This window comes from Hydrosulfovibrio ferrireducens (assembly GCF_046883345.1).
Lineage (GTDB): Bacteria > Desulfobacterota > Desulfobulbia > Desulfobulbales > Desulfurivibrionaceae > Thiovibrio > Thiovibrio ferrireducens.
In genome coordinates this window covers 1-57671 of the sequence record NZ_JALKCW010000016.1, presented here as the reverse complement: position 1 = coordinate 57671, position 57671 = coordinate 1, and the positions used below count along the sequence as shown (strand labels likewise).

At 57.6% G+C, this 57671-nt stretch carries 47 protein-coding genes and 1 rRNA gene (1 of these 48 running past the window's edge); 27 read left to right on the top strand and 21 right to left on the bottom strand.

What is annotated here, in order from left to right:
• Window positions 1-918, top strand: partial view of a FapA family protein gene (locus tag MWR57_RS07805; RefSeq protein ID WP_423124241.1) — the 3' portion only. 525 nt of this gene lie to the left of the window's left edge; 918 of the gene's 1443 nt are visible here — the last part of the coding sequence; the start codon falls outside the window, past its left edge; the stop codon is at window positions 916-918.
• A gap of 24 nt (window positions 919-942) precedes the next feature.
• Here MWR57_RS07805 and MWR57_RS07800 read toward each other — a convergent pair whose 3' ends face one another.
• The 9 genes from MWR57_RS07800 to MWR57_RS07760 form a co-directional block, all read right to left on the bottom strand.
• Window positions 943-1425: a DUF3124 domain-containing protein gene (locus MWR57_RS07800; protein WP_423124240.1), complete on the bottom strand. Its 483-nt coding sequence runs from the start codon at window positions 1423-1425 to the stop codon at window positions 943-945.
• A complete protein-coding gene (locus tag MWR57_RS07795; RefSeq protein ID WP_423124239.1) occupies window positions 1422-3422 on the bottom strand; it encodes a monovalent cation:proton antiporter family protein in 2001 nt (666 codons plus the stop codon). The genes MWR57_RS07800 and MWR57_RS07795 overlap by 4 nt, the downstream gene beginning before the upstream one ends.
• 21 nt (window positions 3423-3443) lie before the next feature.
• Window positions 3444-4619: a pyridoxine 5'-phosphate synthase gene (locus MWR57_RS07790; RefSeq protein ID WP_423124238.1), complete on the bottom strand. Its 1176-nt coding sequence runs from the start codon at window positions 4617-4619 to the stop codon at window positions 3444-3446.
• A gap of 11 nt (window positions 4620-4630) precedes the next feature.
• Window positions 4631-5617, bottom strand: a complete 987-nt coding sequence (locus tag MWR57_RS07785) for a PhoH family protein (RefSeq protein ID WP_423124237.1) — start codon at window positions 5615-5617, stop codon at window positions 4631-4633.
• Window positions 5614-6501, bottom strand: coding sequence for a DsbA family protein (locus MWR57_RS07780; protein WP_423124236.1), 888 nt, complete (start codon window positions 6499-6501; stop codon window positions 5614-5616). Before MWR57_RS07780 ends, MWR57_RS07785 begins: the two co-directional genes overlap by 4 nt.
• Window positions 6502-6655: 154 nt before the next feature.
• On the bottom strand, window positions 6656-7873 hold the full coding sequence (locus tag MWR57_RS07775) for a (Fe-S)-binding protein (protein WP_423124235.1): 1218 nt from the start codon (window positions 7871-7873) through the stop codon (window positions 6656-6658).
• Window positions 7861-8956 (bottom strand): peptide chain release factor 2 gene (prfB, locus tag MWR57_RS07770; RefSeq protein WP_423124234.1). Its coding sequence is split into 2 segments (ribosomal slippage): window positions 7861-8886 and window positions 8888-8956, totalling 1095 coding nucleotides; the frame shifts between segments, so codons are not numbered across the junction. Before prfB ends, MWR57_RS07775 begins: the two co-directional genes overlap by 13 nt.
• A gap of 87 nt (window positions 8957-9043) precedes the next feature.
• Entirely contained in the window at window positions 9044-10618 is a 1575-nt protein-coding gene (lnt, locus tag MWR57_RS07765) for an apolipoprotein N-acyltransferase (RefSeq protein ID WP_423124233.1), read from the bottom strand.
• 8 nt (window positions 10619-10626) lie between these two features.
• Complete coding sequence (locus MWR57_RS07760; RefSeq protein WP_423124232.1) at window positions 10627-11475, bottom strand: hemolysin family protein; 849 nt, start codon at window positions 11473-11475, stop codon at window positions 10627-10629.
• A gap of 520 nt (window positions 11476-11995) precedes the next feature.
• Between MWR57_RS07760 and MWR57_RS07755 the strand changes: the two genes are divergently transcribed.
• The 21 genes from MWR57_RS07755 to fbp all read left to right on the top strand — a co-directional run bounded on the left by MWR57_RS07755 (window position 11996) and on the right by fbp (window position 42383).
• Entirely contained in the window at window positions 11996-13402 is a 1407-nt protein-coding gene (locus MWR57_RS07755) for a biotin carboxylase N-terminal domain-containing protein (RefSeq protein ID WP_479723958.1), read from the top strand.
• Window positions 13403-13574: 172 nt separating this feature from the next.
• A complete protein-coding gene (locus MWR57_RS07750; RefSeq protein WP_423124230.1) occupies window positions 13575-15830 on the top strand; it encodes an acetyl-CoA carboxylase carboxyl transferase subunit alpha/beta in 2256 nt (751 codons plus the stop codon).
• Between the two features lie 39 nt (window positions 15831-15869).
• On the top strand, window positions 15870-16256 hold the full coding sequence (locus tag MWR57_RS07745) for a four helix bundle protein (protein WP_423124229.1): 387 nt from the start codon (window positions 15870-15872) through the stop codon (window positions 16254-16256).
• A 46-nt stretch (window positions 16257-16302) separates the two neighbouring features.
• A complete protein-coding gene (locus MWR57_RS07740; protein WP_423124228.1) occupies window positions 16303-16950 on the top strand; it encodes a biotin attachment protein in 648 nt (215 codons plus the stop codon).
• A gap of 162 nt (window positions 16951-17112) precedes the next feature.
• Complete coding sequence (locus tag MWR57_RS07735; protein WP_423124227.1) at window positions 17113-18039, top strand: biotin--[acetyl-CoA-carboxylase] ligase; 927 nt, start codon at window positions 17113-17115, stop codon at window positions 18037-18039.
• A gap of 107 nt (window positions 18040-18146) precedes the next feature.
• Complete coding sequence (locus MWR57_RS07730) at window positions 18147-18992, top strand: glycosyltransferase family 2 protein (RefSeq protein ID WP_423124226.1); 846 nt, start codon at window positions 18147-18149, stop codon at window positions 18990-18992.
• 170 nt (window positions 18993-19162) lie between these two features.
• Window positions 19163-22255 carry a methyl-accepting chemotaxis protein gene (locus tag MWR57_RS07725; RefSeq protein ID WP_423124225.1) on the top strand — a complete coding sequence of 1031 codons (3093 nt, stop codon included), beginning with the start codon at window positions 19163-19165 and terminating at the stop codon, window positions 22253-22255.
• A 282-nt stretch (window positions 22256-22537) separates the two neighbouring features.
• Complete coding sequence (locus MWR57_RS07720) at window positions 22538-22759, top strand: MCP four helix bundle domain-containing protein (RefSeq protein WP_423124224.1); 222 nt, start codon at window positions 22538-22540, stop codon at window positions 22757-22759.
• Window positions 22760-22801: 42 nt separating this feature from the next.
• Complete coding sequence (locus MWR57_RS07715; protein ID WP_479723957.1) at window positions 22802-24124, top strand: methyl-accepting chemotaxis protein; 1323 nt, start codon at window positions 22802-22804, stop codon at window positions 24122-24124.
• A gap of 147 nt (window positions 24125-24271) precedes the next feature.
• A complete protein-coding gene (locus tag MWR57_RS07710; RefSeq protein WP_423124223.1) occupies window positions 24272-26233 on the top strand; it encodes a methyl-accepting chemotaxis protein in 1962 nt (653 codons plus the stop codon).
• A 205-nt stretch (window positions 26234-26438) separates the two neighbouring features.
• On the top strand, window positions 26439-28235 hold the full coding sequence (locus MWR57_RS07705) for a methyl-accepting chemotaxis protein (RefSeq protein ID WP_423124222.1): 1797 nt from the start codon (window positions 26439-26441) through the stop codon (window positions 28233-28235).
• Between the two features lie 27 nt (window positions 28236-28262).
• Window positions 28263-30446 (top strand): methyl-accepting chemotaxis protein, encoded by a 2184-nt coding sequence (locus tag MWR57_RS07700; RefSeq protein ID WP_423124221.1) that lies wholly within the window; start codon window positions 28263-28265, stop codon window positions 30444-30446.
• Between the two features lie 112 nt (window positions 30447-30558).
• Window positions 30559-32373, top strand: coding sequence for a HAMP domain-containing methyl-accepting chemotaxis protein (locus MWR57_RS07695; protein WP_423124220.1), 1815 nt, complete (start codon window positions 30559-30561; stop codon window positions 32371-32373).
• A gap of 35 nt (window positions 32374-32408) precedes the next feature.
• A complete protein-coding gene (locus MWR57_RS07690) occupies window positions 32409-34079 on the top strand; it encodes a methyl-accepting chemotaxis protein (RefSeq protein ID WP_423124219.1) in 1671 nt (556 codons plus the stop codon).
• 43 nt (window positions 34080-34122) lie between these two features.
• Complete coding sequence (locus tag MWR57_RS07685) at window positions 34123-36213, top strand: chemotaxis protein CheA (protein ID WP_423124218.1); 2091 nt, start codon at window positions 34123-34125, stop codon at window positions 36211-36213.
• A gap of 134 nt (window positions 36214-36347) precedes the next feature.
• The gene (locus MWR57_RS07680; RefSeq protein ID WP_423124217.1) at window positions 36348-36902 is read left to right on the top strand and encodes a chemotaxis protein CheW; all 555 of its coding nucleotides are present in this window, start codon (window positions 36348-36350) and stop codon (window positions 36900-36902) included.
• Between the two features lie 175 nt (window positions 36903-37077).
• Window positions 37078-37920 (top strand): CheR family methyltransferase, encoded by an 843-nt coding sequence (locus MWR57_RS07675; RefSeq protein ID WP_423124216.1) that lies wholly within the window; start codon window positions 37078-37080, stop codon window positions 37918-37920.
• A complete protein-coding gene (locus MWR57_RS07670; RefSeq protein WP_423124215.1) occupies window positions 37908-38429 on the top strand; it encodes a chemotaxis protein CheD in 522 nt (173 codons plus the stop codon). The genes MWR57_RS07675 and MWR57_RS07670 overlap by 13 nt, the downstream gene beginning before the upstream one ends.
• A 5-nt stretch (window positions 38430-38434) precedes the next feature.
• Window positions 38435-39499 (top strand): protein-glutamate methylesterase/protein-glutamine glutaminase, encoded by a 1065-nt coding sequence (locus tag MWR57_RS07665; RefSeq protein WP_423124214.1) that lies wholly within the window; start codon window positions 38435-38437, stop codon window positions 39497-39499.
• A 116-nt stretch (window positions 39500-39615) separates the two neighbouring features.
• Window positions 39616-41202, top strand: a complete 1587-nt coding sequence (locus MWR57_RS07660; RefSeq protein ID WP_423124213.1) for a response regulator — start codon at window positions 39616-39618, stop codon at window positions 41200-41202.
• A 155-nt stretch (window positions 41203-41357) separates the two neighbouring features.
• Window positions 41358-42383 (top strand): class 1 fructose-bisphosphatase, encoded by a 1026-nt coding sequence (fbp, locus tag MWR57_RS07655; RefSeq protein WP_423124212.1) that lies wholly within the window; start codon window positions 41358-41360, stop codon window positions 42381-42383.
• Between the two features lie 82 nt (window positions 42384-42465).
• On the opposite strand, the gene MWR57_RS07650 is transcribed toward fbp, so the two are convergent.
• Together MWR57_RS07650 and gltX are read right to left on the bottom strand one after the other, a co-directional pair.
• The gene (locus MWR57_RS07650; RefSeq protein ID WP_423124211.1) at window positions 42466-44148 is read right to left on the bottom strand and encodes a glutamine--tRNA ligase/YqeY domain fusion protein; all 1683 of its coding nucleotides are present in this window, start codon (window positions 44146-44148) and stop codon (window positions 42466-42468) included.
• Window positions 44149-44179: 31 nt separating this feature from the next.
• Window positions 44180-45658: a glutamate--tRNA ligase gene (gltX, locus tag MWR57_RS07645; protein ID WP_423124210.1), complete on the bottom strand. Its 1479-nt coding sequence runs from the start codon at window positions 45656-45658 to the stop codon at window positions 44180-44182.
• Between the two features lie 283 nt (window positions 45659-45941).
• On the opposite strand from gltX, the gene MWR57_RS07640 reads away from it, so the two are divergent.
• Window positions 45942-46277 carry a hypothetical protein gene (locus tag MWR57_RS07640; RefSeq protein WP_423124209.1) on the top strand — a complete coding sequence of 112 codons (336 nt, stop codon included), beginning with the start codon at window positions 45942-45944 and terminating at the stop codon, window positions 46275-46277.
• Between the two features lie 61 nt (window positions 46278-46338).
• Here MWR57_RS07640 and era read toward each other — a convergent pair whose 3' ends face one another.
• Both era and MWR57_RS07630 read right to left on the bottom strand, forming a co-directional pair.
• Complete coding sequence (gene era, locus MWR57_RS07635) at window positions 46339-47238, bottom strand: GTPase Era (RefSeq protein WP_423124208.1); 900 nt, start codon at window positions 47236-47238, stop codon at window positions 46339-46341.
• Between the two features lie 23 nt (window positions 47239-47261).
• The gene (locus tag MWR57_RS07630; protein ID WP_423124207.1) at window positions 47262-47444 is read right to left on the bottom strand and encodes a hypothetical protein; all 183 of its coding nucleotides are present in this window, start codon (window positions 47442-47444) and stop codon (window positions 47262-47264) included.
• 186 nt (window positions 47445-47630) lie between these two features.
• On the opposite strand from MWR57_RS07630, the gene MWR57_RS07625 reads away from it, so the two are divergent.
• The gene (locus MWR57_RS07625; protein ID WP_423124206.1) at window positions 47631-49625 is read left to right on the top strand and encodes a ribonuclease catalytic domain-containing protein; all 1995 of its coding nucleotides are present in this window, start codon (window positions 47631-47633) and stop codon (window positions 49623-49625) included.
• Here MWR57_RS07625 and MWR57_RS07620 read toward each other — a convergent pair whose 3' ends face one another.
• From MWR57_RS07620 to ychF, 4 genes are all read right to left on the bottom strand, one after another.
• The gene (locus MWR57_RS07620) at window positions 49626-49796 is read right to left on the bottom strand and encodes a dual CXXC motif small (seleno)protein (RefSeq protein WP_423124205.1); all 171 of its coding nucleotides are present in this window, start codon (window positions 49794-49796) and stop codon (window positions 49626-49628) included. It abuts the gene before it with no gap.
• 177 nt (window positions 49797-49973) lie between these two features.
• Window positions 49974-50525: an orotate phosphoribosyltransferase gene (gene pyrE, locus MWR57_RS07615; protein WP_479723956.1), complete on the bottom strand. Its 552-nt coding sequence runs from the start codon at window positions 50523-50525 to the stop codon at window positions 49974-49976.
• Window positions 50526-50558: 33 nt separating this feature from the next.
• Entirely contained in the window at window positions 50559-51443 is an 885-nt protein-coding gene (locus tag MWR57_RS07610; RefSeq protein WP_423124204.1) for a DUF4438 domain-containing protein, read from the bottom strand.
• A gap of 16 nt (window positions 51444-51459) precedes the next feature.
• Entirely contained in the window at window positions 51460-52554 is a 1095-nt protein-coding gene (gene ychF, locus MWR57_RS07605) for a redox-regulated ATPase YchF (protein ID WP_423124203.1), read from the bottom strand.
• Between the two features lie 148 nt (window positions 52555-52702).
• Here ychF and MWR57_RS07600 point away from each other — a divergent pair, with 148 nt between their 5' ends.
• Entirely contained in the window at window positions 52703-53170 is a 468-nt protein-coding gene (locus MWR57_RS07600) for a DciA family protein (protein ID WP_423124202.1), read from the top strand.
• 45 nt (window positions 53171-53215) lie between these two features.
• Here MWR57_RS07600 and MWR57_RS07595 read toward each other — a convergent pair whose 3' ends face one another.
• The 4 genes from MWR57_RS07595 to MWR57_RS07580 form a co-directional block, all read right to left on the bottom strand.
• The gene (locus MWR57_RS07595; RefSeq protein ID WP_423124201.1) at window positions 53216-53902 is read right to left on the bottom strand and encodes a PilZ domain-containing protein; all 687 of its coding nucleotides are present in this window, start codon (window positions 53900-53902) and stop codon (window positions 53216-53218) included.
• Between the two features lie 151 nt (window positions 53903-54053).
• The gene (gene dtd / locus MWR57_RS07590) at window positions 54054-54503 is read right to left on the bottom strand and encodes a D-aminoacyl-tRNA deacylase (protein ID WP_423124200.1); all 450 of its coding nucleotides are present in this window, start codon (window positions 54501-54503) and stop codon (window positions 54054-54056) included.
• Window positions 54479-55270 (bottom strand): 16S rRNA (uracil(1498)-N(3))-methyltransferase, encoded by a 792-nt coding sequence (locus MWR57_RS07585; RefSeq protein WP_423124199.1) that lies wholly within the window; start codon window positions 55268-55270, stop codon window positions 54479-54481. The genes dtd and MWR57_RS07585 overlap by 25 nt, the downstream gene beginning before the upstream one ends.
• Before the next feature lie 4 nt (window positions 55271-55274).
• Window positions 55275-56195, bottom strand: a complete 921-nt coding sequence (locus MWR57_RS07580; protein WP_423124198.1) for a 50S ribosomal protein L11 methyltransferase — start codon at window positions 56193-56195, stop codon at window positions 55275-55277.
• A gap of 164 nt (window positions 56196-56359) precedes the next feature.
• Here MWR57_RS07580 and larB point away from each other — a divergent pair, with 164 nt between their 5' ends.
• Both larB and MWR57_RS07570 read left to right on the top strand, forming a co-directional pair.
• Complete coding sequence (gene larB / locus MWR57_RS07575; protein WP_479723955.1) at window positions 56360-57142, top strand: nickel pincer cofactor biosynthesis protein LarB; 783 nt, start codon at window positions 56360-56362, stop codon at window positions 57140-57142.
• A gap of 457 nt (window positions 57143-57599) precedes the next feature.
• Window positions 57600-57671 (top strand): 16S ribosomal RNA (locus tag MWR57_RS07570); the annotation flags it as partial.

Genomic DNA, 57671 nt, shown 5'->3' with positions numbered 1-57671 from the left:
GACGGCAAGTTTGTCATGGATGATGGCAGACCCACGGTTTTCGGCGAACATTCCATTACCGGCGATGTGGATATGAAGGTGGGAAACATCGTCTTTGGCGGCTCCAAACTGACCATCAGCGGCGAGGTTCTTCCCGGCTTCAGCGTCAAATGCCGGGGGGATATCTGGATCGGCCAGGGGGTTAATAATTCTTCCGTCATGGCCGGCGGCGCTCTGACCGTTATCGGCGGGGTTGTCGGGGAGGAAGCGAAACTGCGCGCCAAGGGCGACATCACCGTTGATTTCGTGGAGAATGGCCCGAAACTTGAAACGGCGGGGTATCTCCGGGTCAATGACGTGTTGTTGCAGGCGCATGCCAGTGTCGGCAAGGAGGTGATCGCCACCCAGGGGAACGGCACGATCATCGGCGGCAAGATTATTGCCGCCGGTTCCGTGCACGTCAAGGAGCTGGGATGTGAAGCCGAGGTGGTCACCGAGGTTTGCGTCGGGCTCGTTCCTTCCTTGCAGATGAAGAAACAGAAGATCGACGAGGAACTTGGCCTGTGGTCAGACCGATTGAATGAGGTCATCAAGAACATCAGCGCCCTGGAGAAGATCAAGAAGGAACTGGCGGCGAAATTCCCCGCGGACAAAAGCACCCTGCTGGCCAAGTGCAAATCCTTCATGCCCAAGGCCATGGACAAGGTCAACCACCTGACCGAAGAAAACCAGGCGCTTGAGCTGGAGCTTGAGCAGATGGTGAACGAGGTGGTCTATGTCTATGGACGCCTCTTCCCCGGGGTGGTGGTGAAGATAGGCTCCCTGGTCCGGACCATCACCCTTGAGGAAGACCAGTCGGTTGTGTATTTCGATCCAATAAGCCACCAGATCCTGGTGCGCAAGATGACCCGCGATGAACGGGACGCCATGCCTGCCTGATTGGCGTCTTCCCTCGCGGCAGGTTCAATGCGCAGTGCTGATTGCCTGGCCGCGGGAGGTAAAGGAAATTCCCTGCTGCGATTCCGCGCCGATCATGATGGTCTCCACGAGCACCGGGTTGACGCCTTTTTCCGCACTCCACTCCACCACGAAGTTGGCGCCCGAACCGCCGCTCTTGTCTTTCTGCGGAACAATATACCGGATCGATTCCCAAGGGCCGAGGGAGACGGGTTGCTCCAGGTATTTACGGATGCGTTTTCCCTTGGTGTCGTAATAGTCCGCGGCCGTTATGGTGACGGGGTTTTTGGCGTCGATATTTCTGATGCTCAGAGTAATGGTCAGCAAAAAGGGCCGCTCTCTGTTGCCGACATAGATATGGGAATAGGCGGGCACATACACGGTTTGTCCCTTTGAGAGCTCCATGGTTCCGTCGGCATGACCTTCCGCAGGCGGGAGAAGCAGGAGCGCAAACAGAAGCAAGCCGGGCAGGCAGCGAATCGTTTTCATAGGAGTTTCTCCATGACGGTATCTGGCGGCAGCTCTGTGTCGTTGGTTTCCGCCATTTTTTTGAATGCAAGCCGTTCCTGCTTGTTCCCCACCACCGCGATCAGGTCTCCCTCTGCAAAACAATACTCCGCTTTTGGGTTGGAGTGAAATTCTTTTTCGTGCATCACCCCAACCAGCGAAGCGCCCGTCTTGGTGCGGACCGCAGCCCCCTTGATGCTTGCGCCGATCAGAGGGCTTTTGGGGCCGATCTCCACCCAGGAGATTTCCAGCAGGTTCTTGATCGTGTTCAGCCTGGTGAGGAGCTGATAGTTCTGCTGGGAATACATGGGCGCGTACATCTGCTGCCGGATTTCGTCGGTATATTGCTGGATGAGCGGCACGGAAATCTCCAGATGCAGAAGCGCCTGCCTGGCGATCTCAAGTCCCGCTTCCATCTCCGGAAGCACAACCATGTAGACCCCATTTTCGTAGAGCGTGCGCGTTTGCGCCACCCCTTCAGCCCTGGCGACGATATGCAGGTCCGGGTTCAACCTATGGGCCTGCCGGACGATGGCCTGGCTGACCACCACCGAGGGGGTGGTGATGAGCAGGAGCTTGGCTGAAACCACATGCGAGGCCTCGATTGCCGTGGGCTGGCTCATGTCGCCGAATATCACCGGAAAATCGGCAGCCTTGCATTCCAGCATCCGTTGATGGTTCAATTCGACGAGGACACAGGGGACGGAGAGTTCTTTCAGTATCCGGGCGATATGCTGCCCGACCCTGCCGCCGCCGGCGATGACCACATGGTCGGTGAGCCCGTGGCTGGGGAGGTTTTCCGTCTGCAGCGGCTCCGGACGGGAAAACCGCATTTTCAAGGCGTACAGGGGAGTTGTCAGGGCCGCGGCAAGGGGGGTGGCCACCATGCTGAGCACCGACACGGCCAGAACCAGGGAGTAGAGGTTCTGGTCGATGGTCTGTGTTTCAAGGCCGACCCTGGCCAGGACAAAGGAGAACTCGCCCACCTGGAAGAGCCCGAATCCCACGGCCAGGGGGACGATGTTGCCGTAGCCGAAGAGCCGGGCCAGGACGAAGAAGATTGCTCCCTTGGCAAGCCCTATCGCCAGCAGCAGAAAAAGAATCCGGTCCCAGTGGGCAAAGAGGAAGGCCGGGTCAAGGAGCATGCCCACCGAGGTGAAAAACAGCAATCCGAAGATGTCCCGCAGCGGGATGATGTCGCTCAACGCCTGGTGGCCGTAATCGGATTCGCTGAGCACCATGCCGGCGACAAAGGCGCCGAAGGCAAAGGAGAGGCCGAAGAGATGGGTGGCGTAGCCGATCCCTAAGCCGATGGCCGTGGTGGAGAGGATGAAGAGTTCCCTGGAGTTCCACTGGGCCACCGTGGCCAGCAGCCAGGGAAGAATTTTCGTGCCCAGATAGAGCATCACCACGAGGAAGATGATCGATTTGCCCACCGCCACGGCCAGCAGGGGCAACCCTGCCTCGGGATTGCCCAGTTGCGGCAGGATGATCATCATCGGGATCACGGCCAGATCCTGAACGATGAGGATGCCGATCATCACCCGGCTGGAAAGGGTGCCCATGAGCCCTTTGCCGGTCAGGGTCTTGAGGGTGACCATGGTGCTGGACAGGGAGATCAGGGCGCCGAACCAGAGGGCCTGGGCCGGGGGATAGCCGAAATACCTGGCAAGGGCGAAGCCAAAGGCGATACTGAGCAGGATCTGGACCGGGGTGCCGAACAGAGCGATTTTGCGGACGGGTTTGAGTTCGCTTAAGGAAAATTCCAGGCCGAGGGCAAAGAGCAGCAGGGCCACGCCGATCTCGGCCAGCAGCTCGATTTCGTGGATATCGCCGACGGTGATTCCCCCGGTATACGGTCCCACCACCACCCCGGCGAGGATGTAGCCCAGAATCAGCGGCTGCTTGAGCCGTTGGGCGATGAGCGCCCCGATCAGGGCGGCAACCACGATGATGACGATGTCGGCAACTATCCCCATGCGGATTCCCTATATTCTCAACTATCTCGCTGGCAGCAAAGCCAGCATCTCCCGCACCGCCTGATCGAGGCCGACGAAGATTGCCCGCGCCATGATCGCATGGCCGATGCTCAACTCCTCGATGGTGCCCAGGGCTGCCACCCGCCGGGTATTCAGGTAGTTGAGGCCGTGTCCGGCATTGACCCGCAGCCCTAGTTCATAGGCCTCTTCCGCCGCCGTGGCGATGAGGGTGAATTCCTGGTCCCGTCTCTGTTCTGTTGCCGCGTCGCAGTAGCGGCCGGTGTGGATCTCGACAAAGGTCGCCCCCACCTCGTGGGCCGCATTGATCTGTTTGGAGTCCGGGTCGATGAACAGGCTCACCGGGATGCCTGCCTTGCGCATCCGTCCGATGACCGCCTGGAGTTTCTTTTTTTGTCCGGCCACGTTGAGGCCGCCTTCGGTGGTCAGCTCCTTGCGTTTTTCCGGAACCAGGGTGATCATGTCCGGCTTGATCTCCAGGGCGATGTCGATGATCTCCTCGGTGGCCCCCATTTCCAGGTTGAGCTTGGTTTTCACGGTCTGCCGGAGCAGCCGCACGTCCCGGTCCTGAATATGCCGACGGTCTTCGCGGAGATGGACCACGATTCCCTGGGCTCCGGCCAGTTCGCAGATGCCCGCGGCCAGAACCGGGTCCGGCTCGGTAATGCCCCGGGCCTGACGCAGGGTGGCGACATGATCGACATTGATGGCAAGACTGACCATTTTCCCTCTCCTTTCTTCGGCTGATAGTTGGCGCAAAAGTTCTTTTTCCCGGTCGGCCATGGCCCTTTCCTCGGCGCGGGAACGCTCGTGGTCAAAGCCCAGCAGGTGCAGCAGGCCGTGGATCAGGAGGATCGTCACCCGCTGGTGCAGGGTTACCCCGTCGGCTATTGCTTCGCGGGCCGCGGTGTCCAGGGAGATGATCACATCGCCCAAGAGTTCCTCCGGTAGATGCGTTCCTCCTCCTTCCTGCATGGCAAAGGCCAGGACGTTGGTCGGTCCTTTTTTGTTGCGGTACTGCTCGTTGAGCTGCGCCATGCCGGGATCGTCAAGCAGGAGGATACTCAATTCGCTCCGTGCGCGACCGCAGAGGGCGAGCAATTTTTCGGCCCGCTGCCGGAGCTGATGCAGGCTGATGGACGGGGACGCGGCCGTCTGGCTGGTGATGAGCACGGGCATGATGGGAGGTCTCAGTGTTTCCTGGGGGTTGTTCGGCGGGGCGGCGGCAGGGTTTCCTTTGCGGCGTAGGCGAGGATGATCTCCTGCACCAGCCGGTGGCGGACCACGTCCACCTCGGAGAAGTGGTTGAAGGAGATGCCCTTGATATCCTTGAGTATTCTGGCTGCCTCGATGAGCCCGGACTGCCTGCGGTCCGGCAGGTCGATCTGGGTGATGTCCCCGGTGATTACCGCTTGGGAGTTAAAGCCCAGCCGGGTCAGGAACATCTTCATCTGCTCATGCGTGGTGTTCTGGGCCTCGTCCAGGATGACAAAGGCGTTACTGAGCGTCCGGCCGCGCATGAAAGCCAGGGGCGCGATCTCGATGGATCCTTCTTCGATGAGGTCAGCAACCTTGCCCCTCCCCAGCATGGCATTCAAGGCATCGTGCAGAGGGCGCAGATAGGGATTGACCTTCTGGGCCAGATCGCCGGGGAGAAAGCCCAGCCGCTCGCCCGCCTCCACCGCGGGCCGGGCCAGGATGATGGAGCGGACCTGCTTGGAGACAAAGGCGGAAACCGCCATGGCCACGGCAAGGTAGGTTTTGCCGGTGCCTGCCGGGCCGATGCCGAAGACAATGTCGTTGGTCCGGATATTGTCGATGTAGAGCTTCTGGTTGATGCTTTTGGGCGAGATCACCTTCTGCTCGGCGGTGATGTACACCTTGTCGAGGAAGATCTCTTTGAGGTTCGCCTTGGGTGAGGCCTGGAGGATCCGCAGGGCATAGGCGACATCCGAGGGATACACCGGATAGCCAGCGCGCACCAATCCCTGGAGTTTGTCGATGGCCGAGGCCGTCAGCTCCACCTCGTGTTTCGGCCCGCTGACGGTGAGCTGGCTGCCCCGCACCTGGATGGTGACTCCGGCGCCCTCCTCAAGAACGGCGAGGTTCTTGTTCAGGTCGCCGTAAAGCAGCAGGGCGGTAGTGTTGTCGGCCAGGGCGATGTCGCGTTTGATCAACGGGAGGCTCCGGTTTTGGTGCGTTTGCTCAGCTCCTGGTTGATCATCTGCTGAAGATCCTTGAAGTTGCGCTCCTTCAGGCGGCGGCCATTGACGAAAATGGTCGGGGTGCCTCGAACTCCGACTTGTTGGGCCTCAATCATATCGCGTTCAAGGATCTGCCGGCTGACCGCCCCCTTGGAATCCTTGTTGAACCGTTCCAGGTCGAGGCCGAGCTTCTTGGCAAGCTCCGTGTATTTTGCCTCGGAAAGGGACTTCTGGTTTTCAAACAGCAGGTCATGGTACTGCCAGAATTTGCCTTGGCGATGGGCGGCCAGGGAGGCAAGGGCGGCGGGCTGGGCTTGCTTGTGCATGGCCAGGGGAAACTGCTTGAAAACGACCTTGACCTCCTTGGGATATTTGGCCAGCGCCTCTTCAAACAGACCGCCCACCGTGCCGCAATAGGGGCATTCAAAATCGCTGAACGCGACAATGACCACCGGAGCGTTTTCCGGCCCGAGAAACGGCGCGCCCTGGATATTGATGGGCACGGAAAAATCCAGGCTCACGGTCTGGACGGTTTTGTGTTTGGCGCTGGACAGATAGATCCGATCGGGGATGTTGGCTGCCTGCAGGCCGGAAGAGGCGATGCGGTCCATGGTCGGATCAACGGAAATGGTTTCCTCCAGGGCGCCTTTTTCGGAATAGACCAGGAGCCTGCCGCCTTCGGCCAGAACAAAGATCCATTTGCCGTCCAGTGAGGCGGCGATGTCCAAGGGCGCGGCCGGGGTTTTCAGGGTGCTGCTTACCTCCCAGTCAACTCCGGCCTGGCAGGGCGCCGTCACAAGCAGGGCCGCGAAAATCATGAGGAAACAGCCGAAAAATCGTCGTGCGGTCAGAGTCATTGTTGTCTCTCCTTTTTTTGATGCTCACACTATGCGCTGCCGAACCATCCGGCCGGGAACCTCACTGTACGGTCAACCTGTCCGGGGGATACATTATAATGCCCGGAAAAATTACGCAAGGATCAGCAGGAGGCAGGGGAAGAAAATTTCAGCCTCAAGGTTTTGTCTGGAGAAGCTCCGCAAGGAGAATGGCCAGATGGAGAACCTCCGGTTGTGCCGGGTCATGGCCCAACCCCTGCCGGATATGGATGAGGCAGCCGGAGCAGGTGGTGGTTATCAGATCGGGCGCCGCCTGTGCCAGTTGGGTGAGCAGGCGGCTTCTGATTGTTGCGGCCAGTTCGGGCTGAGCCAGATGAAACAAACCTCCCTGGCCGCAGCATTGCGGACCATTGGCAAGTTCGGCCAGGTGCAGGCCGGGGATGGCCGTAAGGATTTTCCTGGGCGGGGCGATAATTTTAGACGGAAACCTCAGATGGCAGGGGTCGTGGTAGACCACGGTGCGGGGCACGGGCGAACCGGCAAAACGGAAATCCGGCTCAGCCTCCATGGCTTGCGCCACAAAGGTTGAAAATTCAAGGAGACGGTCGGCAAAGGCCTGGGCCTGTGTAAGCCATTCAGGGTCATCGGCAAAAAGCTCGGGATAGCGGCGCAACTGGCTGTAGCAGGAAGCGCAGGAGGTCAGGATGGGCAAGGTGTTTCCGGCAAAGGCGCTGATGTTTTGCCTGGCAAGACGCGTGGCTGTGGCGGTATCGCCGCTGTTTTCCGCGGCAAGCCCGCAGCAGCACTGCCGCGGTGGCATGAGGAGGGGGGCGCCGGTGAAGGGCGCGGTTACCCGTTCTGTTGCGTCAATAATTTCCCGGTGCAGATGGGTGGCGTAACAGCCCGGGAAAAAGGCCAGGGCCGGGGACGCGGATTTCTTCCCCGGAGGTTCAGGGAGGGCAGGGGAAAGGGATGCGCTCTCCGCCGGCAGGCCGAGGCGCAGCCGCAGGCCGCTGTCAGCGGGTAATCGGTCCAGCAGGGGGCGGCCGAGACCGGCGATTGTCGCCAACAGGGCCGGATTGCTCAGAGCCTTTCGGGTGATGGCCCTGAGCAAGACCTGGCATCCCGCGGTTTTCTCCAGCCGTTTCCGGGCGGCGATAAAACGGGCGGGCGGATCGATCCCCCGGGAGCACACGCCCCGGCAGGCTCCGCAGAGCAGGCATTGCGAAAGAATCTCCGCATAGGCTGCCGAGGCTTGGGCCGGATCAAGCCGAGCCAGCAGATGCAGTCTGCCTCGAGCCGAGAGCGATTCCCGGCCCGAGGCCTGAAAGACCGGGCAGACCACGGTGCAGGCCCCGCATTTTGCGCACTGGAGCGGAGTTATCTTTGCCACAGCAGATAGGCCTTGATGAACGGGTCAAGGTTGCCGTCCAGCGTGCTGTCCACATTGCCCACCTCAAAATTGGTCCGGTGGTCCTTGATCAGCCGATAGGGCTGCATTACATAGGAGCGGATCTGGCTGCCCCAGGCGATCTCTTTTTTCTCGCCGGCGATATCCTGGTGCTGCTCCTTCTGCGCCTCGCGTTCCTTTTCGTACAGCCGGGCCTTGAGCATCTTCATGGCCGTGTCCTTGTTGCGGTGCTGGCTGCGTTCGTTCTGGCACTGGACCACGATGCCCGTGGGCAGATGGGTGATGCGGATGGCCGAGCTGGTCTTGTTGACGTGCTGGCCGCCGGCGCCGCTGGCCCGGTAGGTGTCGATGCGCAGATCCTTGTCGTTGATGTCCACCTGGATGTCGTCGTCCAGCTCCGGAAAGACGAAAACCGAGGCAAAGGAGGTGTGCCGGCGGCCGCTGGCGTCAAAGGGGGAGATGCGCACCAGCCGGTGGATGCCCATTTCCGAGCGCAGCAAGCCATAGGCGTTGTGCCCGGTGACCATGACGGTCGCGCTCTTCACCCCGGCCTCATCGCCGGGTTGCAGGTCGAGCATCTCGGTGGGAAATTTCTTGGCCTCGGCCCAGCGCAGATACATGCGCAGGAGGATGCTCACCCAGTCCTGGGCCTCGGTGCCGCCCGCGCCTGCGTGGATGGTAATCATGGCGTTGCTGGCGTCGTGCTCGCCGGTGAACATGCACTCAAGCTCAACGGTTCCCACCCGTTCAAGCAGCGCGTCCAGCGACTGATCAACCTCGTTGATGGTCGTCTCGTCGCCTTCGCTCATACCCATTTCGAGCAGGAGTTCCGCCTCTTCCAGCTCTGTCTGGCAACTGTCCCATTCGTCAACAACATTCTGGATCGCGCCCTGCTCCCGCTGCACCTTTTGGGCGTTTTCCTGGTTATCCCAAAAGGCCGGGGCCAGGGTGAGCTGCTCCAGTTCCTGCAGTCGCTCCCTCTTGTGATCTACCTCAAAGATGCTCCTTCAGGGAGATGAGGCGCCCCTTGAGATCCTGGATTTTTTGTTTGAGTTCCGCAGACATGGTGTGTTCTCCTGAAAAAAAGGTTAAAGGCTAAAGGCTAAAGGTGAAAGGCTAAAGGCTAAAGGTCAAAGGCTAAAGGTTGAAAAATCATACCTTGCGCCTTTTACCTTTAGCCTTGCGCCTGTTTACTTCTGCCCCGATCAGGGTCAGGAGTAAACAACCCCACGGAAAAAGATACCCCCAGCGGACATAGCAGGTCAAGCCATTGACCAGGGCCACCGGCTGACTGCGGGCGTACTCGGTAAACAGGGGGGAAGCTTCCTGCGTCCGGCCCATGGGGTCGATGAAGGCGCTGATTCCGGTGTTGGCCGCGCGCACCAGGGTTTTTCTGGTCTCCACCGCCCGGAACACCCCCATGGCCAGATGCTGCATCGGGGCGCTCGACCTGCCGAACCAGGCGTCGTTGGTAAGTGTTACCAGCAAGTTTGCCCCAGCCTGTGCCTGCTTGCGGGAAATATCCGGGAAGATGCTCTCAAAGCAGATCAATATTCCGATCCTGCTGTTGTGGCAAGTAAGCGGCGTGTTGCTCCGGCCGGGCGTGAACTCGCCCAGGGTTTCCACCAGCGGCGAGGCAAAATGCAGGATCCGGCGGAAGGGAATATATTCGCCAAAGGGCACCAGATGCTGCTTGTCGTAGCGGCCAGCGACCTGCCCGTCCGGAGAGAGCAGGAAGGCGCTGTTGGCATAGCTGAGCGGCCCTGCGGCCGAGGTCTTTTCCCGGTGGGGCGCGCCGGTGAGCAGATATGTTTGGTGCGGCCGGGTCAGTTCGCTGTGCAGCCTGAGAAAGAGCGGGTGCTCGTAAGGGTAAAACGGCAGGGCTGTTTCCGGCCAGACAATGAGCCGCGGTTGCCTGGTAGTGAAAAATTCCTGGCTCAGCCGGAGGTAGGTGTCAATGGTTTCCCGCTGAAAGGCGGGCTGCCATTTTTGATCCTGGGGAATATTGCCCTGGGCCACCGCCACTTCCATCTGTTCCGTCTGGGCAAGGGCTGCGGGCAGGGTTTGCAGCCGCCAGAAATTATAGCCCGAAGCGAGCAGCAGCAGGGCTGACGCCGCAATGGTAATTGCAACGGGGCTTATCCGCTTGCCTCGGACGAGCGAAGCGGCGAGGGTGAAGATCAGCGCGTTTGCCAGCACCAGGAGGAAGGTGAGGCCATGGTGGCCCGCCAGATCGGCAACCTGGATGAGCTGGGGCAGATTGTACTGGGTGTAGGCCAGATCCAGCCAGGGAAAGCCGGTGAACAACATCCCCCGGATCAGGTCCAGGGCCACCCAGCAGGCCGGGGCGAAAACGAGCAGGGGAAGGCGCGGTCCTGTTTTGGCGCAGAGAAAGGCGAAGAGCGCCAGGTAGCAACTCATGTACAGGGCCAGAAACACCAGGGCCAGCACCGCGATGGGCAGGGGCACCTGGCCGTAGGTGGCCAAAACAATGACGATCCAGTACAAAAGGGGCAAATAATAGGCCAGGCCGCAGATGAGGCCGAGCAGCGCGGCCCGGCGTGGGGGCTGGTTGTCGAGGCTCCAGAAAAGAGGGACCAGCGCCAGCCAGGCAAGCTGGGGCAGGGCAAGGGCTCCCGGAGAGGCGAAAAATAACAGGGTGCTGGACAGCAATGCCAGCAGGGCACCCCTGCCGAAAGGGGTGTGGCTATCAGAGCGCGGGAACAAGGAAACCATCAGTCGAGCTTGGTCTGGATTTTTACGGTGTGGATGCGCCGCCGGTCGGCGGAGACCACCTCAAAGACCAGGGAGTTGATCAGCATGGTGGCGCCCACCGGGGGCACCCGGTCCAGTTGGTGGATGATCAGGCCGCCCACTGATTCGTAGGGGCCTTCCGGCAGGGTAACGCCGAAGAAATCCTCCACCTCCTCAAGATTGACCTTGGCGTCGGTGAGCAGCATGTGTTCGTTCACCACCTTCCACCGTTTTTCCGCCTTGTCGTATTCGTCGCGAATCTCGCCGACGATTTCTTCCAGCACGTCTTCCAGGGTCACCAGGCCGCGGACGCTGCCGAATTCGTCGGTGACCACGGCCATATGGCCTTTCTGGCTCTGGAAATCCTTGAGCAGGTTGACGATCTTGCGGGTGTCGAGCACGAAAAAAGCCGGTTTGACCAGCTCCGAGGCCGCGGGCATGGAGGAGGCGTTGAGGCAGAAGGGCAACAGATCCTTGGCATGGAGGATGCCGATGATATTGTCCGGGGAATCCTGGTAGATGGGGATTCTGGTGTACCCCTCATCGGTGATCAACTGGATAAGATCGGCGGCCGACACCTGTGCCTCGGCGCTGACCATGTCGCTTCGCGGGGTCATGATCTCGCGGACCAGGGTGTCCCTGAATTCGAGGATGGAGCTGATCATCTCCCCTTCCTCGCGGGAGATCAACCCCTGTTCTTCTCCGTCATCGAGGAGTTCCTGTATTTCCTGCTCAATGTCTTCGGTGGTGTCTGGGGCGCGGTTGATGCCAAAAAAATTGAGAATGCGCTTGAAGGGGGAGTCGCCGGTGTCCGGGGCGGATGTGTCCATGTGGGGGTAAGAATCCTCTGGGGTAAGACAACGGAGCAGGCGCACCGTCAACGGTGAGGCCGGCGCTGTCGTCCGGTGGAAAAAAAGTTTATACAATCGGCTGCAACACGCTCTGGCTAAAGGAAATAGCCGGGGGTGTCAAGAAAAAAAATTGACGTTTATCTTTAAAATCGGTATAAGGGCCACACTTTGACCATGGAATGCATGCCACTCCAGGGGAAGAAATCAAAAACAGGTTCACTATACCATAGAACACCATGCTGTTTCAACAGATTGCGCTTCATCGAATGGAGGGCTTTTGCTCCGGGGGGAGAATTGAGGCAGTCGCAGCAAGGCTCAACAGCCTTGCCGGTGCCTTTCCTTGTTATGAGATCATCTGAATTCATCTTTTCATTTGCCCTGAAAATTAGTAAGAACTAGAAAACGGAAACGGCGGAGTGATCGTTCTCTTTTTTCCTTTTTGTTTATGGGGATATGGTGAACGGTGCAGCCTGCCCCGCAACCGATATCGAGGGTTCGCTTGAAAGACAAGGTTTTGATTGCAAATCGGGGCGAGATTGCCCTGCGGATCATGGAGGCCTGTAAAGACCTGGGCCTGGATTATACCGTGATCTACACCGCGGCGGATGAGGAATCCGAACATGTGCGCCGCTGCCTGGACAGCCAGAGCAATGTCCGCCGGGCCTGGCGGGTATCGGCCTATACCGATCCCAACGATATTCTTTCCGTGGCCGACCACACCAAATGCACCGCCATCCATCCCGGCTACGGCTTTTTCTCCGAGGATTTCCGTTTTGCCCGGCGGGTTACGATCCGCAACCGGCCCCTGACCTTCATCGGCCCGAAATGGGAGGTGGTCAAGGATCTTGGCGACAAGATCAATACCAAGCGGGTTGCCAACCGGCTGGGTATCCCCACCATCCCCGGCACCGACGGGCCCATCTATAACGAGATGGAGGCCGAGGACATCGCCCTCCATCTTCTCGAAATCCAGGACGGCCAGAAGATCAAGAACCCCTCCATCCTGGTCAAGGCCGCAGCGGGCGGCGGCGGCATGGGCATCGAAGAGGTCTACCAGATCGAGCATTTCCGGCGCATCTACCGCCAGGTTCAGAACTATGCCAAACGGCAGTTCGGAGACGGCGGGGTGCTCATCGAGCAACGGATCCGCGACTTCAATCATCTTGAGGTGCAGTTGGTCTGCAGCCGGCACGGCGAGCGGGTGCATTTCGGCACCCGGAACTGCACCATCCAAAGCACCGGCCGTCAGAAGCGGCTTGAGGCCGCGCCCGGATTCGACAACTCCTGCTTTTCCTACGATTTTAACGGTCAAGAGGTTTTGGACAAGGTGGTTGAGTATTCGCTCAAGCTTGCCGCCCATGTGCGCTACGATAATGTCGGCACCTGGGAGTGGATTGTCACCCGGGACGGCCAGCCCTATCTCCTTGAGGTCAACACCCGCATCCAGGTGGAAAACGATGTCTCCGCCCGGGTCAGTTATATAAACAACAAACATCCCAACCTCATCCGCGAGCAGATCCGGCTGGCCTTGGGCGACAAGATGGGATATAGCCAGAAGGATATCGTCTCCCGGGGCGCGAGCATCGAGTTCAGAATCGTTGCGGAAGACACCGCCCGCGGCTTTGCTCCCTGGATTGGGACGATCTCCAAGTTCTCCTACCCGCAACACGATTGGTCTGCGGTTTACAGTCATGTGCCCACCGACCGATCCTACGCGATCCCCAGCGAGTATGACCCCAATCTGGCCTTGGCCTTGGTTTGGGGCGACACCATGGAGGAAGCCAAGGAACGGGGGCGGAAATTTCTGGCCGAGGTGGCCATCGAAGGCAGCAACGCCGCAGGAGGTCAGATCATGACCAACCTCCCTTATCTTCAGGAAAACATAGCCCGACTGCTCACTTTTTGATGAGTTACAGGTAATTTAGGAGCCGTTATTAAAAAATTTCTGCCCTTTTTTTTGTTACGGCTCTTTATGCCGTTTTTATCACTTTAAAGCTGAGTTGAGCAGCTCGCCTGCTCAACGAAACTTATGCCCTTTGGGTATAATAACGAACTTATCCATTGCAACGGCGCACTTTATGGAAGATTTACGAAAGCGGCTGCTCAAGATAGAAGAACGCATCAGCTATCTGAGCCAGATCAAGGACGGCGTCGAGTGGGGGAATCTCTCCGGCCTGCGCGAAAAAATCGTTACCCTGCGGGACAAGTTCTACGACTATACCGAGGACCAGTTGTCCGAGGAAATCAAGGCCCTGGAGGAATCCATCTCCTTTTTGGAGGGTCGCTGCGAAGAAACCCTGACTTCCATGGACCGGGTGCGCATTGTCCGCAATACCCACCGGTTTTCCCTGAAGGACATCCTTGAGAATGTCTACGAGGATTACACCGAACTCGGCGGCGCCGAGGAGGTCAGCATCGATCCCTCCATGGTTGCGGCCAGGGCGAGCATCATGCGGCGGGTGAAAAACAAAACCGTCATGCAGCAGGTCATGGTCATCGGCCACGAGAAGGGGCATGGCGAGGAATACCGCAATGGTGGTTGCAGCAAGCCCTGGGGCAACGAAAAAGCCTTGCGCTACATGAAGGTTGCCGAAACCGAAGGCATTCCCATCCATTTTTATATCTTCACCCCCGGCTCCTTTCCGGTGGAGGATTATCCCGGCGCCGGCCAGCAGATCGCGCGCAATCTTTACGCCATGGCCAAGCTGCGGGTGCCGATGATTTCCGTCACCTCGGAAGGCGGTTCCGGCGGGGCCGAGGCCGTGGGCATGGCCGATGTCCGGCTGATGTTTTCCCACGGCTACTACTCGGTTATCTCCCCGGAGGGCGCGGCCGCCATCGAGGGCAAGATCCGCGAGGGCGAGAAGATGCCCAAGGAGCTGGTGGAGGCCTGCGCCGAGAATCTGCATATCACGGCGGCGGAAAATCTCAAGCTCGGGACCATCGATCGGATTGTCCATGAGCCTCCCTTGGGGGCAAAACGGGACGATTTCGGTTTTTTCCGGCAGCTCAAGAGCGAGATCATCCGGGCCACCGACGAAGTGGTGCTGAAAACCAAGAGTCTCCGGGCTTTTCGCGCCTATGAATTGACGATGAAGAAGTCGGAAGGGCAGGTCGTAGAAGAACCGCATATCGAGATTTCCTGGGATCTTAACGAGGACGAGGTCAAGCGGCTGCTCAGTTACCGTTCGAAAAAATACCGGAACATGTCCTGCGCGGCCTATTCCGAAGAGAGCTCCCCCTGCTCCGCTTTCTGCCGGAAGGCAAAAAAGAGTATTGCCAAACTGTATTACAGCTTCCGCTATGATCTGCTGAAAACCCAGCAAAAGCAGGTGAAAAAAGTTTTTCAGGATGTGTCTGGCGAGGGCTCGGTGCTGCTCAGGCAGGTTTCCTCCCCGATCACCGCGGCGTACGATTTTATCTCGAAAAAACCCGGCGCGCGTCCGGGCAAGTCGCCTGTTTCCTCAAGCGGCGCCGGGGAAGACCCCATTGAGTTCGGGGATGTCTATACCAGCCCGCTGGCCAATGAAGACCGCACCGTAACCTGCCCAAATACCGAAAAACAGGGGTGCAAGGACCTTTGGGTGCCCGACCTCTACGGTGAATTCGGCGGGGTGTGCGAAAATTGCGGTCATCATTTTCCCTTGGAATATCAATGGTATCTTAAGCATCTTTTTGATCCGGATTCCATCCGGGAATTCAATGGAGGGGTTTGCGCGGGCAATCCCCTGACCTATCCGGGCTTTGAAAAGAAATTGCAATCCGCCATCGCTAAAACCGGGCGGAAAAGCGGGATCATCACCTTCGACGCCAGGGTTATGGGCGTTGATCTGGTGGTGGCCATGCTGTACAGCGATTTCCGCAACGGGACGGTGGGCTCAGCCGAGGGTGAAAAATTCGTCCGGGCCTGCGAGTCGGCCAAGCTGAAACGGCGGCCTCTGCTCTCCTACGTGCACACCACCGGCGGCATCCGCATCCACGAAGGCACCCTGGGCGTGGTGCAGATGCCCAAGTGCACCATGGCGGTGCGGGAATACATCGACTCCGGCGGGTTGTACATCGTGGTCTACGACAACAATTCCTATGCCGGGCCGGTGGCGAGTTTCTTGGGCTGTTCGCCGTATCAGTTCGCCATCCGCTCAAGCCGGGTGGGTTTTGCCGGGCCTCGGGTTATCCGCGACACCACGGGCGAGGATATCCCGCCCGATTACCACAATGCCCGCAACGCCCTGCAGCGCGGCCATATCCAGGGCATCTGGGATCGTCGCGAGTTTAGGCGCAATCTCCATAAGTCCCTGCTGACTATGGGCGGCGGCAATCTGTATTACCGCTAAGGCGAAAGGCCAAAGGTTCAAGGCTAAAGGACAGAAGTTTTGGGGGAAGAAAAATCGCCGCCGTCACAGGCTTTTGAGGACTTTGAGGTCTGGAAGCGTTCAGCCCGCTTGAGTGCTGAATTGTACAAGGCGTTGCGGGAATTAAAGGATTTTGGCTTTCGGGATCAGATTACGCGGGCGGGGCTTTCCATCCCAAGCAACATTGCGGAAGGCTTTGAAAGAGAATCGATAAAAGAGAGTATTAATTTTTTCTCATATGCAAAGGGTTCCTGCGGAGAACTTCGCACCCAGATATACATTGGCGTGAACATCGGTTATATCGAAAACCAGAAAGGCAAGGAGTGGCGGCAGGAAACCGTGGAAATTTCCTCGATGCTTGCCGGGCTTATAAAAGCACGGCGCAGTTTTCTGCGAGAAGATGAATGAGACCTTTGTCCTTGCACCTTTAACCTTTAACCTTTCCTCATATATCATGACTGACGAAATAGATTTCGACGCAATAATTGGTAAGTATCGTTCCGATCCTTTTGACTATCTGGACGTGCGGACCAGCCACACCGGTCAGGTCCGGTTCCGGGTCAAGGAAGGCGCCGAGGTGGAAGGACCGTCCGGCGAATGGCATCATGTCCGGGGCACCTTGCTCTATGAACTGCTGCGGGAGGGAAACCAGAAGAAGATCTTTTCCTCGAGCAACGGGGTGGTTTCCTTTATCCGCAGCGACCTGGAAGGACAGTTTGTCGAGGCGGGCGAAAAGATCCTCACCATCCGGCATCCGTTGAAGAAACGCGAGATCATCGAGAATATCCTCCGTCAGGTGCTGGAGCCCTTCAACGCGCCGGAACGGGCCAAGTATTTCTTTTCCCTCGACCTGCAAGCCAAGATCGACAAGCACGGCCAGCGGGGGGTTTCCATCAAGCCCGGGGACGAGATTCTCACCATGTCCCTGATGAAGCGGGATACCCCGGTCTATTATGCCGGGGAACCGGGGATCATCCATTCCGTGTATTTTCAGCCCGGGGTCAGCGTTTCCCAGGGCGAGCCGTTGCTGGGCATCTGTTCCCAGGAAAAGCTGCCCATGATCCAGCGGATCATCACCCGCGTGAAAGCTGAATGGGAGTAACCGCCCTCGTAACCGTCCAGCAGCACCACATCTGTGTTGTCATCGGCCGGCTCGTGTGCAGCAGCACACTTCGCAGGCCTCTTCCGCGCATCTGCGGCACTGCTGAACGGTTACGGTTGGGATGTTTAAGTCTCTTTTTTGATTTTGGCTACATAGCTACCAATGATTGAGCCTCTTTCCTTTCAAGCCGTCCAGCAACTCATCTCCGCCGAGGAGATCCCTGCCCGTCTGCTCCACTATTCCGCCGAGGTCGTCCAGGCCGTGTACCGTTATGGCGCGCCGGTTGGCAGCACCATCCTTCATCTGCCCCAGGCCGAACGGCTGATGCCCATTGCCCGGCAACGGATCAACGAGTTTGAGGCCAGCGGCCAATCCTGCCCCAGCGGCATGGTCTTTCTTGCCGATGAACTCACCGGTGGCCGTGGCCGATTCCAACGCTCCTGGCACGCTCCGGTCGGCGGCCTTTGGCTGACCATGGTCATGGCCAATACCCTGCTGCCCGAGAGCATGCGCCTCTATCCCCTCGCTGCCGGTATGGCCTGCTGCGAGGCGGTGCGGAGTTATGGTGTCGATGCGCGTCTCAAGTGGGTGAATGATGTGCATGTGGCCGGGCGAAAGATCTGCGGGGTACTCTGCGAATCGTTTGCCAGCGCCGTCCACGGCGAGGAATATGTGCTGATCGGGGCGGGGCTTAACATCAACAACCTGGCCTTTCCCGCGGAGTTGGGCGCAACAGCGGTATCCATGAAGGAAATTCTCGGGCGCGATACCGACCTTGCCGGTTTTGCTGCCCGACTGCTGGCTAAATTTTCCTGGAGTTTCGGCCTGCTCTGCTATGACGAGGCGCAACGGCTGGCTGCGGACGACGGTTCCGGCGCGGACCTGCCGGAGAGCCTGCTGCTTGGTGCCTGGCGGGAGCTGAGCGATACCGTGGGCCGCAGGGTTTGGTTCGGTTTTGATGTCCAGCAGCAGCCCCAGTATCAAGCCGAGGTGCTGGGGCTTGCCCCGGACGGCGGCATCATCCTTCGCCATCTTGAAAGCGGGGCAGAGATCGTCGAGCATTCCGGGGAGTTGTTGTATATTGATTGATTGATGTTTTTTGCCACGAAATCCACGAAAAGCACGAAAAAATACATTTTGCACCCTGGCTTGCTGTCTGATCGTTTTTGTGGTTTTCGTGGCGGAGTCTTTTACCCATGTCCTCTCCAACCACCCCAGTCTCGGTCATCATCCCCACCCATAACCGGGCCGGTTTTCTCGCCCGGGCCATTGATTCGGTCCTTTCCCAAACATACGCCAACTTCGAACTCATCGTGGTGGACGACGGCTCCACCGACGAAACCCCGGCGCTGCTTTCCTCCTACGGCACGGCGCTTACCAGCCTGCGCCAGGAAAACCGGGGACCGGCCGCGGCCCGCAATGCCGGGATCAGCGCGGCCCGCCATTCTCTTCTCGCCTTCCTCGATTCCGACGACCAATTCACCAAAAACAAGCTGGAGCTCCAAGTCAGCGCCATGGAGGCGCAGCCGGAGCTGCTCATTTCGCACACCCAGGAAACCTGGTTCCGCAATGGCCGCCATCTCAACCAGAAGAAGCGGCATGCCAAGGAAGGCGGCGATATCTTTGCTCGCAGCCTGGAGCTCTGCGTGGTGGGCATGTCCACGGTCATGGCCCGGCGGGAGCTGTTCGGCTTAGTCGGCCTGTTCGACGAATCCTTTCCCTGCTGCGAGGATTACGAACTCTGGCTTAGGGCCAGTGCAACGCATCCCTTTCTTCTGGTGGATGCGCCGCTCACCGTCAAGCACGGCGGCAGGGAGGATCAGGTTTCCGTTCAATTCAAGACCGGCATGGACTATTTCCGCATCCGGGCCATGGAAAAGCTTCTTGCTGATATTTCCCTCACCCCTGAGCAGTCCCGCCTTGCCCGCGAGGAGTTGGTCCGCAGGGCTTTGCTTTACGGCAATGGCTGTCTCAAACATGGCCGCCTTGAAGATGGCCAACGCTGTCTCGCCCTTGCCGAACACCACGCTTCCCTCGTCTAATCTGCACCGTATTTTTTCCATATTGACTTTGTCTTGGCATATTACCTATCCTGAATACTGATAGGTGCTTGTACCTATCTCTGTTTCATGGCCGATTTTTGTCCTGGATGCTATTCCCCGTTTTTTGGGCTTGATCCTACGAAACCGTCAGCAAGAAAGAGGTGTATGGTATGTTGCACAACATGAAAATCGGCAAAAGGGTGTATCTGGGGTTTGGCATCGTCTTGCTGATGCTGGTGATCCAGATCGTGGTGAACGGTGTATTCCAGAGCAGGGTGCTCCGGGATGTGACTTTTGCCAAGGACGTCGGCTACACCGGCAACAAACTGATCATGGAGATCAAGCTGGATGTGGTCCAAGTGCAGCAGTGGCTCACTGACATCAGCGCCACCCGGGCGGCCGACGGTCTTGATGACGGATTCAAGGAGGCGGAAAAATACGCGGCGCTTTTTCGCACGCACACCGAGGAGCTGAAAGTAATTCACCCGGAAGACCGCCGGGAAATCGAGGAACTGCAGAAATCCTTTGATGCCTATTATGATAAGGGCAAATGGATGGCCGGCCAGTTCATCAAAGGCGGGCCGGAACTCGGCAACAAAGCCATGGGCGAGTTCGATGGCTTTGCCGAGAATTTGACCAAGCATGTCGGGAAATTGGAAGAGATGATGGGCTCCACGGCGGAGCAGACCGCTGCCTCCGCTGTTGCCACCATCAAGCTCTCGGGTTTGGTCAGCATCATGCTGGTTCTCGCCATCATCGCTTGCGGGCTGCTCGTGGCCAGGATTATTGTCCGCTCCATCCTGCGTCCGTTGGCAGGATGCGTGGAGGCTGCCCACCGGATTGCCGCCGGCAACACCGACGTAACCTTGGACACCACCGCCCAGGATGAAACCGGGGAGCTCCAAACCGCCATGGCCGAAATGGTGGGGGCGGTCAAGGGTATGGCCGGGGAAGTTTTCCGGGTCTCCCAGGCAGCCATGGAAGGCAGGCTGAATACCCGCGCCGATGCGGCCAAGTTCCAAGGGGATTATAAAAAAATTATCGAAGGGGTCAACAATACCATGTCCAGGCTGGTGGGGCTGCTCGATACCATGCCAGCCCCGGCCATGATCATCGACAACGATTTCCGTATTCTGTATATGAACGAATTGGGCGCCAAGGTCGGTGGCAAAACCCCTGCCCAGCTCATCGACAGCAATTGCTACGACCATTTTAAGACCTCGGATTGCAAGACCGACCGTTGCGCCTGCGGGCAGGCCATGCGGAGCGGGCAGGTCGCCAATGGCGAAACCGACGCCCATCCCGCGGCTGGCGTGGATCTGGATATCTCGTATATCGGGACCGCGTTGCGCGATGAGGCGGGCAAGATCATCGGCGCCTTCGAGGTGGTGAGCGACCAGACCGCGATCAAGAAGGCCGCACGCCAAGCCCAGAAGGTCGCCGAGTACCAGAACATCGAAACCGAGAAGGTCGTCTCCTGCATGAGCAAGCTTGCCAAGGGCGACACCACCTGTTCCATCACCCCAGCCCCGGGAGATGCGGATACCGCTGAAACCCGCAAGACCTTCCATGCCATTGCCGAGGCCTTCAATGCCTGCACCGCGGTGGTCGGTTCCCTGGCCGCCGATGTGGGCATGCTGTCAAGGGCCGCGATGGAAGGAAAATTAAGCACCCGCGCCGACGCCTCGAAGCACGAAGGGGATTTTAAAAAGATCGTCGAGGGTGTCAACAATACCATGTCCAGACTGGTTGGGCTGCTGGACACCATGCCCACCCCGGCCATGATCATCGACAATGATTTCAATATACAGTACATGAACGAACTGGGCGCCAAGGTCGGCGGCAAGAGCGCGGCTCAACTTGTCGGCACCAGGTGCTACGACCATTTCAAAACCTCGGATTGCAAGACCGAACGGTGCGCCTGCGGTCAGGCGATGCGGAGCGGACAAAACGCAGGTTCTGAAACCGATGCCCATCCCGGGGGGCTGGACCTGGATATTACCTACAATGCCACCCCGCTTCGCGATGAAGCAGGCAAGATCATCGGGGCCTTCGAGGTGGTGAGCGACCAGACCGCGATAAAGCAGGCGGGCCGGGTGGCGGAAAAAATTGCCACCTATCAGGAGATCGAGACCCAGAAACTGGTGGAATGCCTCACCCGGCTTGCGGAAGGCGATATTACTCTTGCCATCGAAACCGAGCCCGCCGATAGCGACACCGCGCCGGTGAAACAGGTCTATGACGGCATCGGCTCCGCGGTGGGCACCCTGATCAGCGCCTTAAACGAGATTACCGGCACAGCCCGGGAAATTGCCGGGGGTAACCTGCTGGTCAAGATGAAAAAACGCAGCGATCAGGATGAACTGATACAGGCATTGCAGGATATGGTCGAGAAGCTCAAGGAGATCATCACCGATGTGCGTGGCGCGGCGGATCAAGTCGCCTCCGGCAGTCAGGAGTTGAGCAGCAGCTCCCAGCAGGTCTCCCAAGGGGCCAGCGAACAGGCCGCCTCGGTGGAGGAGATTTCTTCCTCCATGGAGGAATTGGCCAGCACCGTGGCCCAGACCGCCGATCACGCCCGGCAGACCGCGGCTATTTCCACCAAGGCGGCTGCCGATGCCGTGGAAGGCGGCAAGGCGGTGGGTGAAACGGTGGCGGCCATGCAGCTTATCGCCACCAAGATCGAACTCATCGAGGAGATTGCCCGGCAAACCAATCTGCTGGCCTTGAACGCCGCCATTGAGGCGGCCCGGGCCGGAGAGCACGGCAAGGGCTTTGCCGTGGTGGCCGCCGAGGTGCGCAAGCTCGCGGAACGCAGTCAGGTCTCGGCCCAGGAGATCAAGGGCGTTGCCGGAACCAGCGTGGAAACCGCATCCAACGCAGGCAAGCTCATCAACGATATCGTGCCGCAGATCCAGAAAACCGCGGAATTGGTCCATGAGATCGACGCGGCCAGCAACGAACAGGCCAGGGGCATTGATGAAAACGCCCGGGCCATCCAGCAGTTTGATCAGGTAATTCAGGCCAACAGCGCCGCCGCCGAGGAGATGGCTTCCACCAGCGAGGAATTGACCGCCCAGGCGGCCCATTTACAAGAAACCATCGCTTTTTTTAAGGTGGAGACGGAAAGCGGGCTTCGGTCCCAAGTCTTGCCCCTGCCTCGGGTTGCCTCGACTGGCCGGGGAGCAAAAAAATCATCAAAGGGCAAGGGGGTGAAGTTGTCCCTGCCAGGGGCCGGAGATGGTGATTTCGAGCGGTATTAATAGTTTTTTGTAAATTGAAGACAGCTTGAATCGGAGGGGTGCACTGTTATGGTGCGCCCCTCTTTTTTTCACCCTGCAATTTTCAACCTCCTGCTGCAAATTTTTTTGCGGACCAAGAAAGCTCTGGACATTCATATTTCTTCCTGCGACGATTTTTTACCGGCAATTATCTTTCGGCCCACGTTGAGGACATAACGGCATGCTTGCTTCCTGTTTTTTTACAGTGGCAGGGAGTGTTGCGTTCCGCGAGATCGGTTTTTTCACATCAAAGGAGTGTGCGCCATGAATCTGCTCAATACAATGAAGGTGGGGAGCCGTGTTTATCTGATCGTCGTCGTTCTGCTTGTCTTGACCGGCGTCGTTGCTGCAGTGGGGCTGGTTAAGATGAACCAGATCGGCGGCGAACTGGAAGCCATTGCCGAACGCGATCTGCCGCTTACCACCGTCATCACCGAAATCGCCGAACGCCAGTTGCAAATCGGCATTCTGTTTGAACGGGGCTAACGCCATGGCGAAAATGGTAACAAGGCCGGCTTGCAGCATGCCTTGGATGCAATCAAAAGTGTCGGCAACGAGACCGTTGCCAAGCTTCAAGAGGCGGAAAAGATCGCCGAAGGTGCTTTGAACCACGCGCGGGACGTTGACCAGCGCCGAGAGTTTGAAAAGGTGCTGGGCGAACTCAAGGTAGTGGAAAAGGAGCACGACGAGGTGGAGGAGCATACCACGAAATGTTTTGAGCTGCTGGCGGCCGGCAATGTCCGCGAGGCGGAACCTTTGTGCGACAAGGTCTCCAAGGAGGCCGAGGACGTGGATCAGAAGATTGTCGGGATCCTTAACGAGGTGGAAAAATTTACCGGCGCGGCGGCTCTCCAGGCGGAAAAGGATGAGCAAACCGGCCTGCGGCTTATTCTCTTTGTAACCGTGGCCAGTTTGGTTGTCGGCTTTGCCCTTGGCATGCTGGTGACCAGAAGCGTTACCAGTTCGCTTCTGAACGTGCGGATCATTGCCGACAATGTCACCGCCGCAAGCCAGGAATTGAGCTCCACCGCAGAGGAAGTTTCCCAGGGCGCCAGTGAACAGGCCGCTGCGGTCGAAGAATCCACGGCCTCGGTGGAGGAGATGAGCGCCACCATCCGCCAAAACCGGGAAAACGCCCAGCAAACAGAGCAGATTGCCGTGTTGGCCGCCAATGACGCAGAGGAGAGCGGCAAGGCGGTCACCCAGACCGTGAGCGCCATGAAACAGATCGCCGCCAAGATCTCGATTATCGAGGAGATCGCTCGCCAGACCAATTTGCTCGCCTTGAACGCCGCCATCGAAGCGGCCCGGGCCGGGGAGCACGGCAAGGGCTTTGCCGTGGTGGCCGCCGAGGTGCGCAAACTCGCGGAACGCAGCCAGCAGGCGGCGGCGGAGATCAGCCAGCTTTCCGCTTCCAGCGTGGCGGTGGCGGACAAAGCCGGGATCATGCTGGCCAAAATAATGCCGGACATCCAAAAAACCGCGACCTTGGTTCAGGAAATTGCCGCAGCCAGCGTGGAGCAGAGCGCCGGCATCGACCAGATCAGTGAGGGCATGCAGCAGCTCGACACGGTGGTGCAACAAAATTCCAGCGTTTCGGAGGAAATGGCAGCCACTGCGGAGGAGCTCTCCGCGCAGGCCGATGAGTTGCAGGCAGTGATTGCCGCGCTCATCGATACCAAAGCCGGTACCGGCCAACCTCGACGGCCCAGAACCAACGCCGCCAAGGTTGCGCATTATGGCAACAAAAAGCCGCTCACTGCTCCGCCATCCACGGGGGGCGCTCGCCTCCAACTCGGCCAGCGTGCCGATAAGAACGACGACCTGGATCAGGATTTTGAGCGCATGTAAAGGGGATTTCGAGTGGGGGGATAATTCTTGCACGCCTTTGAAGTTTCTGCCTATCATGTGAATATAGTCTTGTTTGTCACGGTATGAACTCTTCATTTTTGGGGTGAGCGGATGCGGTGGAATGATCTGAAAATCGGCAGGAAAATAATGATTGGCTCGGTCAGCATTCTCTTTCTGTTGGTTGTGGTCGGAGCCTGGGCTTTTTGGGGGCTGGGAAGCGTGGTGCGCGACGGTATCGAGGTCGCAAACGGCAACGCGCTCCGCGGCGAATTGCTGCAGCGGGAGGTTGACCATCTGAACTGGGCAAAGAAGGTTTCCGCCTATGTTTACAGTGATAAAGGCGGGAACCTTGAGGTGGAACTCGATCATACCAAATGCGGCTTCGGCAAGTGGTATTACGGCGAGGGGAGAAAACAGGCGGAGACCCTGCTGCCTCTGCTCAGGGAGCCATTGACCGATATTGCCGAACCGCATCAGCGGCTCCATGAATCGGCCTTGAAAATAAAGGAGGCTTTTCAGCGGAAGGAGGGCCCGGAAGGACGGCAACAGGCGGAACGCATCTTCAGCACGGACACCCAGGTCAATCTGGTGAAGGTGCAGGGGGTTCTGAACAAGATGACCGCTCTGGCCAAGGAAAATATTCTTTCCGAGGCGCAGATGATCCAAAATGCCAGAACAACCAGGCTCGCCATCGTGGTGATTGGCCTTCTCGCCATTGTCGTTGGGGTGGGGGTTTCCCTGCTCACGGCGCGATCCATTGCAAAGCCCATTTCCTCGGTGGTGGAGGTGAATAACCGGTTGGCGTTCGGGGATGTCAATGTTGCCATCGAAACCGGTCGTCAGGATGAAGTGGGGTTGATGCTCAACTCCATGAACGTGATGGTTGGAAATCTCAAGGAGACGGCCAGACTCGCCGAACAGATCGCCCTCGGCAATCTGGATGTGCAGGTCACCATTCTTTCCGACCAGGACGTGCTGGGGAAATCATTGGCTGCCATGGTGAATAAGCTTCAGGAAACAGCAGAATTGGCCAGGCAGATCTCCCTGGGCGATTTGGATGTGCAGGCAAAGGTTCTTTCCGAAAAAGACCTGCTGGGCAAATGTTTGGTCAATATGGTGGAAAATCTCCGGCAGACGGCGGCCAAGGCCGAACAGATCGCCGAAGGCGACCTGCGGGTGGATATGACCCTGCTTTCCGACAAGGATAGTCTGGGGAAATCCCTTGCCGCCATGATCAGCAAGTTGCGCCAGGTGATAACCGACGTGCGCGCCGCCGCCGATCAGGTAGCGGCCGGGAGCGAGGAATTGAGCAGCAGTTCCCAGCAAGTCTCTCAGGGAGCCAGCGAACAGGCGGCCTCGACCGAGCAAATCTCCGCCTCCATGGAAGAACTGGCCAGCACCGTGGCCCAAACCGCCGACCATGCCCGGCAGACCGCGGCGATCGCCAACAAGGCTGCGGCCGATGCCGTGGCCGGCGGTAAGGCGGTGGTGGAAACCGTTGACGCCATGCAGCATATAGCCGAAAAGATCGAGCTCATCGAGGAGATCGCCCGGCAGACCAACCTGTTGGCCTTAAACGCCGCCATCGAAGCGGCTCGGGCCGGTGAGCACGGCAAGGGCTTTGCCGTGGTGGCCGCCGAGGTCCGCAAACTCGCCGAACGCAGTCAGGTGTCGGCTCAGGAGATCAAAGGCGTGGCCAGCGCCAGCGTCAAAACCGCTGCCAATGCCGGGATGCTGATCAACGAAATCGTGCCCCAGATTCAAAAAACCGCCGAGCTGGTTCATGAGATCGACGCAGCCAGCAACGAGCAGGCCAGGGGCATCGATGAAAACGCTCGCGCCATCCAGCAGTTTGATCAGGTGATTCAGTCCAATAGCGCCGCTGCCGAGGAAATGGCCTCCACCAGTGAGGAGCTTACTGCCCAAGCGGCGCAGATGCAGGAAACCATATCCTTTTTTACGGTGGAAACAGGGGTGATTGCCAGTCGTGTTCAGGGCCGTTCTTTGCCGCGATCTGCCTCGACCGGCGGAATGAAGACGGCGGCTAAAAGCAGCGGGGTGAAGCTCTCTCTGCCGGGCGGCAATGATGACTCTTTTGAGCGGTATTGATTGCCGTTGTTTCCCATGCTGAAATGAAACGCTCTCGATCCGAGGGCGTTTTTTGTATGTGCGGCGGGTTATAGTTGATTCAAGGGTGCCGGTTCTCTCTGTTTTTTATTCTTTGACGTGTTTTATTTCCCATGCGTATAATTATAAAACATAGGCATTTGTACGGATGGCGGCCGCGCGAGGTCAAAGGAACAAGGAGCGGAGCATGTTGAAGGAAAAATTTCAAAACATGGGGATCGCAACAAAACTGAACATGGCCATTGTGGCCGCGGTGCTGCTGCTCATGCTCGGCATGAGCGTGGCGGTAAATTCCGCGGTGCGTAGCGCCCTGAGCGAGCAAGGGGATGCCTTTGTCTCCACTCTGAAGGAGCAGCAGAAAGGTCAGGAGGAATTGCTGCGCCAGGATCTGGTTCTGAAGGGCAACTCCTTTGCCGAGATGCTGGCCAGGGTCGGACAGGATCTTATCCTGAATTATGAGTACGCCTTTTTGGAGAAGATCGTCCAGAGCGTGGTCAATGATCCTGATATTCCGTTTGCCGTTTTCTATGACAAGGACGGCAATGCCGTCACCACCACAAGCGTCAGGCCGGAAGGATTCCCAACCCAGAATATCGTGAGCAAGGAGATCCAGGCCGGTGAACAGAAGGTCGGCTCGTTGGTCATCGGTTTGAATTTCGCCGCGGTTGAAAAAAATATCGAGAAAACTCTTGCTCAGGGCAACGCGGTGATCGCCGCGGCCCAACAAAAGCAAAAGGATGTTTTGCTGCGGATCGCCATGAGTATCGTCGGCTTCGCCTTAGGTGTGGTGGTGCTCATCGGCGGCATTGTGTATTACGCCATTCGCCTTATGATCAAGCCTCTAACGCAGGCGGTGGCCAACATGCAGAGGGTGGCCCAGGGTGATTTGGACGTCGAAATCGCCAGTGTGAGCGGGGATGAAATTGGTCAGATGTGCGAAGCCATGCACGGCATGGTCGAAAATCTTAGGGCCACGGCGGCAATGGCCGGGCAGATCGCCTTGGGTAATTTAGACGTAAAGGTGACCATCCTTTCCGAAAAAGATCGAATGGGGATATCCTTGGCGAAGATGGTGGAAAATTTGAAGGCCAAGGCAGAGCAAATTGAAAAAGGAGATCTTGGCTCAAAAGTGGAACTCCTTTCCGAAAATGATATGTTTGGCAAGGCCCTGGCCGCCTTGTTTCAAAGATTGCGCCAGATTATCACGGAGGTCCAGACCGCGGCCGACCAGGTTGTCGCTGGCAGCCAGGAATTGAGTAGCAGCTCCCAGCAGGTTTCGCAAGGTACCAGTCAACAGGCTGCCGCAGTGGAGGAGATCTCCGCCTCCATGGAAGAGTTGGCCAGCACCGTGGCCCAGACCGCAGATCATGCCCGGCAGACTGCGGTTATAGCCCAAAAAGCATCTGCCGATGCAGTCGAGGGCGGAAAAGTAGTGGCGGAAACCGTCTCCGCCATGCAGCATATCGCGGAAAAAATCGGGTTTATTGAAGAGATTGCCAGGCAGACCAACCTGTTGGCTCTGAACGCCGCCATCGAGGCGGCTCGGGCCGGTGAACACGGTAAGGGTTTCGCCGTGGTTTCCGCCGAGGTGCGAAAGCTTGCCGAGCGAAGTCAAACCTCGGCCCAAGAAATCAAGGGCGTTGCCAATGCCAGTGTGGAAACCGCAGGAAACGCGGGCAGGCTTATCAACGAAATAGTGCCTCAGATCCAGAAAACAGCGGAGCTTGTCCAAGAGATTGATGCAGCCAGTAACGAACAAGCCCGCGGTATTGATCAAAATACCAAGGCTATCCAGCAGTTTGACCAGGTAATCCAGGCCAACAGCGCGGCCGCCGAGGAAATGGCCTCCACCAGTGAGGAACTATCCAGCCAGGCTGCGCATCTTCAGGAATCAATCTCGTTTTTTAAATTGAGCAATCGGGATAAGGATTTATTGCCGGATGCGGGCGAGGAGAGCTTCAACGAGGCTTATAGTTTGACATGAGCATTTTTTGCGCGGGAGGAGGCACGCATGGGGAATAATTTCAGCATAAAGACGAAGATATTAATACTCGTTTTAAGCGGCATTTTGCTTATGACCCTGTTCAACATGGGCAAGCAATATGTTGATTTCGATAAAACATTGGCCGCTGCCAAAAAGACCCAGGCTGCCAGGGTCCGGGCTACCTTCAAGAATTCTCTTGGCCAGCAACTCCAGAACCTGTCCCTGGCCATGGAAACACTGACGCAAAATAAAGATGTTGTCCGTTCTTTTGCCGAGGGCAATAGAGAGGCATTGATTCAGGATTTGGTCAAGTATAATGAAAAGCTCAAGAAACAATATGATATCGACCAATTTCAATTTCACACCCCGCCGGCAACCAGTTTTTTAAGGCTGCATAAAATCAGCCAGCACGGGGATGATCTTTCTTCCTTCCGCAGCACGGTTGTCGAGGCCAATCAGAGTAAAAAAACGGTTGTCGGCCTCGAAGTCGGGGTCGGTGGGCCTGGGCTGCGGGTGGTATATCCAGTTTCCTATGAAAATAACCACATCGGCACCGTGGAATTCGGTGGCTCGATCAGTGGTCTGTTGAAAAACCTCAAGGATACCTTTGGCATAGAATACGCCATAGGCATCCGTCCGGATGTTTTTCAAAAAGCGCAACGCGTGAAATCAGAAGCCACGGATATTCTTGCCGACAACTTGGTTTTTTATGCAACCTCCTCTGAACTTGCCAAGAGCATTCTCGGCGCCTATTCGGCAGGAAAAGATGAATACAAGATCAACGGAAAGTTGTTTGTGACCTATCCGTTGGTGTTAACGGATTATCAGGGCCAGGAAATTGGCTATATTCTTGTCGTGGACGATGTGCAGGCTATCGTCGATGATCTGCGAAAAAAATTAATCGCCAATCTGGGCATCAACCTCATTCTTACGGTCATCATTCTTGCGGCGCTTTTTTTCTTTGTCAGAAAAGCCTTTCTTCCGATCAACGATGCCGTCGCCACCTTTGACAAAATTGCAGGTGGCGACCTGACCGTGGACATAAAGGTGGACAAAAAAGATGAGGTTGCGCAGATGCTCATCGCCATGCGAAACATGGTTGAAAATCTTCGAAAAACCGCGCAGATGGCAGAGGAGATCGCCTTGGGGGATCTCGATGTCAAGGTTGTAATCCTTTCGGACAAAGACGTGTTGGGCAAATCCCTTGCCAACATGGTTGATACCCTGAGGAGAACAGCGGCCAATGCTGAAATGATCGCCAACGGCGATCTTCGGGTCGAGGTTAAATTGCTTTCCGCAAAAGATGCCTTGGGCAAGTCTCTGACCGCGATGATCGAAAAATTACGACAAATTATTACCGACGTGCGGGCCGCGGGCGACCAAGTGGCATCCGGAAGTCAGGAGTTGAGCAGCAGTTCGGAACAGGTTTCGCAAGGGGCCAGTGAGCAGGCCGCTGCGGTGGAAGAGATTTCCTCGTCCATGGAGGAGTTGGCCAGCACCGTGTCCCAGACCGCCGACCATGCCAGACAGACTGCGGCCATCTCCAATAAGGCGGCCTCCGACGCCGTGGACGGCGGCAAGGCGGTTGCGGAAACCGTTAGCGCCATGCAGCATATCGCCGAAAAGATCGAGTTGATCGAGGAAATCGCCCGGCAAACCAATCTGTTGGCCTTGAATGCAGCCATTGAGGCGGCGCGTGCCGGGGTGCACGGCAAGGGTTTTGCCGTGGTGGCCGCCGAGGTGCGTAAACTTGCCGAACGCAGCCAGGTATCGGCCCAGGAGATCAAGGTCGTGGCCGCCAAGAGTGTGGAAACAGCGGCAAGGGCTGGAGAGTTGATTAACGACATTGTCCCCCAGATACAGAAAACCGCCGAGCTGGTCCAGGAGATCGACGCTGCAGCCAATGAGCAGGCCCGTGGCATCGATGAAAACGCCAAGGCCATCCAGCAGTTTGATCAGGTGATTCAAAGCAATAGCGCGGCTGCGGAGGAAATGGCTTCCACCAGCGAGGAGCTCACCGCCCAAGCCGCGCAGATGCAGGAAACCATTGCTTTTTTCCGGGTGGAGATTGCGGGAGCGAAGAGCAGACCGAGATCGCAGGAGCGGCCTCTGGCTAAGCCTGCCGCGCCCAGCCAGACAGGGGATAAATCGGGCAAGGGCGTGAAATTGTCCCTGCCCGGCATCGGTGATGGAGAGTTCGAGCGGTACTAAGGGGAATATGTCTGTTTTTTGAATAAAGTGAGCAGGGGGAGACGCTTTCCAGTTTTGCCGCCATATGCCTAGAATTTTTTAAGAGTTAGTGTTAGCAAAAGGAGATAGGGAAATGTTGCAAGACATGAATCTCAGTAAGCGGTTGGCCCTTGGGTTCTCAGTGTTGGTGGTGATTATGGCGGTCCTGATCTGGATCGGCGCCAGCGGGATGGCCAAGATCATGGGAGAGATGAAGGTGCTTGTTGAAGTCAATGCGGTGCGGATAACGGAACTCAGCAGCGCGGATAAAGAGATCGCCAACATCGCCATCAATGTCCGGAATATTATCCTGACCTCCAGCCCGGAAAAACAAAAGGAGTACCAGGAGCGAATTGCCAAGTTTCGCGAAGGGTATGAAAAGAGCCTGAAAAAGATGGAGGAGCTGACGAGTGCCAACGATACCAAGGGCCATGAACTGATAGCCAAGATCAAGGAGGCCAACAAGACCTTGCGGGGCCTGAACGACAAGATCATCGAGCTTGCCACGACCGGCAAGGATGCCGAGGCCGAGCAGATACGCACCAAGGAGGGCGGTCCGGCGGAACGCGCCGTGCAGGGGTATTTTGACAACCTGGTGGCGCATAACCTGGAGCGTAATGCCGCCCGTTACGAGGAGGGCACCAATGTTTTCCACACCTCCCGTAATCTCATGTTTGGCCTGGGCGGCGGTGCGCTTCTGCTGAGCATCGGCATTGCCGTATTCCTCACCCGTTCGATTTTACGCCAGCTTGGCGCCGATCCCAAGGATGTCCGTGACGTCGCCAATATGGTGGCGGTTGGCGATTTCCCCAGCAATCTTACCCTTGTCACAGGCGATACCAGCAGCGTTATGGCCGCCATGAAGACCATGGTCGATGCCCTTGCTCGCATCACGGCCAACGCGAAGCAGGTTTCCCAGGGCAATCTCATGGTGGAGATGAAGAAGCGGAGCGACAAGGACGAGCTGATGGAATCCCTCTCCACCATGGTCGCCAAGCTGAAAGAGGTGGTCATGGATATCCAGGCCGCCGCCGACCAGGTGGTCGCCGGCAGCCATGAGTTGAGTTCCAGCTCCCAGCAGGTTTCCCAGGGAGCCAGCGAGCAGGCCGCCTCCGTGGAAGAGATCTCCTCGTCCATGGAGGAGTTGGCCAGCACCGTGGCCCAAACCGCGGATAACGCCCGGCAGACCTCAACCATTGCCACCAAGACTGCGACCGATGCCGGGGCCGGTGGCAAGGCGGTGGCGGAAACCGTGGAAGCCATGCAGCATATCGCGGAAAAGATTGAGCTCATCGAAGAGATTGCCCGCCAGACCAACCTGCTGGCTTTGAACGCCGCCATCGAGGCGGCTCGGGCCGGGGAGCACGGCAAGGGCTTTGCCGTGGTGGCTGCCGAGGTGCGCAAGCTTGCTGAACGCAGCCAGGTGTCGGCCCAGGAGATCAAGGGAGTAGCCACTGCCAGCGTGGCCACCGCCACGAATGCCGGCAGGCTGATCAACGAGATTCTTCCCCAGATCCAGAGAACCGCAGAGCTGGTGCAGGAGATCGATGCGGCCAGCAACGAGCAGGCCAGAGGGATCGAGGAAAATTCCAAAGCCATCGAGCAATTTGATTCGGTTATTCAGTCCAACAGCGCGGCGGCCGAGGAAATGGCCTCCACCAGCGAAGAATTGACCGCGCAGGCATCTCAGATGTTGGAAACCATCGCTTTCTTCAAGTTGGATGAGGCAGGAGGACAAAGGCGTCAGGCAATTGTCTCCGGTGCCGGTGGCCAGAGATTAGTGAGAGCGCCTCTGGCCTTGTCTCATACAAAGAAAGCGAAGCAGGGACATGCAGGCGTCGGCAAGCAGACTTCGCCATCCGGGGCTAGCATAGCCTTGGATGATCAGAAGGATTTTGAACGGTATTAGGGAAGGAATAAAGCTTCACATCTTAGGGAGCGTAAATGAAAAAAAATATCAGAAATAAGATGTTGTTCGCTTTTGGCGGGGTTTGTCTGGTTCTGGTGATTCAGCTTTTGGTGAACGGCTTTTTTCAGAACCAGGTGACCCGCAGCGTGGAAGAGGCCCGGGACAAGGGCTATGGCGGTAACGAGTTGGCCATGGGAATCAAACTCGAGATGCTTCAGGTGCTGGAGATATTAACCGATGCCAGCGCCGTTCGCACCCCCGAGGTTCTGCTCAGCGCCAATAAGGATGCCGGCGAGCATGTTGCCCGGTTTCGCGAGCATGCCGAGGCGCTGAAAACGCTCCACCCTGACAACCGGCGGGATGTCGAGGAAATTGAGAAACTGTTCGGGGAATTTTTTGAAAAGGGTAAGCGGACCGCCGAACTTTATGTGAAGGGAGATATGGTGTTGGGCACCAAGGCCATGGATGAGTTCGACGCCGCGGCCGAGGAGTTGGGCAAGCTGGTTGAGCAGATTGAAGAGGAGATGGAGGCTGAAGCGGCGAACGGCATTGCCGGTGCGCTTTCCACCATCAAGATGGCGAATATTGTCAGCGTGGTGCTGGGTTTGGCCATCATTGCCTTCACCACCATCCTGGCTTTTGTTTTTTCGGGCAGGATTGCCTCGGCTCTTGGGAAAATGGTCGGCGTTGCCCAGCGGATTGCCGATGGCGATCTGGCTCATACCCAGCAAATGGAGGCCAATAAGGAAGATGAGATCGGGCAGTTGGCCGAAGCCTTGGATACCATGGTGCTGAAACTCCGGGAAATTATCCAGGATGTGCGCATGGCTTCGGATCAGGTGGCTGCTGGCAGCCATGAGTTGAGCAGCAGTTCCCAGCAGGTTTCCCAAGGCGCCAGCGAACAGGCCGCCTCGGTGGAGGAGATTTCCAGTTCCATGGAAGAGCTGGCCAGCACCGTGGCCCAGAGCGCCGATAACGCCAGACAGACCACGGCCATTGCCAGCAAGGCGGCGAAAGATGCGGTGGAAGGCGGCAAGGCCATGTCGGAAACCGTGGGCGCCATGCAGCATATCGCGGAAAAGATAGAGGTGATCGAGGAGATTGCCCGACAGACCAACTTGTTGGCCTTGAATGCCGCCATCGAGGCAGCCCGCGCCGGAGAGCACGGCAAGGGCTTTGCCGTGGTGGCCTCGGAGGTGCGCAAGCTCGCTGAGCGCAGCCAGCTCTCGGCCCAGGAGATCAAAGGGGTTGCCTCGGCCAGCGTGGCCACGGCCACCAATGCAGGCAAGCTGATCAACGAGATCGTGCCCCAAATTCAGAAAACCGCCGAGCTGGTGCAGGAAATTGATGCCGCCAGCAATGAACAGGCCCGGGGGTTGGAAGAAAACGCCAAGGCCATCGAGCAGTTTGATCAGGTTATTCAGGCCAACAGCGCGGCGGCCGAGGAAATGGCCTCCACCAGCGAGGAACTCACCGCCCAGGCCGGGCGGCTTCAGGAAACCATCGCTTTCTTCAGGGTGGATACTGCCATGGACACAAGGCGCTCAGGAAGCGGAGCGGATATCGGATACCGCAAACCAGGCGGCATTTTGCCGCCCCCTCCTTCCGGAAAGGGCGCCGGCGGACAGGGGATAAAAGTTCCGCCGGCCAAGGACGGCGGGGCAAGGATTTCCCTCAATGATGCAAATGACTTTGAACGCTATTAACGGGATTGTTTTTCCGGGATACCGGCGACCAAGAAGGTGAAACATGGCTGATACCGAATACGCAGAAGTTTTTCGCGAGGAAGCAGGCGAATTGCTTGAAGAGTTGGAAACCTCTCTGTTGGAATTGGAGAAGGATCCGGCCGATCTCAAGATAGTGAGCCGGGTTTTCCGAGCAATGCATACCATCAAGGGGTCCGGAGCGATGTTCGGCTTCGACGATATCGCCGGATTCACCCATCATGTGGAAACGGCTCTGGATAAGGTCCGGGACGGAACGGTGCCGGTGAGCACCGAGCTGATCGATCTGACCTTGGCCTCGCGGGATCATATCCGCGCCCTGCTCGATGCCGCCACCGGCGGAGGCGAGGCCGATCCCGCCGAGGGGGAGCGGATCATCACCGGGCTGCAAGCCTTGGTTGGCGGCGGCGCCCAGAATCGGGCCCAGGAGATTGTTGCTCCGGAGGCCCCGACGAAGGAAAAGGACCCCACCGAGGGCAGGCGCAGTCATTACCGGATTTCCATTAAGCCGACGCCTGAGTTTTTTGTGGGCGGCTATACCTTGGAAGCGCTGATCGGAGAACTTGACACGCTGGGAGAAAGCACGGCGTTTATGGATGCCGAGCAGGAGGGCGGCGGGGTACTCATCCTGCTCACCACCGACATGGGGCTCAATGCCATTGAAGATGTGCTGGTGTTTGCCGAATCGAGTTGCCAGGTGGCGGTGAGGGTGCTTGCCGTCGAAGGAGAGGAAGACCTTGAGGAGCACAAGAAGCTCGGCCAGATCTTGCTGGAACGGGGGGAGATTTCCGCCGATGATCTGACCACGGTGCTTGCCCAACAAAAACCGTTGGGCGAACTGCTGGTCGGGGAGAAGCTTGTCTCGCGAACCAGTGTTGACGCAGCCCTTGCCGAACAGAAATTGGTCCGGGAGGCCAAGGAAAAAGCGACGGTGGCCAAGGGTGCGGAAAGCATCCGGGTTGCCTCGGAAAAACTGGATCAACTCATCAATCTGGTGGGAGAATTGGTTGTCACCCAGGCCCGGCTGACCCAGGTTGCCTCCAACAACAAGGACGCCGATCTTGTCGAGCCGGTGGAGGAGGTGGAGCGCCTTACCGCCGAACTGCGGGATTGCGTGCTCAACATCCGGATGCTGCCCATCGGCACCACCTTTGCCAAATTCAAGCGACTGGTCCGGGATCTTTCCGCCGAGCTGGGCAAGGAAGTGGTCATGGTCACCGAGGGCGCGGAAACCGAACTGGACAAGAATGTCATCGACCAGTTGGGCGATCCCATGGTCCATCTTATCCGCAACAGTATCGATCATGGGATCGAGTCCCCGGAGGAACGGGAGCTGGCCGGTAAGCCGCGCAAGGGCACCATTTCCCTTGCCGCCCAGCATTCCGGGGCCAATGTCGTCATCACCGTCACCGACGACGGCAAGGGGCTTGATGCGGAGAGGATCCGGCAGAAAGGCTTGGAAAAAGGACTGCTCCGGGCGGATACCGAACTGAGCGAACAGGAGATCTGGAACACCATTTTTACGCCGGGTCTTTCCACGGCCAAGACCGTTACCAGCGTCTCGGGACGGGGGGTGGGCATGGACGTGGTGAAAAGCACGGTGGATGCCCTCAAGGGTTCGGTGTCGGTAACCCGGAGCGTCAAGGGGCAGGGCACCACCATCACCATCATGCTGCCCCTGACTCTGGCCATCATCGACGGTCTGTTGGTGCAGGTCGGAGAAACCTATTTTGTTCTCCCCCTTTCCCAGGTGGAGGAATGCGTGGAATTGACCCAGGAGGATATCGCCAGATTCCATGAACGGCGGATGCTGCCGGTGCGGGATCAGCTCGTGCCCTATGTGCGTCTCCGGGATTTCTTTGCTATTTCCGGAGAACGGCCGGCGCGGGAGCAGATGGTGATCAGCCGAATCAACGGTGATCGCTTTGGCCTGGTGTTGGATGGGGTGGTGGGCGAGCACCAGACGGTTTTGAAATCACTGGGCTGGATCTACCGGAATGCCACGGGCCTTTCCGGTTCGACAATCCTGGGTAACGGTCATGTCGCCCTGATTCTTGATGTGGCCAATGTTATGCAGTGCGCCCGTCGGGAAGAGCATAATGCACTGGCTAATTGAAAAAAAGGAACAAGGTGAAAGGTGAAAGGATAAAGGATAAAGGGAAAAGGACTGATTTTTTAGCACCTTTCACCTTGCACCTTTAGCCTTTATCCTTATGCCTTGTGCTGAATAAAACACACGGGAGAGAAATCATGAGTGTAAAAAACGAGACGATTCAGTCGCAGGCCACGCAATACCTCACCTTCATGCTCCGGGAGGAAGGGTTTGCCATAGAAATATCCAAGGTCAGGGAGGTGCTTGACGTCACCACCATGACTAGGATTCCCCGGATGCCCGAGTACCTGAGCGGGGTCATCAACCTGCGCGGCAATGTGGTGCCGGTTATGGATCTTGGCCAGAAGCTGGGGATGGGAAGCATCGAATACACCAAAAATACCTGCATCATGATCGTGGAACTGGAAGTGGACGCCAACCTTGTGGAGATGGGGGTGCTCACCGATTCCGTGCAGATGGTTCTTGATCTCAACCCCGAAGACATCGAGTCTGTTCCGAAAATGGGAACCAATCTGAACACCGAGTTCATCAAGGGTATGGGGCGGCAGACCGAGGAGAAATTCTTGATCATCCTCGATATCGATAAGGTTCTGGCCAGCGAGGGCGAAGCGGCCCTGCGGGAAATGGACAGCACCGCCTCGGTCCAGGCAGTTGGCTCCTCGCCCGAAGAAGCTGTCGGCGCGGAAGCGTAGAAAGGCGAGGTAGAAGGCTAAAGGTGAAAGGCTCAAGGAGCATGAATAACCGAGAAGTCCGTACCGGACCTTTTGCCTTTAGCCTTTTGCCTTTAGCCTTCTACCTTTCACCTTGCCGGTATTTGGGGGACGCATGACTTTTTCCGGAAATAAGGGAAGTTCAGGGGATTGGTCCGTGCATTCACCGGCCTTGTCCGATCGGGATTTCAACCGATTCAGCGCCTTTATTTACGAAACCTGCGGCATCAAACTGCCTCCCATCAAAAAAACCATGCTTTCCGCCCGGTTGCAGAAGCGGCTGCGGCAGCTCCATCTGGATTCCTTCTCCGCCTATCTCGATTATGTATTGAGTCCCGATGGCCAAGCCAGGGAACTGTGCCACATGATCGACGTGGTCAGCACCAACAAGACCGATTTTTTCCGAGAGGCAAAGCATTTTGATGTCATGACCTCTCTCGTTCTCCCCGACTATGTGCAGCGGATGACCCATTCGGCCCACAAGACTCTCCGGATATGGAGCGCGGGCTGTTCCAGCGGCGAGGAGCCGTACACCATGGCCATGGTCCTGGAGGAGTTTTTCTCCCGGTATCCGGGGCTGGATTATTCCATCTTCGCCACGGATATCTGCACCGAGGTGCTTGCCAAGGCGGAAGAGGCTATCTATTCCGATGATGTGGTGGCGCCGGTTTCGGCGGTGTTCCGCAATAAGTATCTGATGAAGGGAAAGGGCGCGCATAAGGGATTTCATCGGGTTGTCCCGGAACTCCGGCGCAAGGTGGAATTCCGGCGGCTCAATTTCATGGATCGGGATTTCGGCATTGACCGGAAGATGGACATCATCTTTTGCCGGAACGTGATCATCTATTTTGACCGGAAAACCCAGTGTGCGCTGTTTGAAAAATTTTATCGTCAGCTTTCTCCCAAGGGCTATCTGTTCACCGGGCATTCGGAAACCCTGGAAGGCATAGGAGACCGGATGGATCGTATCGCCGCGGCGGTGTATCGATGCCGCAAATAAGAGATATCCTCGATACGGATCTCCCGGTGGTGAACCTCCACCCCGGCGAGCTGTTTGTCGCCCAGGAGCCGACCCTGATCACCACCATCCTCGGCTCCTGCGTTTCGGTGTGCCTGTTTTGCCCCAGGCAGAAGACCGGGGCCATGTGCCATGGCGTGATGCCGGTTCGAGCGGATTTGGATGTGGAGGATAGCTTTCGCTTTGTGGAGAGTTCGGTGCGATATATGGTTGAGATCCTGACCCACGGCGATGTTTTGTGCCCCAACGCCGGGCTGGTGGCAAAGATCTTTGGCGGGGCGGATGTCCTGGATTTCCGCTTTGGCCCGGCAACCGACGCCAGAAGCATTGGCGCCATGAATATCAAGGCGGCGCGAGAGGCTTTGGCCCGATACAATGTTTCCATTGCCGTGGAGGAGGTGGGCGGCGTACATGGTTGCAAGCTCTTTTTCTATACCCACACCGGCGAAGTTTTGCTGCGGCGTATTCCCCGTTCTTCTGTCCCAGGGTGATGTCGATGTCTCATGGTAAAATCAGGGTGCTGATCGTCGATGATTCCGCTGTGGTGCGGCAGACCTTGACCGATACGTTGCAGTCGGACCCGCATATCGAGGTGATGGGAGCGGCCAGGGATCCCTATGTGGCCGCCGATCTTATCGCCAAGGAGGTGCCGGACGTCATCGTGCTTGACGTGGAGATGCCGCGCATGGACGGGATCACCTTTCTCCACAAGCTCATGAGCCAGCATCCCATCCCGGTGGTCATGTGTTCGACCCTTACGGAGAAAGGGGCGGAAACCACGCTCAAGGCCTTGGAGTATGGGGCCATCGACATCATTCAGAAGCCCAAGCTTGGCACGAAACAGTTCATCGAAGAGTCCAGAATCCGGATCTGTGACGCGGTCAAGGCCGCATCCAGGGTCATGGTCAAGCGCATTGCCGCCAAGCCCCATCATGTGGAAAAAAAACTCACCGCCGATGTCATGCTGCCCCCGCCTTCCTCCACCGCCATGGTGCAGACCACGGAACAGGTGGTGGCAGTGGGCGCCTCCACCGGGGGCACGGAAGCCCTGCGGATATTTCTTGAAGCGCTGCCCGGGGATTGTTCCGGCATTGTCATTGTTCAGCACATGCCCGAGGGGTTTACCCGCGCCTTTGCCGAGCGATTGAACGGGCTCTGCCGCATCCGGGTCAAGGAAGCGCAGGACGGCGACACCGTGTTGCGCGGCCAGGCCCTGATCGCCCCCGGCAACCGGCACATGCTGCTGAAACGCAGCGGCGCCCGCTATTTCGTGGAGATCAAGGACGGTCCCCTGGTCTGCCGGCACCGGCCCTCGGTGGATGTGCTTTTCCGTTCCACGGCCCGCTATGCCGGAAAAAATGCCATCGGCATCATCATGACCGGCATGGGCGATGACGGGGCGCGGGGGATGGCCGAGATGCACCAGGCCGGCGCCTACACCATCGCCCAAGATGAGGCGTCCTGCGTGGTTTTCGGGATGCCCAAGGAGGCCATCGCCCTTGGCGGGGTGGAAAAAATTGTGCCTCTTGAGCGGATTGCTCCCCTGATAGCCGGGAAATGAAAAAAAAGATTCTAAAAAGGAAGCCTGTGTAATAGTATATTACCATATTGAATGGACACGCTTTTGCCTGTGAAGGGCTGGGCAAGCCGGAAGGATAACGAGCGAGAAGGAGTACCATGGATCTCTTAAAGGATTTTGCGCAAAAAGATATGATCGAACAGATCATCTGCCTGGATGAGATCAAGGAATCCAGGTTGGTGGAAGCCATCCCTGGCTTGTGGAATCTGTATGCCAATCCGCTTGGAGATCAGGCGGTCGATGAAATGGTCTACCACACCATTTTTGATCTGCTTGCCGGACGGGAGCAGGAGATCATCGCCGGTCTGGAGCATCAAGCAGCGGCTGTCCGTCTCCTCTGCATCCGAAGGGCGGCCGACGGTGGTTCCGCCGCCCTTCAGGCCGCGCTGGTCAAGCTCCTTGGCTCGGCGACGGACAACGAGTTGGTCTCCGAGATCATTCGGGCTCTGTGCAATTTCAAGGATGCGGGTCTTGTCGATATTCTGCTGCCGTATCTCAAGCATGATGATTATTCCGTGGTTGCCTGGGCCATGCGCTCCCTTGCCGCCACCCATGACCCCAAAGTCTGTAATGCCTTGATGGCTTTGGTTTCCGAGAGCAAGGAGGTCCAGAAGGTTGATGCCGGGTGCGACCTGCGCACTGCCCTGGCCGTGGAAAACCTCGCTAATTTTCCCGGCGACACGACGGCTGATTTTCTCATCGGGTTCATCCACCACGCCAACCCCTCTTTCCGGCGGGTCGTGATCTCCACCCTTGCCGGCATGGGGGAGGGGATTCTGTCTGCCTTGGAAAGATGTCTCGATACCGGTGACAAGGATGAAAAAATCATGGCGGCCAACGTCATCGGCATGACCGGGAAAAAACGGGGCGCCGATATTCTGGTCGCCCATCTGGAAAATGCCGGAGAGATCAACCTTAAATTCGCCATCTATGAAGCGCTGGGAAGGATCACCTCCATGCGCAGCGTGATTGGCCTGACCGACGGCTTGGCCGAGACGGATGATCTTGTCCTCATTGCCGTGGTAACCGCCCTTGATCATCAGTGCAATCCGGGGGTGGTCAAGATGCTGAACGAGATCATCGCCAGGGGGGATGCCCAGAGCGGGCGGGTGCTTTCGGCCATCATTACCTCCCACGCCCGGCAGCTCTTTGCCGCCCTCTATAAAGATGGCGGACAGCGCCTTGCCGTGCTTGGCGCCTTGGGGAAATCCGGGGATCATCAAGCCATCGGCGCCTTCCGGGCCGAACTGGAGAGGATCGGAGGAGACCAGGCTGCCAAGGATATTCAGGAATTGAGCCTCGCCGATGTCGGCGCCAAGGAAAAACGTATTCTTGCCGCGGATGACTCCAAGGCCATGCTCTTCTTCTATAAGGGGGTTGCCGCGGACCTCGGCATGGAGCTGGTCACGGTGGAAGACGGCAAAAAAGCCTTTGATTATCTCCAGATAGACAGCGAATTCGACCTGATCATCACCGATATGAACATGCCGAACATGGACGGTATCGAGCTGACCCGCGAGATCCGGAAAAAAACGGAATGGGCAAAGATCCCGGTGTTGATGGCGACCACCGAATCGGAGAAAACCCAGTCGGAACTGGCCCGGCAGGCCGGGGTGACGGATTTCATCACCAAGCCCTTTTCCAAGGAGGATTTCAAGGCGAAGATCGGGCAGATGTTTGCCTGAAAGGTGCGCCATGGTCTTGGGAAACACAGAGTCTGCCCCTGGGCAGGCTCTTTTTGTTTGACCCGCCGGTGTTTCTTCCGTACTATTCCACAGGGCATACGTCCTGCCAACCCAGCCTTTGCGCTGAATTTTTTTGATCCTGCATGGGGAAGACAATGAGCAAACCGTTTGGAATTACCGTAAGCCGTCACATCATGGACAGCCAGCGTCTGCATCCCGAGGCCACCGGCGATCTGTCCGGTCTGCTCAGTGAATTGATCGTGGCTGCCAAAACAATCAACGCCGAAGTCAATATGGCCGGGTTGGCAGATGTACTGGGGATGGCCGGAAAAACCAATATTCAGGGCGAGCATGTGCAAAAGCTCGATGAGTTGGCCAACAACGCCATCAAGCGCCGTATGGCCCGCTGCGGCTATATCTGCGTGATGACCTCGGAGGAGGAGGCGGATATCATCCCGGTGGCCGAGGGGAGTGCGGGCAAATATACTCTGGCCTTTGATCCGCTGGACGGCTCATCCAATATCGATGTCAATGTGAGCATCGGCACCATCTTTTCCATCCACCGGCGCAAATCCACCAACGATCATACCCCACAGGGGGATGAAGCCGATCTGCTGCAAAAGGGGCGGGAGCAGGTGGCTGCCGGGTACATTATCTACGGCTCCAGCACCATGATGGTATTCACCACCGGCGAAGGGGTGCACGGCTTTACCCTTGATCCCAGCGTGGGCGAGTTCTTCCTCTCACATCCCGACATCAGGATTCCTGAACGGAGCAAATATTTCAGCGTCAATGAGGGGAATTACAACTTCTGGAACAGCGAAGTCAGAAGGTTCGTGGAATACCTGAAGGAAAACGACAAGGAAACCGGACGGCCCTACAATGCCCGGTACATCGGCTCATTGGTCGCTGATTTTCACCGCAACCTCATTGCCGGAGGAATCTTTCTCTATCCCCGCGACAATCGGAATCCGGCCAAGCCGCACGGCAAGCTGCGCTTGCTGTACGAGGCCGCGCCCCTGGCTTTTTTGGTGGAACAAGCCGGGGGGCGGGCCATTACCGATGATGGCGTGAATATCATGGATATTGAGCCGAAATCCTTGCACCAGCGGGTGCCGCTGGTTATCGGCTCCCGCCATGAAGTGGATTTGTTCGAGGAGATTGTGTCCGGAAGCAGGTGAAAGGATCAAGGAGCAAGGTTAAAGGATAAAACCGGCTGGCGCGGGGAACGAATTTCTCGCGTTTTTATTTACCTTGAATCTTTTACCGCGCGCCTTTTACCTTTTCGTTATCCCGCAAGGTGACCGTCCGGTTGAACACCGGGCTACCGTCCTTGGAATCCTTACTGTCCACGCAGAAATATCCCTGCCGCTCAAACTGGTAATGGCTGCCGGGCTGGGCATTGGCCAGGCTCGGCTCCACCAGGCAATCTGTAAGCACCACTAGAGATTCCGGATTGACAAATGTTTTGAAGTCCGCCTCGCCGGCGTCCGGGTTTTCCTCGGTGAAGAGGCGGTCGTAGAGGCGCACTTCCGCAACCACGCCATGGGCGGCGGAGACCCAGTGGATGGTGCCCTTGACCTTGCGGCCATCCGGGGCGGAACCGCCCAGGGTGGCCGGGTCGTAGGTGCAATGCAGCTCGATGGTCTCGCCGCTGAGTTCGTCCTTGATCACCTTTTCGCATTTGATGAAGTAGGCGTAGCGTAGCCGCACCTCCCGTCCTGGAGCCAGGCGGAAGAATTTCTTTGCCGGCTCCTCCATGAAATCTTCCCGTTCGATATAGATCTCCCTGCTAAAGGGCACAGCTCGTTCGCCCATCTCCGGCTTTTGCGGGTGGTTCTGGGCAGGGAGGTTTTCGGTGCGGTCTTCGGGATAGTTGGTGATCACCACCTTGAGCGGAGCGAGAACCCCCATGACCCGGACAGCGGTCTCGTTGAGATCCTCACGCACGCAATGCTCCAGCAGCGCCACATCCACCATGCTGTCTTTTTTTGCCACCCCGATCTTGTCGCAGAAGTTGCGCAGCGCCGCCGGAGTATAGCCGCGGCGGCGGATGCCGGAGAGGGTCGGCATGCGGGGGTCGTCCCAGCCGGAAACATGCCCCTCGTTGACCAATTGCAGAAGCTTGCGCTTGCTGACCACGGTGTAGCTGAGATTCAAGCGGGCGAATTCGATCTGCCGCGGGTGGCAGGGCACCGGCAGGTTGTCCAGGGTCCAGTCGTAGAGGGGCCTGTGGTCGGCAAATTCCAGGGTGCAGAGCGAATGGGTGATCCCCTCCAGCGCATCGGAAATGGGGTGGGTGTAATCGTACATCGGGTAGATGCACCAGGTGTCGCCGGTGCGGTGGTGGCTGGCATGCAGGATGCGGTACAGGACCGGATCGCGCATGTTCATGTTGCCCGAGGCCATGTCGATCTTGGCCCGCAGCACCCGGGTGCCATCGGGGAATTCCCCGGCCCGCATGCGGCGGAACAGATCGAGATTCTCCGCCACCGGCCGGGCGCGGTAAGGGCTGTTCTTGCCCGGTTCGGTGAGGGTGCCGCGGTAGCTTCGGGTTTCCTCGGCGGAAAGATCGCAGACATAGGCCTTGCCGGTGGTAATCAGATGCTCGGCATATTGATAGAGCTGCTCGAAATAATCCGAGGCAAAATAGAGATGTTCTCCCCAGTCAAAGCCCAGCCAGCGGACATTGTCCTTGATGGACTCGACATACTCCTGCTCTTCCTTGGTGGGGTTGGTATCGTCGAAGCGCAGGTGGCAGCGTGCCTTGGCGTTTTCCTTGGCGATGCCGAAGTTAAGGCAGATGGACTTGGCATGGCCGATATGGAGATAGCCATTGGGCTCAGGCGGGAAGCGGGTGACGATCTGTTCGTGCCTGCCTGCGGCGAGGTCGTCGGCGATGATGGCGCGGATGAAGTCCTGTGACTGAGTCTCGTCGCTGGTCATATGAGTATTTCCCGTAGAGTTTGGCTGACGTTTATCCGAAGTACTGCGTTGCGCCCTTGAGCCGGGACACAACCCGCTGCTTGCCGAGCTGGGCAAAGACCTCGAACATGCTCGGCCCCTTGACCTGGCCGGTGATCACGGCCCGCGCCCCGTTGACCAGCACCCCCACCTTTACCCCGAGCTCCTCGGCGAACTCCCGGCAGACCCGCTCCGTCTCATCGTGGCTGAGTTCCGGCAGGGCTTCGAGGCGGTCGGCCAGCTTGGGCAGCCACTCCTTGAGATCCGGATGTTTCAGCACGTTCTTGGTCAGGGCGGTTTCGTCCATGGCAAAGTCGTCGGCAAACCAGGCCCGGCCAAGGGAGGCAAAGTCCTTCAGGGTGTGGAACCGTTCCCTGGTCATGTCCAGGGTTTTCAGGAACCACTGCCGCTTTTCGCCATCGTAGGCCGCGTCCCACAACCCTTCTTTTTCAAAGATATCCTTAACCAGCGCGCCGATTTCCTCGATGGGCAGGGTGCGCAGGTAATGGGCGTTGATGTTGATCGCCTTGGGATCGGTGAAGAATTTGGGGTCGTCCTTGCGGTAGTTGAAGATGGAGTTGGACCGGGTGATGCCCGAAAGATCGAAGGCCTCGATGAGTTCTTCTCGCGAGAAGATCTCGCGGTCGTCCGGGGTGGACCACCCGAGCAGGACGAGGAAGTTTGCCAGGGCCCAGGGGAGAAACCCTTGCTCCCGGTAAAACTGGACCGAAACGATCTCGCCGTGGCTGCGCTTGGAGATCTTGGCCTTGTTCAAATCAAGGGTCAGCGGCATGTGCGCGAAGGTAGGCAGCTCCGCACCTAGGGCCCGATAGAGCAGGATCTGGCGCGGGGTGTTGCTCAGGCCGTCCTGGCCCCGGATGACGTGGGTGATGCGGTCGCGGATGTCGTCCACCACGTTGCAGAGCAGATAGAGCGGCATGCCGTTGGAGCGGACGATGACGAAATCCTCGATATCCTCGTAGGCGCGTTCAACCCGGCCATAGACCTGATCGTCAAACCCGACCTTGCCCGTTTCCTGGGGCACTTTAAAACGGATGACATAGGGGAGCCCTTGGTCCTCCTTTTCCCGGACCTGTTCGGGGCTGAGCCTGCGGCAAACGCCGTCGTACCGGTAGTCGCCCTTGGCAGCGGCGGCGGCTTCCCGTTTGGCTTCAAGCTCGTCCTTGCTGCAAAAACACTTGTAAGCATTGCCGTCTGCCAAGAGTCTTTCCGCCGCAGCTCTATGCTCTGCGGCATATTCCGATTGGAAATAGGGGCCTTCATCCCACGTCACCCCAAGCCACTCCAGGCCGTCGAGAATCCCTTGGATGGATTCCTGGGTGGAGCGTTCCGCGTCCGTGTCCTCGATGCGCAGCACCAGCTTGCCTCCGTGCTTGCGGGCAAACAGCCAGTTGTAGATGGCGGTTCTGGCCCCGCCGATATGGAGATAGCCGGTCGGGCTGGGTGGGAAGCGGACGCGAACTTCGGGCATGGTGTTCTCCTTGCAAAAAAATGAGCAACGCGGAGCAGGGGCTGCGCATTGCGGACGGATCGTATTCAAACTGTGTTTTATATATCGTTTTACCGGGTTATTCAAGAGGATGCTTGGGAAAAAGCAGGGGGAGGCGGGCTGGAGATGGGGCTGAATAATTTCCCCTCAAGGGATTGCTTTATCTTTAATGAAAACTATAGTAGTATAATAACGTAACTATCCGCCGGCAGTCAGCCAGGGTGTTACAGCAAAACGGATGTTTACGCTCACAGGAGGTGGAACAATGCCTTTGGATCCCAGCGCCACTTCAGTACAAGCCAATGTCAGGACCGAACGGCCCGCTTCTCCGTATGCCGAGGCAGGAGGAGCAAAGAAGACGGACAGCAACCGGACCGAATCCGGCCAGACCAGTCAGGCATCCCCCGATGTCGTGACCAAGATCTCCGCCGCCGCCCTGGAGGCTTCCAGAGCTGTTGCCCAGGCTGACCAAGCGGCGGACCAGAATGCCGCGGAAGAATCGCTGCGAGCGCGGGAAAGGCGGGAACCTCCGCCGCGACAGCCCGAGGAGCAAAATGCTCGAATGAAGCAGCGATCACGCGGGGTGAACGTGGTTGTCTGATCTGTAAAAAAGAAAAGCTGTAAACGGGGGGCGATTCTCAGGAGTCGGCCCCCGTTTTTTGTTAAAAGCCGAGTTCCCTCAGAAAGCGCGGGTCGCTGGTCCAATCTTTTTGCACCTTCACCCACAGCTTGAGCAGCACATGCTGGTCAAGGAGAATTTCGATATCCTTTCGGGCTGCCTGCCCAAGCTGTTTGAGCTTGCTGCCGTTCTTGCCGATGATGATCCCCTTTTGCGAATCCTTTTCCACATAGATGGTGGCGTGGATCGTGATCAGTTGCTTGGCCGTGTTTTCCTTGAAGCTCTCAATCGTCACCGCGGTGGAATAGGGGATTTCCTGGCCGGTCAGCAAGAAGATCTTTTCCCGGATGATCTCGGCGACAATGAATCGTTCCGTGGCATCGGTGGGGATATCCTCGGGGTAGAGGCGCGGCCCGGTGGGAAGCAGGCTGCAGAGCTCCCGGATGACCAGGTCGGTGCCGTCGTTGGCTTTGGCCGAAAGGGGCAGGATCGCTTGGAACGGGTAGAGCCCCTGATAAGTGGCGATGATGGGCAGCAGCTTTTCCTTGTCGATGAGGTCCATCTTGTTCAGCAGCAGCAGCACCGGTTTGTCGAGGCCCTCGAGGCAGCGGGTCAGGGTGGTGCCCGTGCTTGGCAGGGGCATGGTGACGTCCACCATGAAAACAATGGCATCCACCTCAGCCAGGCTGCCCAGGGCGATTTTCACCATCTCCAGGTTCAAGGGGCTTCTCGCCTTGTGGATGCCCGGTGTGTCCAGCATGACGATCTGGTAGTCCGGGCCGTTGACGATGCCCAGGATTCGGTTGCGGGTGGTCTGGGGCTTGGGCGAGACAATGGATATCTTCTGGCCGAGCAGGCTGTTGAGCAGCGTGGACTTGCCCACGTTGGGAGGCCCGATGAGGGCGACAATGCCTGATTTGACCTGTTCCGGGGAGCTGTTCATGGGGGTCGTTGCGCTCGTGTGTGTTAGTAAGAAAAATACAGTGTTACATACCAGTATTCCTGATTTTCCGCATCCCCTCTCTTTTTAGCGGTTATGGAAAAAGATGACAACCACGGGAATAGCTGGTACACATTGGCCAGTTTTTCGTAATCGTTCAGCAGCACCACATCTGCTTCGCAGTCTCGCGGTGCTCGCTTAGCTGTCATCGGCCTGCTCATGTGCAAACAGCACACTTCGCAGGTCTCTTCCTCGCATCTGCGGCAGCAGCGAAGCGGCGCTGCTGAACGGTTACGTTTTTTCCCCGACATTAGCCGACCGCGCAGCCGGAATTTTCCTCAATTGTATCGGACAGAGTTTCCGGCGCGTTTTCTTTCATTACAAGGGCACATCACATGGGTTTGCAGGGCGCAATCATTGAATACATGGAGCAGGGCAGGTTCATCTGTGCCATGGTTCTTGATGAGGACAGCAAACGGCTGCGTTTGATCAATCAGAACGGCAGGGAGGTGAATCTTCCCCTTTCCCGCTTGCTGCACCAATCCGCAAAGCGCCATTCTCTTACGCTCAGCAGGGATGAGCAACTCCGTTTGCTCAAGGAGGCAGATCAGAACCGGCAGGCCATGCTGCCGCAGATCGATCTGGCCGGAATCTGGCAATTGGCCAGCGAGGAGGAGGGGGCAAGCTTCAGCCCCGCTTTTCTAGCCGAGCTCGCCTTTGGGGAAGACGCCACGGATAACCATGTTGCCGCCTTTCTCCGTTCCATTTTTGTGGATCGCCTCTATTTTAAATACAAGGAGGGCCAGGTGCTGGCCCACGGTCCGGAGGCGGTTGCCGGGTTGCGTCTGAAGCAGGAACGGGAAAAGGAGCAGGAGGCCCTGATGAGCACTGGGGCCATGATGCTCAAGCGCCTTTGGGATGGGGATACCGCAACGGAGTGGCCGGAACGCGACCGCTGCCTCGCTCTGCTGAGCGATTACTATGTGTTTGGCAACGAGGCCGAAGAGAGCGAGCTTGCCCGGGAACTGCTGAAAAAAGCAGGACTCACTGGACCGCACGATGTCTACCATCTCCTGATCAGGAGCGGGGTCTGGCAACCCCATGAAAATGTGGCCCTGCTGCGCTATGCAATCCCGGTGGATTTTTCCGGGGAACTCAGCGCTGCGGCTGCCCAGGCACCAGAGCCAGTGGCCGAAGAGCTTGTCGGCAGAAACCGGCGGGATTTACGGGAGCTTCCCCTGCTCACCATCGATGGCGAATCCACCCGGGATTATGACGATGCCCTGCATGTGGAGCGAAGGGGCGACGATTTCCTGGTGGGCATCCATATCTCCGACGTGGCCCATTACGTTATGCCCGGGACGCCCATTTATGCAGAGGCTGTCCGGAGGATGACTTCCCTCTATTTTCCCGAAACCCAGATCCCCATGCTGCCAAGAGCGCTCTCCGAGGGGGTGTGCAGTCTGGTCGCCGGCAAGGCGCGGGCGGCCCTGAGTGTCATGGTGCTGCTCAGCCCCCAGGGCGAGGTGCTGGAGTTTGATCTTATCCCGAGTCTGGTCGAGGTAAAGCGGCAGTTGAGCTACCCGGAGGCGGAGCGGCTGGCGGCAAGCGGCGATTGGGAGTTGCAGACCTTGGCTAGGCTCAGCGAGCAGCTCAAGCAGCGGCGCATAGAAAAAGGGGCGTTGCTCCTGCCGGTGCCGGATGTGAACATCAGCATCGATCCGGAAGGCAAGGTCTCGGTGGCTCTCTCGCCGGTGGACACCATCTCCCGCAGCCTGGTGGCGGAGTTCATGGTGCTGGCCAATACTCTTTCCGCCCAGTTTGTGGCGGACCGTCAGGCCCCCGGCCTGTTCCGGGCCCAGGACGATCCCCATCAGCGGCTGATCGCGGGCGGGGAGAAGGATCTGTTTTCGATTTTTCGTCAGCGCAAGCAGCTCAAGCCCGGGGAGCTTCTCGTCTATCCCAAGCCCCACAGTGGCGTCGGGGTCATGCAGTACACCACGGTCACTTCCCCCATCCGAAGGTTTCTCGACCTGGTTATGCAGCACCAGATCAAGCAGTTGCTCTCTGGCCGGGGGGCGATGTTTTCCGCCGACGAGCTCGCGGGGGTTGCCGGGGATATCAACACGGTGCTGGCCAGGGTCAGCCAGGTGCGGCGCACCCGGCACCGCTACTGGCTGCTCAGATATCTGGAGCAAAAGGTTGGGGCAAGGGTTGAGGCGCTGTTGGTCAACAAGGGGCCCAAGCGGATCAATCTGACCCTGCTTGATTGCCTGTTGGATGCCGATATGCCGCCGAGTCAGTCGTTGAGCGCAAAGCCGGGGGATGTCGTTTCGGTGCGGGTGGCCAAGGTCGATGCCCTGGATAATGTGCTGCGGCTGGAGTGGTAATCAGTCGTAGATGATGCAGGTCCAGCGGGAGAGGATCTCTTCGGTTTCCTCATCCAGTTGGTCCGCCACTTCGTGGATCTGGTATTCGTGTCCGCATTTTTGGCACCGCATGCGGACCCTGCGGCAGGACCGGGAAACCTCCAGCCTGCCCTTGCATTTCGTGCACTGCATTGCGTTATCTCTTCCGTATCCTACTGTGTAAAACTATTTTAATGCCGGAATTGGACTAACCCCACGGAATGTAACTGTTCAGCAGTGCCACAGATGCGAGGAAGAGGCCTGCGAAGTGTGCTATTGCACATGAGCAGACCGATGACAAAGCAGATGCGGTGCTGCTGGATAGTTACACTATTGCAGCAGGGTGTGCCGGGTAAAGATCGCTTCCAGCCGGTAGCCTTTCTCGGCCAGCGCCTCGGCGCCGCCTTCCAGCCGGTCCACCACGGTCACCACCAATCCCACCTTGAAGCCAGCCGCCTCCACCCGCTCGATCACGGTGAGCAGGGTGCCGCCCGTGGTGACCACGTCTTCGAGCAGGGCAACGGTGCAGCCCTGCGGCATGTTGCTCAAGCCTTCGATGTACTGGCCGGTGCCGTGGCCCTTGGATTCCTTCCGTACGATGAAGGCGGGAATGGGCGCCTGTTCCAGATGGCTCACCACCGAAACCGCCGTGACCAGAGGATCGGCGCCCAGAGTCATGCCGCCCACCGCGTCGATCTTTTCCGGGTTGTTCGTGATGATCTCGAAGATCAGCTTGCCGCAGAGGTACGCGCCTTCCGCGGACAGGGTGGTCTGTTTGCCGTCGATGTAAAAATCCGATTCCCTGCCGGAGGAGAGGGTGAATTTCCCGTGGCGGTACGATTTGGTCAGCAGCAGTTGTTTGAGTTGTTCTCTGTGGTTCACGATGCTTCCTTTTGTCTTGAGGGAATAGGCGGATTATTTCATCTTGGCAAAATAGGTGGTCAGGTTTGCCTTGGCGCTGATCTTGGGCGCCAGCAACCCGTCCTTTGAGGTCATGGCGATCATCACCCCCGGGCCATGTCCGGCCAGCACGCAACTGGCATGGACGACAATGCCGATCACCACGCCGCCGGTCTTATAGATCCGGCCATAGGTGGCGTCCGCGTCCAAGATGGCGACGAAATCACCGAGCCGCAGGTCAGTCAAGCCGTATTCCTTGACAATACCCTGGTCGAACATCTGGATGTCGTAGTCGCCGCTGTGGCTGTGGGAGGCGCCGATGCCGGAACCCATGATCTTGGCGGGTACGGTGTGGGTCACCGGAACCTCAAGTTTGCCATCTTTGAGTTTTTTTAGCGGCATGGCGGCAAGCAGGGCCGGGTCCAGGTTCAGCACCTTGATCCCGGGAAAATCCGGAAGGTTCAGCCCGCAGCCGCACGCCTTGATCTGGATCTTGTCGCCGATGGTGAGCCGCTCCAGCACCTCCGGGGAAAAATCCACCAGCACGTGTTCGATGCCGCCATGCTTGCCCGTCACCCGGCCGGTTTCGCCCTTGGCGTCGCCGGAAACCACCTTGGCGAGGTTGCCCACGCAGGAAAATTGGTTCAAGGCCCGGTTGGGGCCGGGCTGCCCCTGAACTTGCGTGAAGTTGCTGATGGAAACCGCAGGCTCCACATGGTCGCCGAATTTCTCTCCGGCCAGATCCCCGATTCGCAGGTTGTAGGTGATGCCGCCCACGCCGGGGTAGACGTCCGAATGCCCGTCCGGGTTGATCCTGTAGGGGTTGATCCCGCCCTGGGGGGAGGTGATCTCGCCGATCACGGACTGGCAGATCAGTTGTTCCGTATTGGTTTTAATCATCGTGCGTTCCCTGCTGTTAGACGTTGAAGCGGAAATTCATGCAGTCGCCGTCCTGCACCACGTATTCCTTGCCTTCCAGCCGCAACAGGCCTTTTTCCCTGGCCTTGGCCTCGCCGCCGCAGGCCACGAAATCCGCGTAGGAGATAACCTCTGCCCGAATAAAGCCGCGTTCGAAGTCGGTGTGGATAACCGCGGCGGCCTGCGGGGCCTTGGTGCCGCGCTTGATGGTCCAGGCCCTGGTTTCCTTTTCGCCCACGGTGAAGTAGTTGATCAGCCCCAGCAGCTCGTAACCGGCCTTGATCAGCCGGTTGAGCCCAGGTTCCTCAAGGCCGAGATCGGCCAGGAAATCCTGGCGCTCGGCTACGCTCAGGGCGCTCAATTCCTCTTCAATCGCCCCGGAGATCATGACCACGGAGGCGTTTTCCTCAGCCGCCGCCTTGCGGAGCGCATCCACCCACTGGTTGCCGGTGTTGATCTCCGCCTCGCTGACATTGGCCACATAGAGGATGGGCTTGGCGGTGAGCAGGCAAAGCTCCTTCATCAGCTTTTGGCCCGTGTCGTCGAGCTCGATAACCCGGGCAGGTTTGCCGTCATTGAGCAGCCCGTGCAGTTTTTCCAGGACAACCAGTTGCGCCTTGTAGACAGCATCCCCGGATTTCGCCTGGGAGGCGGTTTTGGTCATGCGCCGGCTCACGGTGTCGAGGTCCGAGAGGATCAGCTCGGTGTTGATCACCTCCCGGTCGCGCAGGGGATCGATGCTGCCCTCCACATGCACGATGTTCGTATCTTCAAAACAACGCACCACATGGGCGATGGCATCCACCTGGCGGATATGGCCCAGGAACTGGTTGCCCAACCCTTCGCCCTTGCTGGCGCCGCTCACCAGACCGGCGATATCGACGAACTCCATCTGGGCGTGGACCTTGACCTTGGTCTTGGCCATCTCGGCCAGGATGTCGAGCCGGGCATCCGGAACCGGCACCATGCCCACGTTGGGTTCGATGGTGCAGAACGGGTAGTTGGCCGACTCGATGCCCGCCGAGGTGAGGGCGTTGAAGATGGTCGATTTGCCGACATTGGGCAGGCCGACGATGCCACAGCGAAAGCCCATGGGGAAGTCCTTGTTGTTGCGGTTCAATAAAAAAAAGTGGCCGGAAAATGACCGAAAATTGTGAGCAGTATATAATGATTTCTTTGCAATGCGGCAAGGGTTGTTTACAATCCAGGGACTAAATCCCACTCAATCAGGCGCAAATACCATGGCTGCTCCCGAAAAAATCATCCGCATCGATTCCCTGTTTGCCGAGCTGTTTAAAAAAAAACAATGGGACAAGCGCTTGGCCTTGCACGCCGTATTCCGGAACTGGCCGCAGGTTGTCGGTCCGGAGCTTGCGGAGCGGACCGCACCGCAGGTGATTCGCGGCACGGTGCTCTGGATCGCGGTTTCCGACTCGGTTTGGATGCAGCAGCTCCATTTGCAAAAGCAGTCCTTGCTCGAACATGTCAATGCGAATGTGCGTGGTTCCGAGAAGATAAGCGACATCCGCTTTCAGATAGATGCGGCCCTTGGCGAGGAAAAGATGGTTGCGGAGAGCCCGCAGCCGCCTGCTTCTCCGCAGCCGATTGATCCTGAGGAGCAGAAGGGCTTTGAGCGGCTGATCGGCGCCATTGGTGACGCGGAGTTGCGAACGCGCCTGCTCGCCTTGTGGCGAAAAGCCCACCGGTAAGTACGGTTGCGATGAGTCGGTCCGAAGAACACCCGGACGGTGTTTTCAGGTCGCGTTCGGCGGGGAATTTTCGATGGAGCAAATGGCAAGGTAGCGTTCGAGATTTTCCAGGTCCGTGCCCCTGAGCGTGAACTGAATGCCGAATTCCCTGGTCTCCTGATCAATCTCGATAATCTGGCGGACAATGGCTTCCGGGGCGGTGGCTTTTTCCTCAAAATCGCCAAATTTTAAACGAAGGGTCATGCTGAGCGGGCTGAGTTTGTCTCCTTTCTGGATATGCTGGGAAAATTTCCCCACCACCCGTGCCCCCTCGATGGAGATGTTTTTTATCGTGCCATGATTGAGATACTGGCTTGCCTTGCGGGTGAACGTCGCAACGGAGCGCGGGCTTGTTGCATATCGGGGATGTTTCCTCCGTTGAATGATGATAATTGAGGTGGGGAAGCGCACTCCAAAGTCGCTGTTGGTTTCAAGCACGGGGGTAGCGTGGAAGCCGCGCATGGGTTGGTTCTGCTGTTGGTACAGAAGCAGGCACGGGTCTTTTGGCGCCTGGAAAGGGGCATTCTTGGTAAAAAGAAGGAGTGGTTCCGTTTCTTTGGTGAATATCTCGGAAGGCGTGAGTTTTTGCGGGTTCAGCCCCTTTTGGAAGAGGGTTACCGGGAGGCGCTGGCCGACAATCCGTACGATTTCTTCTCCAACGACCTTCGGGTCATCGGACCAAAGCTCTTGCATGTGAAGCCCCTCGCCGGGCAAGAAAGATACATGGTTTCGGGCGTAAACTGCGTCACCCGCATAGCTATAAATAAGCAAGAATATATAGCTATATTTGCAACGCTTGTAAAGCAGGGGTTGCAAATATATGGTGAAAGGAATGGGAGTGCGGCTAGAATTGCTTTTCCGTGTCCAGAAGCAGGGTCACCGGTCCGTTGTTTATCAGGGTTACGTCCATCATGGATTGAAACTTGCCGGTGGCCACGGTGATCTGTTTTGTGCGGATTTCGCGGATGAATCGTTCGTAGAGGCTCGCTGCCTCCGTGGGCGGCGCGGCTGTCGAATAGGATGGGCGTCTTCCCTTGCGGCAGTCGCCGAACAGGGTAAACTGGGAAACCACCAGCATCTCCCCTTGCACCTCGAGCAGGGAACGATTCATAAGGCCTTGCTCGTCATCAAAGATGCGGAGATTGACAATCTTGTCGGCCAGGAGCACCGCGTCCTGTTCCGAATCATTTTTCCCGACCCCGAGAAGCACCAGAAGCCCCGGTCCGATGGCGCCGCAGATCTGTCCATCGACTTGAACCGAGGCCTGGCTTACCCGTTGGACAACGGCGCGCATGGGCTTTTCTCCTGATCGTCCGGAAGAACCGGGTCGAGATTGCCAAGGGTAAATTGCAGAATTGCTGTTGCCGCAAGGGTTGCTGTCTCGGCGCGCAGAATGCGCGGTCCCAGGGAAACCGGGATAAAGCCTTCCTTCTGGGCGCAGGCAACCTCTGTCTCGCTGAATCCTCCCTCCGGGCCGAGAAGGAACAATACGGATCGGCAATCCTTGTTGTGGGGGGCAAGGACATCCTTTAATGTGTGCCGGGTCTCGTGCTCCCAGAAGATCAGCCGTGCGTCACAGGGGGGGGGCTGCGTTATGAGGTCGGTTACTTCTCTGGGGGTATGGATTTCCGGCGGCGTGGCCCGATCGCATTGCTTGCAGGCCTCGATAACGATGCGTTGCCAGCGATCCATCTGGGTGTCTCGTGGCTGTTTGTGGATTCCGTGTTCCGAGTAAAAGGGGTAGATCGCCTCAACGCCCAGCTCCGTGGCCTTTTGCAGGATGAGATCCATTTTCTGCCCTTTGAGCAGGGCTTGTCCCAGGTGCAAATGAACCTTGGGAGGAAGATCCCGGGTTTGCCCGATAATGGTTGCGGTTACCCGGTCTTTGAGGATGCGTTCGATGCGGGCCTGGTAGCGCGCGCCGGTCCCGTCAAAAAAAGTAATGGGATCGCCGGGACTCAGCCTGAGGACGGTCCGGAGATGGTGGGCTTCCGGGCCTGTCAACAGCGCGGTTTCTCCCGTGATATCTGCCGGATCTATGAAAAAGCGGCGCAGGCTCATGGGGTTATGGCCGTGTGAAGAGAAGGGCGCTCCATTCCCCTTCGCTGCGGGTTTCCAGATGCTTCAGGCCAAGAGCGGTATAGGTGGCGCGGATATTGTCGGTCTGGGGTCCGGTCAGGATGCCTGCCATGATGAGCTTGCCGTTGAGGGCCAAGTGCGCGGCAAGGGGAGCGGCAAGTTCAATGAGCGTGTCATGGATGATGTTGGCGATGACAAGATCGAACTGGCGGGGGATCTCTTCCAGGGCGACGCCATTTGCGGTAATGGTTGGCTGCAGCGCATTGCGCAGGATATTCTCCTCCGCCACCACCACCGCTTCCGGGTCGTTGTCGATGGCCAAGACCTCCTGGGCGCCGAAGAGGGCGGCGGCCATGGCCAGGATGCCCGTGCCGGTGCCCACATCGAGAACGGTTTTGGGCGGGGTGTTTTTATCGTGAAAAAGCGCCTCAATGAATTCAAGGGCCAGCTTGGTGCTGGCGTGGTGTCCTGTGCCAAAGGCCATGCCAGGGTCCATCTCGATCACCTTTTCCCCTGGGTTTGGCTGGTATGATTCCCAGGTGGGCTTGATAACAAGGTGGGCGGTGATCGGCAGGGGCTTGAATCGTTCCTTCCAGGCCTTGTTCCAGTCTTCGTCAGGGATGATTTCTGTTTCGAGCCGCGTTGTTCCCTCCCCAGGGGTGAGGTCGGCGAGTTCCGCAAGATACTCCGCGATTCTTTTCAGTTGTTCCTGGGCGTGGGGGCCATTTTCCACGTAGCCGACAATTTGTTCCTGGGCGGCATTGGCTGTCGCCACCGGGACCTGTTCGACTCCGCCGGTTAGTTGGCAGACAAAGTCGGCAATGGGGTCGGAGATGGTCTCGCCGGCGGTGATTGTGATTTTAAGCCATGATTTGGACGGTGGATGTGCTGGGCTTTTGGCTGGCATCGGAATCCCTGTGGGAAAGGTTGCGGTTGCAAGGAAATGCACTGAAAACTCTCTTAAAGTGCGTTACTCTACCGGATGCTGTATCCTCAGGCAAGATCTAGTTGAACCGAAGTGGATGATGGTTGTGTTTGTTTCTTATCTATATAAGGTGTCGAGGTTGCGGGATGGATGAAAAAAGGATGCAGAAGCTTCTTTACGAGGTGAGTTGCGGTGCGTGTACTGTTGCCGATGCCTTGGCGGAATTGAAGCATTTTCCCTCCGAGATGCTGTCCTGTGCCCACCTCGATCATCACCGGCGGTTGCGAACCGGGGTGCCTGAAGTGGTTTATGGGGAGAATAAGACCGCCGGTCAGATTGCCGATATCTTAAAAAAGCTTCTCGGTTTTTCTCCGGCGGTCATGGCCACGCGGGTAAGTCAGGAGAAGGGAGAGGCGGTTTGTCTGGAAATTCCGGGGCTTGTTTACCATGGGGAGGCCCGCATGGTGACGGCGAAGATGGAAGAGCCTGAACCGGAAGCAAATGGCGGGGAAGGTCTTATTGTGGTGCTCACGGCCGGGACTTCCGATATCCCGGTGGCGGAGGAGGCATATGTTACCCTGCGTTGCCTTGGGCATGCGGTCGAGAAGTTATATGATGTCGGGGTGGCTGGAATACATCGGCTGCTTTCGCGCCGTGATCTTCTCGACAAGGCGTGCGTATTGATAGTGGTCGCCGGGATGGAAGGAGCTTTGCCCAGCGTGGTCGGTGGTCTGGTGGATAAACCCATTATCGCCGTGCCTACCAGTGTTGGCTATGGGACAGGTCTCGGGGGCATTGCCGCGCTTCTGGGTATGCTCAATAGTTGCGCGCCGGGGATCGCCGTGGTGAATATTGACAATGGCTTTGGTGCGGCATGCATGGCGGCAAGTATCGGGCGGCAAATCCGCAGACAGAAGGGGAGATCTTGATTATTTTTTTTTCAAGACCAAGCCGAAGATGCCACTATTTCAGGTTTGGGCAAGGGGGAGATTCGGGAGGGGCTTCGCAGAAAAACAACGAGTTACAGAGCGGCTCTTTGCCGGGCCCGTGTTTTTTGAGATTTCCGTAATATTGCTGTTGACAAGGGGGGGCGGTTCGGCTATTTTGGCCCCCGAACGATAACCCGACACCATGACGAGAGGCTGTGCAAAACGTCAGAAAACATCTTGACGGGCTCCGGTGTTTCGGTTATCTTCTTTTTTTCGCTCCAACGAGTGGGCGGCCTCGGTTTTCCGGGGCGCAGCGATCATTGAAAACTGAATAGTGAGCAAAGTAAAAGATGGGCCCCAAGAAACCGGAGCTTTAAGCTTCGGGAGTTTTTATTGCATTAAAGAGATCAGAATCTCTGTTGAAGAATAACGGGTCTTTAAGACTTGTTAAGATATTTAACTGGAGAGTTTGATCCTGGCTCAGATTGAACGCTGGCGGCGTGCTTAACACATGCAAGTCGAACGAGAA

Excerpts from the sequence above, each read along its gene's own strand:
- MWR57_RS07800 (WP_423124240.1), bottom strand. The coding sequence starts at position 1,425 with ATGAAAACGATTCGCTGCCTGCCCGGCTTGCTTCTGTTTGCGCTCCTG.
- MWR57_RS07795 (WP_423124239.1), bottom strand. The coding sequence starts at position 3,422 with ATGGGGATAGTTGCCGACATCGTCATCATCGTGGTTGCCGCCCTGATC.
- MWR57_RS07790 (WP_423124238.1), bottom strand. The coding sequence starts at position 4,619 with ATGCCCGTGCTCATCACCAGCCAGACGGCCGCGTCCCCGTCCATCAGC.
- MWR57_RS07780 (WP_423124236.1), bottom strand. The coding sequence starts at position 6,501 with ATGACTCTGACCGCACGACGATTTTTCGGCTGTTTCCTCATGATTTTC.
- MWR57_RS07760 (WP_423124232.1), bottom strand. The coding sequence starts at position 11,475 with ATGGACACATCCGCCCCGGACACCGGCGACTCCCCCTTCAAGCGCATT.
- MWR57_RS07750 (WP_423124230.1), top strand. The coding sequence starts at position 13,575 with ATGGAAGATTTACGAAAGCGGCTGCTCAAGATAGAAGAACGCATCAGC.
- MWR57_RS07740 (WP_423124228.1), top strand. The coding sequence starts at position 16,303 with ATGACTGACGAAATAGATTTCGACGCAATAATTGGTAAGTATCGTTCC.
- MWR57_RS07735 (WP_423124227.1), top strand. The coding sequence starts at position 17,113 with ATGATTGAGCCTCTTTCCTTTCAAGCCGTCCAGCAACTCATCTCCGCC.
- MWR57_RS07730 (WP_423124226.1), top strand. The coding sequence starts at position 18,147 with ATGTCCTCTCCAACCACCCCAGTCTCGGTCATCATCCCCACCCATAAC.
- MWR57_RS07725 (WP_423124225.1), top strand. The coding sequence starts at position 19,163 with ATGTTGCACAACATGAAAATCGGCAAAAGGGTGTATCTGGGGTTTGGC.
- MWR57_RS07720 (WP_423124224.1), top strand. The coding sequence starts at position 22,538 with ATGAATCTGCTCAATACAATGAAGGTGGGGAGCCGTGTTTATCTGATC.
- MWR57_RS07710 (WP_423124223.1), top strand. The coding sequence starts at position 24,272 with ATGATTGGCTCGGTCAGCATTCTCTTTCTGTTGGTTGTGGTCGGAGCC.
- MWR57_RS07705 (WP_423124222.1), top strand. The coding sequence starts at position 26,439 with ATGTTGAAGGAAAAATTTCAAAACATGGGGATCGCAACAAAACTGAAC.
- MWR57_RS07700 (WP_423124221.1), top strand. The coding sequence starts at position 28,263 with ATGGGGAATAATTTCAGCATAAAGACGAAGATATTAATACTCGTTTTA.
- MWR57_RS07695 (WP_423124220.1), top strand. The coding sequence starts at position 30,559 with ATGTTGCAAGACATGAATCTCAGTAAGCGGTTGGCCCTTGGGTTCTCA.
- MWR57_RS07690 (WP_423124219.1), top strand. The coding sequence starts at position 32,409 with ATGAAAAAAAATATCAGAAATAAGATGTTGTTCGCTTTTGGCGGGGTT.
- MWR57_RS07685 (WP_423124218.1), top strand. The coding sequence starts at position 34,123 with ATGGCTGATACCGAATACGCAGAAGTTTTTCGCGAGGAAGCAGGCGAA.
- MWR57_RS07680 (WP_423124217.1), top strand. The coding sequence starts at position 36,348 with ATGAGTGTAAAAAACGAGACGATTCAGTCGCAGGCCACGCAATACCTC.
- MWR57_RS07670 (WP_423124215.1), top strand. The coding sequence starts at position 37,908 with ATGCCGCAAATAAGAGATATCCTCGATACGGATCTCCCGGTGGTGAAC.
- MWR57_RS07665 (WP_423124214.1), top strand. The coding sequence starts at position 38,435 with ATGTCTCATGGTAAAATCAGGGTGCTGATCGTCGATGATTCCGCTGTG.
- MWR57_RS07660 (WP_423124213.1), top strand. The coding sequence starts at position 39,616 with ATGGATCTCTTAAAGGATTTTGCGCAAAAAGATATGATCGAACAGATC.
- fbp (WP_423124212.1), top strand. The coding sequence starts at position 41,358 with ATGAGCAAACCGTTTGGAATTACCGTAAGCCGTCACATCATGGACAGC.
- MWR57_RS07650 (WP_423124211.1), bottom strand. The coding sequence starts at position 44,148 with ATGACCAGCGACGAGACTCAGTCACAGGACTTCATCCGCGCCATCATC.
- gltX (WP_423124210.1), bottom strand. The coding sequence starts at position 45,658 with ATGCCCGAAGTTCGCGTCCGCTTCCCACCCAGCCCGACCGGCTATCTC.
- MWR57_RS07640 (WP_423124209.1), top strand. The coding sequence starts at position 45,942 with ATGCCTTTGGATCCCAGCGCCACTTCAGTACAAGCCAATGTCAGGACC.
- era (WP_423124208.1), bottom strand. The coding sequence starts at position 47,238 with ATGAACAGCTCCCCGGAACAGGTCAAATCAGGCATTGTCGCCCTCATC.
- MWR57_RS07630 (WP_423124207.1), bottom strand. The coding sequence starts at position 47,444 with ATGACAGCTAAGCGAGCACCGCGAGACTGCGAAGCAGATGTGGTGCTG.
- MWR57_RS07625 (WP_423124206.1), top strand. The coding sequence starts at position 47,631 with ATGGGTTTGCAGGGCGCAATCATTGAATACATGGAGCAGGGCAGGTTC.
- MWR57_RS07620 (WP_423124205.1), bottom strand. The coding sequence starts at position 49,796 with ATGCAGTGCACGAAATGCAAGGGCAGGCTGGAGGTTTCCCGGTCCTGC.
- MWR57_RS07610 (WP_423124204.1), bottom strand. The coding sequence starts at position 51,443 with ATGATTAAAACCAATACGGAACAACTGATCTGCCAGTCCGTGATCGGC.
- ychF (WP_423124203.1), bottom strand. The coding sequence starts at position 52,554 with ATGGGCTTTCGCTGTGGCATCGTCGGCCTGCCCAATGTCGGCAAATCG.
- MWR57_RS07600 (WP_423124202.1), top strand. The coding sequence starts at position 52,703 with ATGGCTGCTCCCGAAAAAATCATCCGCATCGATTCCCTGTTTGCCGAG.
- MWR57_RS07595 (WP_423124201.1), bottom strand. The coding sequence starts at position 53,902 with ATGCAAGAGCTTTGGTCCGATGACCCGAAGGTCGTTGGAGAAGAAATC.
- dtd (WP_423124200.1), bottom strand. The coding sequence starts at position 54,503 with ATGCGCGCCGTTGTCCAACGGGTAAGCCAGGCCTCGGTTCAAGTCGAT.
- MWR57_RS07585 (WP_423124199.1), bottom strand. The coding sequence starts at position 55,270 with ATGAGCCTGCGCCGCTTTTTCATAGATCCGGCAGATATCACGGGAGAA.
- MWR57_RS07580 (WP_423124198.1), bottom strand. The coding sequence starts at position 56,195 with ATGCCAGCCAAAAGCCCAGCACATCCACCGTCCAAATCATGGCTTAAA.
- larB (WP_479723955.1), top strand. The coding sequence starts at position 56,360 with ATGGATGAAAAAAGGATGCAGAAGCTTCTTTACGAGGTGAGTTGCGGT.